The organism is Litorilinea aerophila, from assembly GCF_006569185.2.
GTDB classification, from domain to species: domain Bacteria; phylum Chloroflexota; class Anaerolineae; order Caldilineales; family Caldilineaceae; genus Litorilinea; species Litorilinea aerophila.
On sequence record NZ_VIGC02000007.1, the window covers coordinates 1 to 57,671 of the forward strand.

Below are 57,671 nucleotides of genomic sequence, written 5' to 3' on the forward strand. Positions count from 1 at the left end.
CGTCGCTGAAGTCCAGGGCCCGCACCTCCTGGTCGCTGCAGCGGCTCAGCGTCTCCAAACGCTTCTCCGCCCAGTCCTGGACGTGGTTCAAGCGGTGGTCACCTTCCGAAAGGATATGGCCCAGCCACATGGTGGCCGTCCACCCCAGGCTGAGCCCCTGCCAGTTGCCGTGGGTGGGGAAGAATTCGTCCAGCAGGAATGGCACCCCCATCCGTTCCATCTGGGCCAGCAGCAAGGGAATATCATCTACTCGTTCATTCGTTACTATCAGTCTCTCGCTCATGGCGAGAGTTTACTACAATCTGCTAAACCCATCTAGATTTGAGCGAACCATGAGAAATTAAGCCCGAAATTGAGAATACCCACCGGTTGACACCTCTTAACTATCGATGTTAGAATCGGCTGACATTGGTCAGACCATTTTGCCGATGGTCGTGGCCCCCATCTGCCTGGAAAACGTTTTCGCCCAGCGGGCGTTATATGATATATTTTCGTTGAATCACCTCTGGCTGGAAAACCCCGGTTGGTCCTGTCCGGCTCTGCCCGGCCAACAGCCAATCGACCACCGACGGGTTTCACCCTGTTGCAACCTTCAACCCATTATCTTTTGAGTAGGAGCACTCATGAAACTCGTGACGTTTAAACCGGCGGGAAGTACGCCCCAACTGGGCGTCGTAGTCGACGACCGGGTGATCAACCTGGTGGAAGCATCGGACGGTCGCCTGCCCGGCGACATGCGCTCATTCCTGGAGCTGGGCGAGGAGGCCATGGCCCTGGCCCGCAGCCTGGCCACCCCCGCCCTGGCCGACCGCCTGGGCGTCCCCCTGGACCAGGTCCGGCTCCTGGCGCCCATCCTCAACCCCTCCAAAGTCGTGGCCATCGGCCTCAACTACATGGATCACGTGCGGGAATCCGGCGGCCAGGTTCCCACCCTGGCCACCATGTTCGCCAAGTATCCCAGCGCCATCATCGGCCCCGGCGATGAGATCCGCTGGGATCCCGAGCTTACCAGCAAGGTCGATTTTGAGGCCGAGCTGGCCGTGGTCATCGGCAAGAAGGCCAAAGGCGTGGCCGAAGAGGATGCCTACGATTACATCGCCGGCTACATGAACTGCCACGACGTCAGCGCTCGAGACCTCCAACTGGAGAAGGGCGACCAGTGGATCATGGGCAAATCCCTGGATACCTTCTGCCCCCTGGGACCGTACCTGGTCACCCGGGATGAGATCCCGGATCCCCACAACCTGGCCATCCGCTGCGAGGTCAACGGCGTGGCCTACCAAAATTCCAGTACCAAAGAGCTGATCTTTAAGATCCCCTACCTGATCGCCTACCTTTCCCGGGGCATCACCCTGCTGCCCGGCGACGTCATCACCACCGGGACGCCCGACGGCGTGGGCGCCTTCCGCAATCCCCCGGTCTTCCTCAAACATGGCGACGTGGTCACGGTGGAGGTGGAAGGCCTGGGCCGCCTGACCAACCCCTGTGTGGAAGTGCGCTCCGGTGGCCGCTGAGCGGGAAGGCAACCCATGAGCCACGAAACATTTATGGTCACGGGCGCCATGGGGTGTATCGGCGCCTGGACTCTACGCAACCTGGTCCACGAAGACGTCCGGGTGGTGGCCACGGACCTGGCCACCGATCCCGTCCGCCCTCGCCTGTTGCTCTCTGAGGAAGAGCTGGCCCGGGTGACCTTCGTACGGCTGGATGTGACCGACCTGAAGCAGGTGCGGGCCACCGTGGAAGAGCACGGGGTCACCCACATCGTCCACCTGGCCGGTCTCCAGGTACCCTTCTGCCGGGCCAACCCCTCCCTGGGCGCCCAGGTGAACGTGGTGGGGACGGTCAACATCTTCGAGGCCGCCCGCCACAACTGGGGCCAGGTCCAGGGCCTGGCCTACGCCAGCTCCCTGGCCGTGCTGGGGCCGGGCCACCTCTACCCGGAGACGCCGGTGAAAGATGATGTGCCCCTTCACCCGGAGACCCTCTACGGTGTCTATAAGCAGGCCAACGAGGGCACAGCCCGCATCTACTGGCAGGATTGGCAGATCCCCAGTGTCGGCCTGCGACCCTACATCGTCTACGGCGTGGGGCGGGACCAGGGCATGACGTCGGACATTGCCAAGGCGCTGCTGGCAGTGGCCGCCGGACGGCCCTTCCACATCCGCTTTAGCGGCCCGGTGGCCTTGCAATATGCCGACGACGTAGCCCGCATCTTCATCGCCTGCGCCCGCTCGGGTTATCAGGGAGCGGCGGCCTGCAACCTGCGCAACGACGTGGTCCAGGTGGCCGATTTCGTGGCCCGGGTCCAGGAGCGCTATCCGCAAGCCCAACTGACCGTGGCCGAAGACAGCCCCTTGCCCTTCCCGGCCGACCTGGACGACAGCGGCCTGCGGGGGATCATCGGGTCCGTGCCCCACACCCCCCTGGACCAGGCCATCGATGCCACGGTGACGCACTTCCGCACCCTGATCGCCGCCGGCCAGATCGATCTGGGCCAACTGGAGAATTGACGGAACGGTTGCCATGATCCCGACGGCTACGCTGGGACGAAACCCCCTGCAGGTGTCCAGGTTGGGCCTGGGGACCGCCCCCCTCTCTGGGCTGTATCGACCTGTCTCCGACGAGGAGGCGGTCACAACCATCCAGTACGCCCTGGAGCAGGGGATTACCCTGTTCGATACCGCGCCCCTCTATGGCCGGGGACGCAGTGAAGCCCTTGTGGGCAAGGCCCTGGCCGGAATCCCCAGGGACCGCTATCAGCTTTCCACCAAGGTGGGGCGGCTGTTGAACCCCGAAACCGGGGAGATGGGCTTTGACTTCTCCCGGGATGGCGTCCTGCGCAGCCTGGAAGGAAGCCTGGCCCGGCTGCAGACCGACCGGGTGGAGATTCTGCACATTCACGATCCGGACAACCACCTGGAACAGGCGTTGGAGCAGGCCTATCCTACCCTGGTCGAATTGCGCCGCCAGGGGGTCATCCGGGCCGTGGGCGCGGGGATGAACCAATGGCAGGCCCTGTGGCATCTGGCCCGCCATGGGGAGTTCGACTGTTTCTTGCTGGCCGGCCGCTACACCCTGCTGGAGCAGGAGGCCCTGCCCTTCCTGGATTACTGCCTGGATGAGGGTATCGGCCTGTTGCTGGGCGGGGTCTTCAACAGCGGCATCCTGGCCACCGGCCCGGTGCCCGGCGCCCGCTATAATTACCGGGAGGCCCCCCCGGCCATCCTGGAGCGGGTCGCGGCCATCGAGGCCGTCTGCCGGCGCCACGGGGTACCCCTGCCAGCCGCGGCGCTCCAGTTTGCCCGCAGCCATGGGGCCGTGGCCAGCCTGGTGGTGGGCGCGGTCTCGCCCGACGAGATCGCCCAAAACCTGGAAGCCTGGCACCGCCCCATTCCGTCCGCCCTGTGGGAAGAGCTGCGCAGTCAGGCGCTCATCGCGCCGGGCGCGCCGATACCGTCGAGCCATGGGGCGTAGATGCCCATGGCCCTGTTGAGCAATTTGTAGAGGTGCCTGATGAGATCGGATGCTGGCGTGGTTTTTGGCGCCGTGAAGAAGAGCGCCATTTCAGAAGATATCGTGGCCAATCTGCTCTCCCTGATCCGGGAGCGGGAGCTGCGGCCTGGGGACAAGCTGCCGCCGGAGCGGGAGCTGGCCGCCATGATGCAGGTGAGCCGACCGTCCCTGCGGGAGGCCTTGCGGGCCCTCTCCATCATGAATGTGATCGAGATCCGCCAGGGGGATGGTACCTACGTCACCTCCCTGGAGCCCAACCTGCTCATGTCCCACCTGGATTTTGTCTTTGCCCTCACGGACGCCACCTTCCTGGAGCTGTTCGAGGCCCGCAAGATCCTGGAGCCGGGCATTGTGGCCATGGCCGCGGCCCGCATCACGGACGAGGAGATCGCCCAGCTGGAGGCGTGCCTGGCCCGCTCCATGGAAAAGACCCACGAGCCCGAGGCCTTCGTGGCCGCCGACCTGGAGCTCCATGAGACCATTGCCCGGGCAGCCAAGAACAGCATCCTGGAACGCTTCATGGCCAGTATCAGCCAGTTGGGCCGGGTGAGCCGGACGCGCACGGTCCAGTTGCCGGGGGTCATCCAGCGCTCCGTGCAGGACCATCAGGCCATCGTCCAGGCGCTGAAGGCCCGGGATCCAGAGGCGGCCCGCCAGGCGATGTTGCAACATCTGTTGAACGTGGAACGAGAATTGCGAGAACTGGGAGCCAGCCGGGATGACCACGATGACGACACAGCCCGTTGAACGCGACTGGGAAGGGGGGCCGGTCCGGTATCCTGATCCGGCCGTGGAGGTGTTGGACGAGCGCTTTCGCCCCTATCGGCTGGGCAACGCGGCCGTGGAGCGCCTCTTCACCGGCCTGCGCTGGGGGGAAGGGCCCGCCTGGTTCGGCGACGCCCGCCACCTGATCTTCAGCGACATTCCCAACAACCGCCTCCTGCGCTGGTCGGAGGAGACGGGCACGGTGACGGTCTTCCGCAGCCCCTCGAACTACGCCAACGGCAACACCCGGGACCGCCAGGGACGGCTCATCACCTGCGAGCACGGCACCCGCCGGGTGACCCGCACCGAGTACGACGGGCGCATCACCGTGCTGATGGACCGCTACCAGGGGAAGCGTCTGAACGCGCCCAACGATGTGGTGGTCCATTCGGACGGCGCCATCTGGTTCACCGACCCGGGCTATGGCTCCCTGTTGAACTACGAGGGGGAAAAGGGCGAGCAGGAGTTGCCGCCCTACGTCTACCGCCTGGATCCGGTCACCGGCCAGGCTACGGTGGTGGCCGATGATTTCGTCAAACCCAACGGCCTCTGCTTCTCACCTGATGAATCCCGGCTCTACATTGTGGATACGGGCGTCTCCCACACGCCGGGCGGGCCGTCCCACATCCGGGTGTTCGACGTGGTGGAGGGCCGACGGCTGACCAATGGCCGGGTCTTTGTGGAGATGGCACCGGGCACGGCGGACGGCATCCGCTGTGATGTGGACGGCAACCTGTGGGTGGCGGCGGGGTGGGGTGGCCCCGGCTACGACGGCGCCCACTGCTACGCGCCGGACGGCGTCCGCATTGGCCAGGTTCACCTGCCGGAGCCCTGCTCCAACCTCTGTTTTGGGGGGGTGAAGAAAAATCGCCTCTTCATGACCTGCGGCCAATCCCTCTACGCCCTGTACGTGGAAGCCCTGGGCGCCCAGTGGCCCTGAGCCCGGGCTTCCTACTCCCCTTCCGGCGGCGCGGTCAGGATCACCCAGTAGTGGACATAGGGACTGTTGGGATTGGCGGCGTAGCCGGCCCCGAACTCCACCTGTTCCCGGTAGAAGGGGTGTTCTCCCAACAGGTGGACCCGATGTCCGCTGGAGCCCATCCACTGTTCCCAGGTGGCCTGTGCTGTGCCATACCCCGCAGCGATGGACTCGATGTTGTTGCCATCTGGCGATAGGTCGTACCAATCCGGCAGATCGAAACCTGCTTGCATCACCAGGTAGTTGGGACCGTAGCCCTCCGGCGTGACGTGGCCGAAGTAGCCCCGGTTGGCCATGTCCTCGGCCCGCTGCCGGGCCACCGCGGCCAGCACGGGATGACAGCGCATCTCTGGCCGCTGCTGCTCCGGCGCGCCGGTCAGCAGATCGGCGATTTGCTGTTCCTGGGGACTGAGGTGGCATTCTGCCCGGGCACCGCTGGCGTCGTTGCCGGTGTTGGCCACCATGGGCAGGTAAATCCGGCTGGAAGGGGCAAATGGTTCGGCCGGGGCATCTTGGGCGTGGACGGACAGGATGGTGACGCTGGTTGCCAGGATGACAAGGAGCAGCAGACGAGCGCTGCGCATTACGAGGGCATCAAGATTCATGATGTCAGAAATTCCTCCGCCGATGTCGTCACGATTGAACGGCCAGTGGGAGCTGACTCGTCCCGGGTGCCTGGAGGACGGGTCAGAACCGGCACGCCCCGCCCCCCTCGGTGGCCCCTTCGGTGAGAAAGCGCCAAAACAGGTCCAAGTCTAGGCCATTCCATGGTAAGAGAAAAGTCTGGGCATCGTTTGGTGTTCTCCAGTTGGAGCCCCGATGAGTTTCCGGCGTATGCCATGCGCCTATCGGGCGTCTGGCAATCGTTACGTTTTGTTCAAGTTGTCGCTTTCTTCAGGCCAGCAACTTGTACTGTAGCGGAAGAAGGCGACGCAGCCCAGGGTCATCCGTCGTAGCCTGGGCTGCGTCAAACGCCTGAAGGGTACGATCTTTTGTCGCAGGGTGAGGTCAGGTGCGGGGGGGAAGCTTGGGCAGGGCCCGACTGGGCCGCTGATCCAGCTCCGGCTTCAGGATGGGGGTCTCCGCCAGCAGGCGGAGGATCTCGGCCACGGCTTGCTCCAGCTGGGGATCCCGTCCTTCCCGGTAATCCTGGGGGGTGATGTCCACCTCGATGTCCGGTTCGGTACCGTAATTTTCCAGCTGCCAGCCCACATCGGCGAACCAGAAGCTGTACTCAGGCTGGGTGGTGATGGTGCCGTCCACCAGGGGGTGTTTGGGCTCGATGCCGATGACGCCGCCCCAGGTCCGTTTACCCACCAGCGGCCCCAGCTTGAGGAGTTTGAAGCTGTGGCAGAAGATGTCGCCGTCGCTGCCGGCGTGCTCGTTGGTCAGGGCCACCAGGGGGCCGGCCACCGATTCGGTGGGGTAGGGGATCAGGCCACCCCAGCGGGAGAGGTCATAGCCGATGCGCCGCCGGGCCAGCTTTTCCAGGATGAGCTGGCTCACGTGGCCGCCGCCGTTGTAGCGCACGTCCACAATCAGCCCATCCCGCTCGATCTCGGCCAGGAAGCCCCGGTGGAATTCGGCGTAGCCCCGGGGGCTCATGTCGGGGATGTGGACGTAGCCGGCCCGGCCGTCGGTGGCTTCGTGGACGTAGCGACGGTTCTGCTCCACCCAACGACGGTAGCGGGCGGAGACCTCGCTCTCCAGCGCCCGCACGATGACCAGGCGGTTGCCCGGGCGAGACGCCTCTGGCCCTTCCCCGTTGCTGCCGCCTGCCCCATCCTGGGGGCGGGGCGCCAGGGTCAGGAGCACCTCGTTGCCGGCCTGGTTCACCAGAAGCTGGGACGGGCTGACCTCCGGTCCCAGGGGCTGGCCGTTGATGGCCAGGAGCACGTCGCCCACCTGGACATCCACGCCCGGCGCGGCCAGGGGGGAGTTGGCCTTGGGATCCCACGGATCCCCCAGGATGATCTCGTCGATGCGGTAGCCGCCTGCCTCCGGCGCCCAGCTAAAGTGGGCGCCCAGGAAGCCCTGGCCGTAGTAGGGGCGGGGGCGGTAGTCGCCGCCGAACTCGTAGGCATGGCTGGTGCCCAGCTCCCCCTGCATCTCCCACATCAGGTCGCTGAATTCGCCCCGGGTGCTGACCCGTTCGATGAGCGCGTAGTAGCGGTGGTAGACGGTCTGCCAATCCACCTGGGACATGTCCTCGGTCCAGAAGTGATCCCGCTGTAGCCGCCAGGCTTCCCGCAGCATCTGCTCCCATTCCCGCTGGGGATCGACGGAGACCTTCACCCGCCGCAGGTCGATCCAGCCGGTGCGCCGGGGCGGTCCACTCTGGGTGGGCGCCTTCTGGCCGGCGGCAATCACCCGCAGGCGCCTGCCGCTGGTGTAGAGCACCTTCTTGTGGTTGCGGGAGATCTGGAAGGAGCTCACATTTTCGGCCAGGGTCTCTGTCTTGTACTCTTTGAAATCGTAGGCCCGCAGGGTGCCGGCCTCTTCTTCCTCATCATCCCAGCCGGTGTCGTCGTCCAGCTGGCCGTGGATGGGCAGGACGGTGAAGAGGGCCTTGTTGGGCAGGCCCGCGATTTGGCCGTAGCGGCTGTCGGGGACAGGGAACGCCAGGACCCGCCGTTCGATCCCCTCCACATCGATGCGGATGGGCTTGACCTTTTTGCGTTGACCGCCGTTGCCGGGCTGGCCGTTGCGCGGGGCCGGGTCGGCCGGGGGTGGAGATGCGGCCCCGGTGGCCCGACGGCCGCCGGCCTGGTAGGCCTCGTCCTCTGAGTCGTCGGCTTCGTCGTCCTGGTCGTCTTCTTCCGGCTCTTCGTCCTCTTCCTCCGGGGTCTCCTCTTCGCCTTCGTCCTCTTCCTCGAGCTCCTCCCCTTCTTCTTCGGCTTCCTCGTCTTCCTCTTCATCCGCCTCGTCCCAATCCGGCTGGGGGACGAACGGGTTGGGCAGGTCGGCCTGGAGGGTCACCAGGTAGGGGCGCATGCCCCAGGGGAAGCCCAGGTCGAAGTGGAGACCGTCGTAGACGGGGTTGAACTCCCGGTAGCTGAGGAAGTAGAGGTACTTCCCGTCCGGGTCGAAGGCGGGCTGGACGTCGTGGAGCACAGGCCGGGTGACGGTGTAGATCTGGCCCTGGGACGCCTCCGACGGATCTTCGGCGCTGCCCCCATCCCCTTCTCCCGCGGTTTCGGCGGGCTCCGGCAGGCGATAGAGGCGGATCTCGGTGGTGCGCATGGTGGCGCCGAAGCCGTAGGCCAGCCAGCGCCCGTCGGGCGACCAGTCGAAGCCGGCGATGTTCCAGTAGGGGCTGCGGTCCACTACGGTGGCGCTGCCCTGCTCCAGATCCACCAGGATCAGCTCGTGGCGGTGATTGGTGAGGGCCAGCTTGTCGTCGGTGGGGGAGACCTTCAGCTCCACCACCCGGCCCAGGTCCAGGCCTTCCAGGCGCCGGGGTTCACCTGTGCCGGTGATGTCGTAGATCTCCAGGGTCTCCTCCCCGGGTTCGTCGCTCACCACCACCAGATGCCGCCCGTCGTTGAGCCAGTCCGGCTGGCGGTAGCGGACGCCGTCCCGCTTGCCGTGTTGAATGACCGGGCCTTCGTGATTGGCAAAGGTGAAGATTTTGCCCCGGGTGGTCATGGCGATGGCCTTGCCCGAGGGGTGGAGCCGGGCGCAGTCCATGTAGCGGCCGGCGTCCACAAATTTGCGGTTGCGTTGGACCCGGGGGCTGTGGTAGGCCACGTCCACCTGGTGTTCCCGATCCGCGACCGGGTCGTAGACGTAGAGATCGGCGCCCACGTGGTAGACGATGCGGCGGCCATCGCTGCTGGGGTTGCGCACGTAGTAGGCTTCGTGGTCGGTATGGCGATGGAGGTCGCTGCCGTCAGGTCGGCAGCTATAGAGGTTGCCGATGCCCTCGTGGTCGCTGACGAAGAAAATGCGGGATTCGCCGGTGGCTTCCAGCCACATGGGTGAGGCGATGTTGCCCTGCAGCTCGGGCAGGAAGCGTTCGAAATGGCCATCGCCCTTGCGGTCGATCCAGAGGTGGCCGGCGGTGCCGCCCCGGTAGCGCTTCCAGCGGGCGGGGTCGCCGGTGTTGCGGCCGATGACCACCTGACCCGCCGGCCCAAAGGCGATGGAGCGGGCCGCGCCGTAGGGCAGGGGCTCGACAGCCCCGTTGGGGCAGTCGGCGCGGATGGTGAAGAGGGCCATTTCCGCCGGAACCACCTGCCCGTAGTTGCTGGTGAAGATGATGCGTTCGCCGTCGGGCATCCAACCCACTACCCGGCAGTTACTGCTCAGGTAGGTGAGCCGTCGGGCCGGCCCACCCGGGGCCGGCATCACATAGACTTCGGGGGCTCCCTCTTCCCGGCCCACAAAGGCCAGGAGCTGGCCGTCCGGGGACAGCATGGGATAACTCACCTCGCCCAGGTTGCTGGTCAGGCGCCGGGCGGTACCGCCGCTGGCCGGCACGTGCCACAGGTCGTCTTCCGAAACGAAGACGATGTCTTCCTGGTGGATGGTGGGGAACCGGTAGTAGCCGGATGTGGTCATGGTTTGGCCTCGATGGGTTGTTCGTTTTACCTGTGCAATGTCTGTTTCATATCCGTAAAATCATAGTATAGCGCCGATAAGATCCGGCGGCCAAATAGTCGGAAACCGGGGGGAGGGTTGATTGTGGTGCATCCGATTCCGGGCTATAATGTCCTACTGCTCTGGCAGAAGAGATTCGCCTACAGCAAAGGATCTCGCCGCAGCCATGCGGACGAGCAAGAGGACAGAGAGACCATGCCAGGGCAACTTTCAGCGTTCCCGGTGCCCGGAAGTGTGCGTACAGGGAATTCCCACATCGATTACCTGGACGGGTTGGCATGAAGCTTCGTCGTAGATGTCCCGGTAGATGTCCCGTTTGGATGGCCGTGGCGGCTGGGCTGATCTTGGGCCTGGGCCTGATGGCCGGCTGCGCGCCCTCGCCCGAACTCAATGTCCTGGGCTACCTGGTGGCCCGGCGGCTGGGCACCCTGGACCCTGCCGCCCAGCACCGTGGCCCGGTGGGGAGCCTGGAGGGGATCGTGACTTCCGGCGGTCGTCCCCTGGCCGGGGCCACGGTGGTGGTGGCAGAGCGCCTGGGCCGCCCCCACGCGGCGCAGACGGACGCCGCCGGCCGCTTCCGCCTGGATGGCATCCCTGTGGGTCAGTACGTGCCGGCAGCCGTGGCGCCAGGTCACCAGGAGATGGTCCCCCGAGACTGGCTGGGCCTGGCCCGGCTGGTGACCATCCGGGGTGGCCAGGTGACCCAGGCGCCGCCCCTGGCGTTGCAGCCCTACCTGCCGCCGCCCCTGCCCGAAGACCTGGCCGGAGCCGTGGCGTTGACCCACACCGGCACCTGGACGGCCACCACCAATTTCCCACCGGGGGCCGCGGCTCAGGTGATGGCCTTTTCCTTCCAGTGGGCAGGCGCCCAGGTCGATTCCCTGCGCCTCTACCTGCCTCCGTCGGCCCAGGAGGGGGAATCCTTCCCGTGGCTTTTCATGGTCTATCCCACCCACGTGGATAACTGGCAGCCGGTGAGCGTGGCCTTTGCTTCCCAGGGATACGCCATGGTGGCCATCTCGCCTGTGGGGGAGCGGGGCATGGACATTGACGCTCATACCCGGGATGCCCGGGTGGCCTTTGAGCTGGCCCGGCAGGGCGCGCTTTCCCGGCACATCTTGTCGGGGCAGGCCATCTTCCTGGGCGGGAGCTTCAGCAGCGCCATCGTGCCGCGGCTCCTGCGGGACGTGGGGGAACATGCCGCGGCCTGGGTCAGCGTGGGGGGGATCAGCAACGCCTTCTCCCTGGCGGCCGACTTTTATGCCGGCCGGCTGGAGATGCCGCCCCAGTACGAGCTGGCGGTGCCGGCCCTGGGGCCGCCCAACGTCTATCCGCTGCCTTTCCTGCGCGCCTCGCCGGTCTACTGGGCCGGGGATCTGCCGCCGACCATGTTGGTGCATACCGACGCTGACCGCATCGCGCCCATCACCCAGGCCTACGAGTTCGAAGCCGCCCTGCGCGCGGCCGGCGTGCCGGTGCAGGTGTATTATTATCAGGATGTGAGCCATTACCTGCAGATCGGAGAGGACCTGACGGACGTGGGCGTGGAAATGTACTATCGTATTCTGGAGTTCATCGAGGTCTACCGGTGATGCAGCCGGTGACCCAGAGCCTGTGAGGATAGGAGCATCATGACCGAATCTGTGACGACTGTTCGCCAGGACGAATACGCCGCCCTGCAGGAGGGTGTGGCCTTGCAGGAGCGGCCGGACGCCGGCGTGTTGCGGTTGACCGGGGCCGATCGTGCCGACTTTCTGCACCGCATGACCACCAATCACATCAACGGGCTGCGGCCTGGTCAGGCGGCAGTGACGGTACTCACCAGCCCCACGGCCCGGATCCTCTTTGTCTTCACCGTCATCTGCCGGCAGGAGGATCTCCTGCTGCTGGCGGCACCCCACCAGGCCTCGGCCCTGGCCCGACACCTGCGTGGGCAGATCTTCTTCATGGATCAGGTGAGTGTGGAGGATCTCAGCGCCGGCTACCTGCAGCTCCGGCTGATGGGGCCCGCCGCCGGGGAGATCCTGCAGAACCTGGGCTTTACGTTGTCCCAGGCGCCGGAGGGGCAGTGGCAGGAAGTGGATGGCCTCCTGGCCGTCCGCCAGATGGCGTACGACGTGCCGGGCTTTGCCCTGGCGGTGCCGACCGACAAAGGGGCTGAGTGGGTGGAACGGCTGGTACAGATGGGAGCCCTGCGCCTGGAGGCAGATGCGGCCTACACGGCTCGCCGGGTGGAGCTGGGGCGTCCGGCGCCGGGCCATGAGCTGGTGGAGGCCTACAACCCCCTGGAGGCGGGGCTGGCCTGGGCCTGTGCCGAGAACAAGGGGTGTTACACCGGCCAGGAGATCATTGCCCGCCAGATCACCTACGACAAGGTGACCAAAACCCTGGTCGGCCTGCGCTGCCAGGCACCGGTGGCCGAGGGGGCCGACATTCTGGCCGACGGCCGCGCCGTGGGCACGGTGACCACCGCGGCCTTCAGCCCGACCCTGGGGGAACCCGTCGCCCTGGCCGTCGTCCGTCGCTCCCACAATGGTGCGGGTACCCCGGTGACGGTGGATGGCATCGAGGCGGAGGTCGCGTCCCTGCCATTGATCCAGCCAGAGGGGTCGGGATCATGACCAACGACGTGTTACCGGCCCTGGAACCGGCTACCTGGCGCCTGATCGTGGACGAGGCCCCCCGCTCCGGTGCAGCCAACATGGCTCTGGACCAGGCGGTGGCAGAGGCCTGTGCCGCTGGGGAGAGCCTGCCCACCCTGCGTTTCTACCGGTGGGAGCCGCCGGCGGTCAGCCTGGGCCGTCACCAGCGCATCGAGGAGATCGATCTGGAGGCCGTGGCTGCCCGGGGCTACGAAGTGGTGCGCCGCCCCACCGGCGGACGGGCCATCCTCCACATCGATGAGTTCACCTACTCGGTGGCTGCGCCCGCCCAGGAGCCTCGGGTACGGGGCAGCGTGATGGACGCCTATCTCCGGCTGAGCAACGCGCTGCTGGCGGGGCTCCAGGCCCTGGGGGTGGCAGCTGAGAAGGCTGGCGGCCATGTGCGGGCAGGTCCGGATGTTTCGGCGGCCTGTTTCGAGGTGCCCAGCGCCTACGAGATCACCGCGGGGGGGCGGAAGCTCATGGGCAGCGCCCAGAGCCGCCGGGCCGGCTACGTGCTGCAGCATGGCAGCCTTCCCCTGGTGGGCGACATCGGCCGGCTGGTGGATGTGTTGCGGCTGGAGCCGGCAGCCGCCGCACGGCTGCGCCAGGAGCTGGTGAACCGGGCCTGTACCCTGGCCCAGGCCCTGGGCGTGGCCGAGGACGCCCCCCAGGTCCAGTTCGAGCAGGTGGCCCAGGCCATGGCTGAGGGCTTCCGCACGGTGCTGAACCTGACCCTGCAGCCCGGCCAGCCCACCCCCGCCGAGCTACGCCGGGCAGCCCAGTTGATTCGGGAGCGTTTTGCCGATCCCGAGTGGACCCATCGCCCTTGAGTTTCGTTTTCGGCCCCAGATTGCCCAGATAACACGGATTCCACAGATCAAGCTGGATGAAAATCTGTGTCCATCTGTGCAGTCTGTGGATCCAATTGGCGAAGACCGTGTTCCCAGAGTGGAGTCGGCATCTTGTCCTGAGGGAACACGGATTGACCCGGATTGGGCGGCCCGGTCTCCTGGTCGGACATCTGCGCCAAACGGGACGGGAACCCATGTCACGCAGGGATGCGTGACCTATGGATCGTGATGAAAGTGGTTTCGACAGCGGAGTCATCCTTGTTCTCCCTTGGCGGGAGCATCAACCATGGCCGTTGGACTGCTGACCCTGGAATTGTATCTGCCCCTGAACGACAGCTTGAAGGGCAAACGGGGCATCCTGAAGCCCCTGATCGCCCGCCTGCGCCGGGAGTTCAACGTCTCGGTCTGTGAGGCCGACGCCCAGGATGTGCTCACCCGGGCCGTATTGGAGGTGGTGTGCGTCAGCCAGAACCGCGCGCTGGCCCACCGCCATCTCCAGGCGGTGGCCAATCGGGTGGAGAGCTGGCGCATGGATGCCCAGCTTATCGATTATTTCATCGAGATGCTGGATTGATTGGCGGGGACCGGTTCAATATTTGACCCGACTGAAGAGGCGGAGCCCTTCCTGGCCATACTCCTGCTCGATCTGGCGGGCATGTTCCACCACCAGGTCGTAAATGCGCCGGAGTTCCGCCACAGGGTTTGGGTGGCCGTCCACCCGCAGGTTGTGGTACATGCGTGGGGCGGGGCTGGCCACCAGCAGGGCTGCTGACTGCTTCCCCCGCTTGTCGCCACCCGCCTGCTGTCCGGCCTCCAGCCCTTGCAGCAGGCAGGCGCTCAACGCTTCCCCTTGTTGGGCGGCAGCTTCGAAGGCCCTGGCCATGGCCTCCACCACCTGGGGGCCGACCAGCATATTGCCGGCCACGGTGTAGTGATGTCCCGCTTCGTGACCGGCCCATGCCACACACAAGTCACCGGTGAAGGTCATTGTTTGTTTGTTTGTTTTTGCTTGTTGACGACTTTTTTTATCTCCAGTATGATCTCTGGCAGCATTACCCCGAAGACTCCCGTCGACCGTTCACCCGCCCCTTTCCCAACCGAAGGACGAACCGATCATGTATCCATCCCCAGAGGCTTCAGAGCATGCGCTGGCCATCCACGGGGCGCCGCCGGCCAAGCGACGGCCAGATCCACCCATGTTCCCGGGTGGCATGGCCATTGACCAGGAGGAAGAAGAGGCGGTGCTGGAAGTGCTCCGCTCGAAACGGCTCTTCCGCTACTACGGGCCCGGCGATACCCCGTCTAAAGTGGAAGCCCTGGAGCAGGCCTTTGCCCAATTCATGGGCGTCCGCTACAGCGTGGCGGTCACCTCGGGCACGGCTGCGCTGACCTGCGGCCTGCACGGCATCGGCGTCGGGCCCGGCGACGAGGTGATCGTCCCGGCCTACACCTGGATCGCCTCGGCCGCCGCAGTGGTCAGCGCCGGGGCCATCCCCATCGTGGCGGAGGTGGACGACACCCTGTTGCTGGATCCGGCGGATGTGGAGGCCAAGATCACCCCCTACACCCGAGCCATCATGCCGGTCCACATGCGGGGCGCGCCCTGCCCCATGGACGAGATTCTGGCCATCGCCCGCAAGCACAACCTCCAGGTCATCGAAGACACGGCCCAGGCAGACGGCGCCAGTTACCGGGGCCAGCGCCTGGGCACCTTCGGCGATGTGGGCTGCTTCAGCCTCCAGTTCAACAAGATCATCACCTCCGGCGAAGGCGGCATGGTGGTCACCAACGACCAGGAGGTCTGGAAGCGGGCGCTGATGTACCACGATGTCATCGCACCCCAGCGGGCCGGTATCCCCACGGAGGAGCTCCTCTGTGGCACCAACTACCGCATGCCGGAGCTCCTGGGCGCGGTGGGCCTGGTGCAGCTCCGGCGTCTGGATGGACTGCTGGCGGCCATGCGCGCCCGCAAGCAGATGATCCAGGCCGGCATGGCCGACGTGGCCCGGCGCAAGGGCATCACCTTCCGACGCCTCACCGACCCGGAGGGGGACGCCGCCATCGCCCTCATCTTCTTTGTGGACACGCCAGAGACAGCCCAACGGGTGGCCAAGGCCCTGCAGGCGGAAAACATCGGCGCCAGCACCCTCTACCACCCCGACCACCTGGACTACCACGTCTACGCCCACTGGGTGCCCATCCTGGAGCAGCGGACCTGGACGCCCAGCGGGGGGCCTTGGCGGAACGCCCGGCGGGAGATCCGCTACCACAAGGACATGTGCCCCCGCAGCCTGGAGCTGCTGGGCCGGGCCGTCCACCTGAACGTCAGCCCCCTGCTCACCAACGAAGATGTGGAGGAGACCATCGAAGGGTTGAACCGGGTGCTCCATGCGCTGGCGTGAAGTGTGGGGTGCCGCACGTAGGTCATGTATCCCGGCGTGACAGGGATGCAGGGAGCCCGGGCACGCCTGTCCGGCCAGGAGGCCGGACCTACGGTGTGGCGTGTAAGTCACGCATTCCAGCGTGACGATGGTGCTGGGGAGAACCGTATGACCACCTTTGTCTGGAGCATTGACGATGCGGGGGCGGGCGACCACGCCATGGTGGAATCCCTGCGCCGCATGTGTGCGTTTTTCGATTCCCGCGGGCTGCCATCCACCTGGTTCGTGGTGCCCAAGGCCCGGGGCAAGCCCCTCTCGGCCGAGTGGCAGGAGGCGTTGGCCATGGCCCGGGACGCCGGCCACGACCTCCAGCTCCACGGTCTGACCCACGAGGATTGCTACGAGTTTGGCCCGCCCGCCTGGCCCGCCACCAGCATCGTGCCCACCATGCAGGAGGAGTTCGACCGGCGCCGGGACGAGTTGCTGCCCCGCTACACGGTGGAGAACCTGCGGGCGCGCCTGGAGGAAGGCCTGGCCATCTTCGAGCGGGCGCTGGCCATCCGCCCCACCGTCTTCCGGGCGCCCTGTGGCGCCATCTCCAAGGCCATGTTCGCCGCGCTGGCGCAGGTGGGCATCCGCTATCACACGGTGATGTACCTCAGCGGCGGCTACCAACACCTGCCCCACAACAGCGGCGTGTTGGCGCAGCCCTGGACGACGGCCATCCCCCACCGGCCCTTCCGCTGGTACAGCGACGTGGTGGAGGTGCCCATTCTCAACGAGTACACCTGGCGGGGGGCGGGTCAACGCAGCCAGGAGTTCATCGACCTGGCCCGCCAGGAAGTGGCGCGCATCGCCGCGGTCAGCCCGGTGGCCGTGATCCTGATGCACACCCACGGCATCGCCGACGATTACGACCACGCGTTTCGGCTGGTGGACGCGGTGGCCGAACAGGTTCTGCGCCAGAGCGACCGCTTCGCCACCCTGGGTGAGCTGGCTGCGTCCGGCGAGCTGGATGCGGCGGCCCTCGACACCGGCCCGGACATTTTGTCCTTCTAACCACCACCTTCTACCCCATTACAAGGAGCAACCCGTTATGAGCGCCGCCACCGAGTATCGCTACAACCGCCTGACCTGGGCGGAGATGAACGAGGCCATCGCCATGCAGAAGGTGGTCATCCTGCCCACCGGCTCCACCGAACAGCACGGCCGTCACCTGCCCCTGGATGTGGACGTCTTCCTGGCCGAGTCGGTCTGCCTGGAGCTGGGGCGCCGCATCCCCGACAAGGTGCTGGTGCTGCCGCCCATCGCCTATGGCCTCAACCTGCACCACATCGACTTCCCCGGGACCATCCACATCGAGCCAGAGGTCTTCATTGCCTTCTGCCTGAACATCACCAAGAGCGTGGCCTATCATGGCTTCAAAAAGATCCTCATCGTCAACGGCCATGGCTCCAACACCCCCCTCATCGACCTGGTGGCCCGCAAGACGGTGCTGGAGACCGATTCCCTCTGCGCGGCCGTGAACTACATCAGCCTGGCCATGGAGGCCTTCAACCAGGTCAAGGAGACCGCGGTCATGGCCCACGCGGACGAGTTCGAAACGTCCCTCTACCTGGCCCTGGCGCCGGAGCGGGTGCAGATGGACAAGGCCGGCAAGGGCGACGATGTCATGGGCAAGTATATGAGCTCCGACAGCATGTACACCTATCCGGTGCGTTTCAACGACTACTGGGGGCGCTGGACCAACCTGGGCGTCCACGGCGACGCCACCAAGGCCACCGCCGAAAAGGGCCAAGTCATCCTGGAGGCGGCGGTACAGGCCCTCATGGAGATTGTGGACGAGTGGCGGGCCTGGCCCATCGCCCCCCGGTCGGACCAGCACACCGGGCCGGTCCAGTCCCACATCCGCTGGTGACCGCGACAGGAAGGCTGCCAAAATGAAGATCCGAGAAATCCACGCCATTGGCCTGCGGGGCATGACGCCGGAGGGCGGCTGGAGCAACGAGATTCGCCCGGAAGATTGCGTCCACACCCTCATCGCGGTCACCACCGACGAGGGCGTGACCGGCTGGGGCAGCGTCTTCACCAACGACGGCCTGGTGCAGGCGGCCCTGCGGGTGCTGGAGCCCCTCTATGCCGGCGAGAATGCCCTGGAGCCGGAGCGGGTCAGCGAGAAGCTGCATCAGCATATGTTCTGGCTGGGGCGGGGCGGCACCATCACCCATACCATCAGCGGCATCGACATCGCGCTCTGGAACATCCTGGGGCAGGCCACGGGCCAGCCGGTGGGCCGGCTGTTGGGCGGCCGCTACCGGAAGCGGGTGCGCCCCTATGCCTCCCTGCTCATGGATCGGCCGGAGCCGCTGCGGGATCATCTGCTGGCCATCAAAGACCAGGGCTTCCGGGCCTTTAAGATGGGGTGGGGGCCCTTTGGCCGGGTGAGCCACGCCCTGGATGAAGCCATTGTGCGGGCCGCCCGGGACGCAGTGGGGCCGGATGCCCTGCTCATGGTGGATGCGGGCGGCAGCGATGCCTACTGGGGCAACGGCTACAAATGGGCCCTGCGCACGGCCCAGATGCTGGCCGAGTACGACGTCTACTGGTTCGAGGAACCCCTCTCGCCCGATGCGCTGGAGGACTACGTGCAGCTGCGCCGGGCTGCGCCGGTGCCCATCGCCGGCGGCGAGGTGTTGACCCGGCGCCAGTCCTTCCAGCCCTGGCTGCAGGCCGGCGCCTTCGACATCGTCCAGCCGGACGTGACCAAAGTGGGGGGCATCAGCGAAGAGCGACGTATCGGCTGGATGGCCCAGGAAAACGGTGTGCGCTTCATCCCCCACGGCTGGAACACGGCCCTGGGGCTGGCCGCCGACCTGCAGCTGGCCTCAGCCTTTGCCCACACGGACCTGGTGGAATACATCACCGGCTCACCCTACATTGACGAGCTGGTAGACGGGGGCTGGCACCTGGACCCGGACGGCATGCTGGCCATCCCGGATGGTCCGGGCCTGGGCATTCAGCTGGACCTGGACGCGGTGGCCCGGTACGGCGGTGGGTTGCCCGCACTTTGAGCTTCCAACACCGGCCTTATTTCGTTCATTTGGCGAATTATCGATTCCGGGTATAATAGACCCACCAACCCCTGACAACAGGTACCACGCCGCGACGCCACTTCAACTGCGGAGATACCCATGCCTTTCAAGGTGAAAAAACGTGGCAAGTTGACTTACTACTACGAAGGCGATGACCCGGTGCTTTCCAACCTGGTGGTGGAGGAGCTGCCGGATGGGGACCTGAAGATCTATTTTTCGGGCCTCACAGGCGGATACTCTGCCACCAACGTGCTGGGGTTGGACACCGTCACCTTCATGGACCCCGAAAAGGAGATCCCCCTGGTCTTTCAGTGCTGGGAGAAGTGGCTGCAGGAAGCCGGCATCTGCGAGTCCATCGCCGAGGTGGATTTCGTGGAGATCCACGCCTTTGGCTGTCAGCCCAAGAGTCCCAGCCCCCTGGTGGATCCGGAGGGCTACGTGCGGGAGCAGGAGCGACTACGGGCTGCCTACCGCACGGCGTACAGCAATTTCTTCAAGACCCATTGTCCGGACAACGGTCTCCCGGCCCGCTTCACCGTGCATGTGGTGGACGTGCCGGATCGGGCCGCTTCGTACGAGTTCTACGGGGTGGCCCTCTACCAGAAGCAGCTTCATCCCCCTTCGGATTGAGCCCGCGCCGTCGCTTTTCGCGTCGTCCGGCGGCATGGGTTGTGTTTTCCCGTCGTACCCCTGGCCTGTCGATAGGCATATCGGCCTGGGTGATCCAGCCCTTATCCATATCCATTTGGCATTTGTACATGTCATCTAGTAAATCCCGGCAGAAGTTCGCCGATGGTTTCCACCAAAGGGAGCGCGCCCCGAGGGCACCCGGAATTTCTGCCGGGGTATTGACGCCAGACTCTACCAGGTGATTTATGACCGATGCGCCCATCTATGATCTCTTGTTGAAAAATGGTCATACCATTGATCCATTGAACCATATCGACGGCCCCATGGACGTGGCCATCGCGGGTGGTCGCATCGCCGCGGTGGAGCGGGACATCAACCCCGCCCTGGCTGCCCAGGTGGTGGACGTCTCCGGCCACTACGTCACGCCGGGCCTTATCGATATCCATGTCCACGTCTACCACACCCGGGAGCCGGAGGGCCTGAGCGTCATGGCCGACTCCCACAGCTTCCGCTCTGGGGTCACCACCGTGGTGGATACGGGCACCGCCGGCGCCCGTCACTTCCTCCACTTCAAGCGCACCGTCATCGACCTGGCCCGCACCCGCATCTTCGCCTTCATCAACATCGTGGACCAGGGCATGATCGGCGACTTTGAGCAGGACGTCCGCACCATGGACCCGGAGCTGGCCGCCTCGGTCGTCCTGGCCTACCCGGAGATCTGTGTGGGCATCAAGACGGCCCACTACTGGACGCGGCTGCCCTGGGATGCGGAACACCCTCCGTGGGCGGCTGTGGATCGGGCTATCGCCGCCGGCAACCTCTGCCAGAAGCCGGTGATGGTGGACTTCTGGCCCAGGCCGCCCGAGCGAAGCTACGAGGAGCTGATCCTGGAGAAGATGCGCCCCGGCGACATCCACACCCACGTCTTCGCCCAGCAGTTTCCTGTGTTGGACGAGGCCGGCAGACCCAACAGAATCCTGTTTGAGGCCCGAGAGCGAGGCGTGATCTTCGACGTGGGCCATGGCGCGGGCAGCTTCTGGTTCCGCAACGCGGTGCCGGCCATCCAGCAGGGGTTCTACCCCGATTCCATCAGCACCGACCTGCACGTGCGCAACGTCCACGGCGCGGTGGTGGACATGCTCACCACCATGAGCAAGATCCTGAACATGGGCATGTCCCTGGCGGACGTGATCCAGCGTTCCACCCTGGCGCCGGCCCGGGAGATCGGCCACCCGGAGCTGGGCCACCTCTCGGTGGGGGCAGAGGCGGATGTGGCCGTGCTCAAGCTCCTGACCGGCGAGTTCGGCTTCATCGACTGTGGCCGGGCCCGGATGATGGGGGACCGAAAGCTGGAGTGTGCCATGACCATCCGGGCGGGTGAGATCGTCTACGACCCGGGCGGGCTGAGCATGCCCCTGTGGACGGAAGCGCCGCCCGAGTATTGGGAGCTGCGGATGTAGCAGAGAAGCGGATGTAGCAGAGAAATAGAACGTGATGCATGGTGCGCGGTGGCCTGTTGGCCTGGCTGCGCTTTGGGTTGGACGGATGCAACCGTGTGGTCGAGGATTTTTGGGCGTACAGGAGGAGTAAGGTGGCAGTCGCGCAAGATCGGATGCAAAGATCGGGTTCGTCGCCGGGCCCCGGCTTTCTCGCCAGGTTGGTCGGGGCCAAGTCCAGGTTTCAGATGCACCGGGCCCTCTGGGGCTATGTCTTCGCCCTGCCCTGGGTTCTGGGCCTGATCATCTTCTGGGGCGGTCCCATCCTGGCGTCGTTTTACTTTGGTTTCACCGAGTACGCGGTGATTGGCTCGCCCCGCTGGATCGGCGCGGCCAACTATGTCAAGGCCTTCACCGCAGATGACCTCTTCTGGCCTTCCCTGGGGCGCACCTTTACCTTTGCCGCTGCCTTCGTCCCGGCTGCGGTGGGAGGCGCGCTGGTGTTGGCCGTGCTGTTGAACCAGAAGCTCAAGGGGACTAACCTCTACCGGACCATCTTCTTTGTGCCCCACCTGATCCCGGCCGTGGCCCTGGCCGTGGTCTGGACGTTCCTGCTGCAGCCTAAGCTGGGCCCCGTCAACCTGTTCCTGCGCAACATCGGCATCGAGAACCCGCCTGCCTGGCTGGCCTCCCGGGATTCGGCCCTCTATTCGGTGATCCTGATCAACGTCTGGGCCGCCATGGGTGGGAACACCATGCTCATCTTCCTGGCCGGCCTGCAGGGCGTTCCCCAGGAGCTCTATGAAGCGGCGGATATCGACGGCGCCAGTTCGTGGGTGAAGTTTCGCCACGTGACCCTGCCGCTCTTGACGCCGACCATCTTCTTCAATGTGGTGCTGGCGGTCATCGGCGCGCTGAAGGTCTTCACCACCGCCTGGGTGGCCACCAAGGGGGGGCCGTCCTATGCCACCTGGTTCTTCGCCCTGCACATCTATTTCCAGGCCTTCCAGTACTTCCGGCTGGGCTACGGCAGCGCGCTGGCCTGGATCCTGGCGGCCATCCTCATGCTCTTCACCTGGATTCAGGTGACCTACTCCCGCCGTTGGGTCCACTATGAAGGCGGATAGGAGGCAGATGCCATGACCCAGACGACCATGACGCGAACCCTGGTCACGCCCGCGATGCGGCTGCGCGCGAACCGGGTGATCCTCTACGCGGTGGTGCTCTTCCTGTGCGTCCTCTTCGGCTTCCCCCTCTTCTGGACGCTCATGAGCTCTCTGAAGACGCCGGCGGAAATGTTCGCCTTTCCGCCGCCCCTGGTGCCGGCGGAGCCCCAGTGGGCCAACTACTACAACGTGCTGGTCATCCCCCGCATCCCCGTGATCCGCTGGGCCCTCAACTCCACCATTGTGGTGGTCCTGGCCACGGCCGGCACCCTGGTCACGGCTTCTTTGGTGGCCTACTCCTTTGCCCGTTTCGAGTACCGGGGGCGGGATGCCCTCTTCCTGATCACCCTGGCCACCATGATGTTGCCGGCCCAGGTCACCCTGATTCCCCAGTTCGTGCTGTTCCACAAGCTGGGCTGGATCAACACCCTCTTGCCCCTGTGGGTGCCCTACTGGTTTGGTGGCGGCGGCTTTGCCATCTTCCTCATGCGCCAGTTCTTCCTGTCCCTGCCCCGGGATCTGGACGAGGCTGCGCTCATCGACGGCGCCAGCTTCTTCCGCATCTTCTGGTCGATCCTCTTGCCTTTGTGCAAACCGGTGCTGGCGACCCTGGGCATCATCACCATCATCGCCACCTGGAGCGACTTCCTGGGGCCCCTGATCTACCTCAACTCCCCCGAAAAGTTTACCGTGTCTGTGGGCCTGCAGTTCTTCAACAACTCGCCCGAAGTGGGCGGCGAGCCCATGCAACACCTGTTGATGGCGGCCTGCATCCTTTCCATGCTTCCGGTTATCATCATTTTCTTCCTGGGCCAGCGGTTTTTTGTCCAGGGGATTGTGATGTCTGGCATCAAGGGATGAGCGGAGGGGCCGGGAAGGCGCCTGGTGTCCCCAGCCCTGCGCCTCCAGCCCAACGAGGCCGCGACCCATACCCGTTTGTGAGGGCTTCCGCCCTGGTTCGTCCAGGGCGGGGCGCACCCTGGCCTGGGGAAGGCAGCCGAAAACGCTCCCCATTCTTTTCGGCGCTCCCCGTGGGAACGCACCGCCTGGCGGAAGCTTCTGGCGAAATATCGTTTTAGGAGTCGTTGAGTTCTGCTGTACAAAGGAGGAACCCGATGTTTCGAAAACCGATGTCCCGCAGGCGATTTCTCCACGGAATGGCCGCCACCGGCCTGGGGGCCCTGGGCGCCCAGGTGCTGGCTGCCTGTGCCGCGCCGGCGCCCAACACCACGGAAGCCCCGGGCGCCACCGATTCCACCTCGGCACCGGCGGCGGCTGCGGTCACCCTGCGGGTGCAGGCCGCGGCCGGCGGCGGCGCCCAGATGGCCACCGAGTTTGCCAAGCGCTACCAGGAAGACACCGGCATTCAGGTGGTCATCGAGGAGACCATCTACGGCGAGATCGAGACCAAAACCCAGACAGGCTTTATTTCAGGCACCCTGCAAGATGTGGTCTACGGCCATCATCGCTGGCTTTTCATCAATTATTTGAAGGGCATCTACCTGGAATTGGACGACCTCTGGGCCTCGGATCCCCTGCCTGACTTCGAGGACATCTACCCCAGCGTCCTGGAGGGCAACGCCTTCGAGGGCAAGAACTTCAGCATCCCGGTGCACGTCCACCCCGGCGGGAACATCGCCGTCAACTACAACAAGACCATGCTGGAAGAAAAAGGCCTGCCGGAACCTCAGCCAGGCTGGACCTTTGACGACTGGACGGAGCTGGCCCGGTCCGCCGCCGACCCGGAGGCGGGGATCTTCGGCCTGGGCTTTGAAGGGATGAACTCCTTCCACTACTACAGCAACACCTCCCGCAGTTTTGGCGCACCGGACTCCCGGGATGGCTGGGTGATGGATGAAGAGGGGACGCGCCTGACCTACTATACGCCCCTCCACGGCCAGATTGCCGCCTGGTATCTGGACTTGCTGGAGAGCAAGGTCGCGCCCCGCCAGGCCGACTACATCGAGGGCAACGCCAACAACATCTTCCTGGCCGGCAAGTCTGCTACCTATGCCAGCAACGCCGGCGTGGTGGCCAACAACGTCCGCCTCATCGAGGACAAGTTCGAACTGGGCGTCATCCTCTTGCCCGTTGGCCCCGAAGGCCGCCAGGGCACCTGCTATTCGGGCAACCAGTTCATGATCAACTCGGCCAGCAAGTACCCCGAAGAAGCCTACGGCCTGCTCAAATACTACAGCTCCATCGACGCCGGCGTCTACCAGGTGGTGACCGGTATCCGCATGCCCAACGGCCACAAGTCTGCCTGGACCCATCCCGATGTCAACAAGGTCAGCACCATCTACGGCATCTGCGATTCCATCCTCAGCGCCGGCATCGAGCCCTTCCCCATGCCCAAGAACACCCGCTTCACCGAGGCCAACGACATCTTCCGCAACGAGATCGACCTGATCTGGGAAGGGGAGGTCTCGTGGGAAGAGCACGCGCCGGTGATTCAGGAGAAGGTCCAGGCTGTCCTGGACCTGGATCGTCCCACCTGAGCGAAGAGAACGGGCGGGCGGGGGCGGTCGATCGGCGTTCCTCGTCCGCCGTTCATCTCCACGGTTTCGACTCACGTTCGATTCGCCGTGGATGTCACCACCTTGGTAGCGCTGCATGAGACCGTGGCCGGCCTTGGGCCGATGATTGAAATCATCGGCTAGCACACCCCAAGTGCGTTGAAACGCACTCCCCAGCGCGGATGGCACCCGGCTCAAATCCGGTCGAATGTGGTCCTGTCGACACCTTTGCAAGAGTGAGAAGAAATGTCAGGAGCGAGAAGAAGATGAGTGCCATGGACAGGGCTCGCCCCGGAGACCCCGCCACCTACGGTACCCGGGTGGTCAAACCCGCCGACTTTGACGCCTTTTGGGAAGAGGTGTTGGCCCAGGCGGCCCGGATTCCCCTGAACCCCATCATGAAGCCGGTGCCCCTGCGCTCCACGCCCGAGGTGGAGGTCTTTGAGGTCTACTACGACAGCCTGGATGGGGTGCGGGTGGCGGGCTGGTATTGCCTGCCCCGGGAGCGCACGGAACCCCTGCCGGCCATGGTCTACTATCCGGGCTACATCAGCGAGCCCACCCTGCCCAAGGCCCAGGCCCGCCAGGGGTACGCCACCTTCGGCGCCGCGCCCCGGGGCAAGCTGCGCAGCAACCGCCAGTACAACCCCGGCTACCCCGGCCTGCTCACCCACAACATCATCGACCGCCACACTTACGCCTACCGGGGCTTCTACGTGGACGCCTGGCGGGTGATCGACTTTCTCCTCAGTCGCCCGGAAGTGGATCCGGCCCGGATCGGCGTGCAGGGGGGCAGCCAGGGCGGCGCGCTGACCCTGCTCACCGCAGCCATGCGCCCGGAGGTGCGGGCCGCGGCGGCCCAGGCCCCCTACCTGGCCGGCATGATCGATGCCATCGAACTCACCCACTCCTACCCCTACGAGGAGATCAACGAATATCTGCGCCTGCATCCAGAGCATCGCCCGGCGGTGGAGGAGACCCTGGCTTACTTCGACTGCATCAACTTTGTGGATCGGATCCGTTGTCCCATCATCGTCAACATCGGCCTCAACGACAACGTCTGCCCGCCGGAGACCGGTTTCGCCGTCTTCGAAGCCATCGGCTCGCCCGACAAAAAACTGTACACCTACCCCGGGCACGGCCACGACGCCAACCGCTATGAACACGACGCCATCGTGGCCGAGTTTTTCCGGCACCATTTGATGGGCGCCTGATGGGGAGATGACACCATTGCCAAACCAGGATAGCGCCATGACGATTTCCATCCCACCGGCACCCGCCGATTTCGACCGCTATTGGGCGGCCACCCTGGATGAGCTGGCCGCCCTGCCCATCGCCGCGGAGCTGACGCCCATCCCCATGCGCAGCACCGACTTTGCCACCCTGTACGAGCTGCGTCTCACCAGCATCGGGCCGTACCGCATCTTCTCCTACTACAGCGTACCCAAGGGCGATGGCCCCTTTCCCGTCCTCTACCACGCACCGGGCTACGGCAGCGTGGTGCACATCGCCGCCTACGAAGAGCGGCAGCGCTACGTCACCGTGGCCCTGCGCCACCGGGGCCAGCGCCTCTCGGACCAGCCCTTTGCCGCCGCCTACCCCGGCCTGCTCACCACCGGCATCACCGATCCATCCACCTATGTCTACCGGGGCATTGTGGCCGACTGCTGCCGGGTGATCGACTTCCTGCTGCAGCGGCCGGAGGTGGATGCCGACCGTATCGCGGTGGTGGGGGACGACCTGGCCCTCTTTACCGCCGCCCTGCGTCCCCAGGTGGATGCCCTCTACTTCGCGCCCACCCTCTTCTACGCGGCCAGCCAACTGGCGCCCCAGACGGGCAGTTATCCGCTGGAAGAGTTCAACGACTACGTCCGGAGCTATCCAGAACAGGCGGGAGAGGTCTGGCGCACCCTCTCCTACTTCGAGCCCACCCACTTCGCGCCCAAGGTGGCTGCGGACACGGTGTTGGTCACCGGCAACGAGCGGGATGCCCTGTCGCCGGCCGTATTGGCGCCGCTGATCCAGGCCTTTGCCCGCCCCCCCGAGCTGTACACCACCGCCCATTCAGGCTATCGGGACGGCGTGCACCAGGCCAGCTGGCTGGCGCAGCGCTACGGCTTCGGCGAGCCGTTGCTGCCGCCCCACTGGCAGTAGGGACAGGGCAAGCGCCATCTGGCCAGCTGATTTCGCCAGCAGACTTTGGACAGCCGACTTTGGACCTGGACGAGGAAGTAGCGTGCTCAATACAAACTACCAACCGCCCCAGAAGACCGGCAAGCTAACCCCGGCGGAACGGGATGAATTCCTGCGGCACCCGTGGAATGCACGCCTGGCCACGGTGACACCCCAGAACACGCCCTATGTGGTACCCGTCTGGTATCACTACGATCCGGAAGAGGGCTGTTTCTACGTGGTCGGCCGGGAGCGTTCCCAGTATGTGGCCCACATCCGGCACAACCCGGCCGTGGCCCTCCACATCGCCGACGACTTCCACCTGGAGCACACCCGGGTCCTGGTAGAAGGGCAGGCCCAGATCGTGGAAGGCCCCACGGCACCGGCGGAGAGCCCTACACTGCAACAGTTGGTGGACGACATGGCTCTGCGCTACATGGGGGAGCCGGGGCCCGGCTACGCCCGGCTGACCGCGTCTCGGCCCCGGTATCTGATTCGCATCGTGCCCCAGCGCTGGCAGTCGTGGACCGGTGGAGAATGGGCCGCGCACTATTACCGGTGAGGGGCGTCAAATCGCCGTGCATCTGTGGTACGTGGGCCACGGGTCCTTGCATGACGGGGGGGAGGTAGGGACGCACGGCCGTGCATCCCTACTGGCACCCATGCCCGGCCGGGAGGCCGGACCTACGGCGTGGTGCGTAGGCAGGTACACCCACCACGCACTACGCACTGGATAAGCATCTCTGGCCTATTTGCGCCGGATTGCATTAGAGGAAGGGCCACTCACCGCCCCGGGCCCACAGATCGGCGCTGCTGAGGCCGGCCAGCTCCTGCATGATGGCCTGCTTTTCGGCCAGCGGCAGGCGGGCAATGGCTTCGATGCGTTCACAGATGAATTCCGCCTCTTCATCGCTCAGGTTGAAGGGGTCGATCAGGAAGTAGCCCTCTTCCACGTGGTGGCCCCGCACCTTGATGGTGGGGTCGCCGTCGGCCAGCAGCACCGAGAGGGCCATGGCGTTGAGCCCGGCTCCTTCCGGATCCACCGTCACCCGGGCCCGCATGATGGGATAGGGGTCCGGCTCTGGCCAGACTTCACGCACCTGGATGCCTTCCAGGTGGCGCAGGCGCTCTACCATGCGGCGGATCCGCCGCTGCTCGGCCTCCTGCTGGGCCTGGTGATAGCCCTGCTCCCAGGCCTCCAGCGCAGCCATGAGGCCCACAATGCCTTCTTTGCCCACCTTCATCCCCCGGCCGATCCCCCGGTTCTGGGCGTAGGCGGCCTGGATCAGGTCTAACCGACCGGCCATGAGGCCGGAGGTGGGCGCCCGGAAATGTTTGTGGCCGCTACAGATCACCAGATCGGCGCCGGTGGCGATGAGTTTGGGCAACATGTGCTCCTCCGCCGCTGCGTCCACCACCACGGGAACACCGTGGCCGTGGGCGATCTCCACAAACCGGGGCAGGGGCACGTAGCCGTACTGGATGGTGTGGTGGGAGACCACAAAGAGGGCTGCGGCCGTTCGATCTGTGAAGCTGGTATCCAGCAGCGCCGCAGGGGTACTGTTCACCGTCCCTACCAGCCGGACCTGGGCGCCGGCCAGGCGTACCGCCTGGGTCACCGGTGCCCCGTAGTTCACCGCATGGCCCATCTGCAGCAGGACTTCGTCCCGCATGCCGGCGGTGTCAGGCAGTTGGGCGATCCGGGCCGGGTCGGTGCCGGTCATGCAGGCGGCCACGGCCAGGGTGATGCCGGCCGATGCGCAGGCGGTCACCATGCCGGCTTCTGCCCCGGTGACCCGGGCAATGAGGGCGCTGGCCCGGGCCTGGAGCACGTCCATTTCGAAGAAGAGGGACATGGCCGCACAGGCGGCCTCGGCGGCGGCCGGCAGCACAGCGGACTGGCCGTAGGCGGTCAGGGTGCCGCTGGCGTTGATGACCCGACGCAACTGGAGCGTTTTGTGCAGGTCCTGGTCCATGTTTTGATCCATGATGGAGCCTCCCTGGAGTTGTGGGTAAATGTTGTGAGTAAATCGAGATGACGGGTAGCGGGGTTCTGTCCAAGCATAGTGCAGAGTGGTTGGATGGACAACCTGCGGACCCGGCAAGGATCTGGTTTCATCGCCCCCCTGGCGTTGTTGTATTGGTTCAACCTACCCAAAAAAGGAGCACTGCCATGTTACGAAACAACGTAACCCGTCGAAAATTCTTGCAGGGCCTGGCCGTCACCGGGCTGGGGGCCTTGGGCGCCCAGGTAATGGCCGCCTGTGCCGCGCCGGGGCCTGCCTCCTCGGGCGGCGCCACCGAGGCCACCGGCGCCTCTGGGGAGCCCGCGGCCACCGACGTGACCCTGCGGGTTCAGGTGCCGCCGGAAGCCGGCCAGAGCGTTATGCCCACCATTTTCGGCGAGCGCTTCCAGCAGGAGACGGGCATCAAGGTCATCATCGAGGAGACCATCTACAGCGAGATCGAGACCAAGACCCAGACCGGCTTCATCTCGGGCACCCTGCAGGATCTCCTCTATGGCCACCATCGCTGGCTCTTCATCAACTACCTGAAGGGCATCTACATGGAGATCGACGACCTGCTGGCTTCGGATCCGCCGGCGGATTTCGACGACATCTACCCCAGCGTCATGGCCGGCAACTCGTGGAACGGCAAGAACTTCAGCATGCCGGGCGTGGTACACCCGGGCGGCAACATCGCCGTCAGCTACAACAAGCAGATCCTGGCGGACAAGGGCCTGCCCGAGCCCCAGGAAGGCTGGACCATCAGCGACTGGACGGAGCTGGCCAAGGCGGCGGCAGACGAGGCGGCCGGCATTTTCGGCCTGGGCTTCGACAGCATGAGCGCCATGCACTACTACAGCAACTTCTCCCGCTCCTGGGGCAGCCCGGACTCCACCGAGTCCTGGATCATGGACGCGGAGGGGACTCGCCTGACCTTCAACACCGACCTGCACCGGGAGATCGGCGCCTGGTACGTGGACCTGCTGGAGAGCAAGGTCGCACCCCGTAAGGCCGACTACATCGAAGGCTCCGCCGGGCGGCTCTTCGTGGCCGGCTTCAGCGCCACCCACGCCAGCACCGTGGGCAACGTGAACAGCTTCCTGAATCAGATCGGCGGCAAGTTCGAGATGGACGCGGTCCTGTTGCCTGTGGGGCCGGAAGGGCGCCAGGGGACCTGCTACTCCGGCAACCAGCACATGATCAACTCGGCCACCAAATACCCGGAAGAGGCGTGGGAGCTGCTCAAGCTCTACTCCTCCACCGAGGCAGGCATCTCCATGGTGCTGGACGGCAAGCTGCAGCCCAACGGCCACAAGTCTGCCTGGACCGATCCCAAGGTGAACGAGATCAACCGCATGTTCGGCGTCACCGACCGGCTGCTCACCGCGGGCATCGAGCCGTATCCCATGCCCAAGAACACCCGCTTCACCGAGGCCAACAACACCTTCCAGAACGAGATCGACCTGATCTGGGAGGGTGAGGTCTCGTGGGAAGAGCACGCACCGGTGATCGAGGAGAAGGTGCAGGCCATTCTGGACCTTCCGCTGCCCGAATAAGATCGGTGCTTCGGGGATTAGGGCCGCCCAGCCCCCTGGGCGGCCCTTTGTTTTGGGCCTGGGGAGGCGTGGGCAGCATGATGACCATCCTTTCACCCGCCTGGATGTGGCACCAATGGGCGGCTGGGAGCCGCCCCTACGGCAACCCGGTACCCTTTCCCGATTGGCACCATCGGGCGGGCACGGGGGCCCGCCCCTACGGAAACGGGCGCCATGTCGTAGGCGGGGCGAATCATGATTCGCCCCTACATGCTGCGCCTGGTCGCCCTCCCTTCACCCGCCTGGATGTGGCGAAACCGTGCGGCCGGAGACCGCACCTACGGCAAGGGTCGCCATCCGTACGGTTTGGGTGCAACGGGTACGTAGGGCGGGCCTCTGGCCCGCCGAAGGTGGCCGTGTGGGCCTGGCGACACCGGACGGGCACGGGGGCCTGCCCCTACTGGCGAAGGATGATCCCCCGGATTGTCTGGACGCTGGAGAAATAGTACAATGTACAGGAGCTCCTCGCTGGTCAATCGTATCCACGAAAGGAGAAAACCCATGGCTTTTACCTTGCAGATCGGCGAAAAGGCCCCGGATTTCAAGCTCCCGGCCACCGACGGCAAGACCTACCAGCTTTCCGACTTTGACGATGCAGAGGTGCTGGTCGTCTTCTTTACCTGCAACCACTGCCCCTATGTGCTGGGTTCGGACGAGATCACCCGCCAGACGGCTGAGAAGTTCATGCCTCGGGGCGTCAAGTTTGTGGGCATCAACTCCAACAGTGCCAACACCCACCCCGACGACGATTTCGACCACATGGTGGAGCGCATGAAGACCCACCAGTTCCCCTGGATCTACCTGCGGGATGAATCCCAGGAGGTGGCGCTGGCCTACGGCGCGTTGCGCACGCCCCACTTCTACGTCTTTGACAAGGATCGCCGCCTGATCTACACCGGCCGCGGCATCGACAGCCCCAAAGATCCCAGCAAGATGACCGTCAACAACCTGGAGCAGGCCCTGGAGGAGCACCTGGCCGGCAAGCCTGTCAGCGTCCCCCTGACCAACCCCATCGGCTGCAACGTGAAGTGGGAAGGTAAAGACGCCCACTGGATGCCGCCTGAAGCCTGTGATCTGGTGTTCAATTAGGGGATTAGGGATTCGGTAATGGGGAATTGGGTGATTGGGCAATTGGGGGGATTTTCGGAACAGGCGCCCAATCACCCAATCCCCTAATGCCCCAATCTCCTAATCCTCCAATCTCCCAACCTGCCAGCCACCATCTGCATGCTCTGGAAATCGAGGCCGCACCATGTCCATCTATGAAGAACTGGGCATCCGCCCCATCATCAACGCCAGCGCAACCCTGACCCGGCTGGGCGGCTCCCTCATGCCGCCCGAAGTGATCGAGGCCATGGTCGAAGCGTCCAGGCATTTTGTGGACCTGGACGAACTGCAACGACGGGTCGGTGAAGAGCTGGCCCGGCTGACCCACAACGAAGCGGCCTACGTCAGCGCCGGCGCCGCAGCGGGCCTGGTCCTGGCCACGGCCGCCTGCATCACCGGCACCGACCCGGCTGCCATCCGCCAGTTGCCAGACCTGACCGGCCTGAAGAACGAAGTGATCGTCCACAAATCCCACCGCAACGGCTACGACCACGCGGTGCGGCAGGTGGGGGTGAAGCTGGTGGAGATCGGCTACGCCACCGGTACCGCGCCCTGGGAGCTGGAGCGGGCCATCAACGAACGGACCGCAGCGGTCTTCTGGTTCCAGGGGGCCATGACCGGCCGGGGGGACCTGCCCCTGGAGACCGTCATCGAGATTGCCAGCGCGCGGGGTGTGCCGGTGGTGGTGGATGCGGCCGCCCAGTTGCCGCCGGTGGAAAACCTCTGGCGTTTCACCCAGATGGGCGCGGCCCTGGCCATCTTCAGCGGCGGCAAGGACCTGCGGGGGCCCCAATCCTCGGGCCTGGTGGTGGGCCGTAAGGACCTCATCGAGGCTATCCGCCTCAACGGCAACCCCAACCACAGCATCGGTCGCCCCATGAAGGTGGGCAAGGAGGAGATGGTCGGTCTGCTGGCCGCGGTCAAACGCTACCTGGCGCTGGATCACGAGGCCCGGGCTTCCCAGGACGAAGAGGTGGTGGCCGGCTGGTGCGCTGCCCTGAACCAGATCCCCGGTGTCAAAGCGGAGCGTTCCTTCCCCAACGAGGCCGGCCAGCCCCTGCCCCGGGCACGGGTGACCTTCGATGCCGCGCAGATTGGCCTCAGCCGGGACGAGGTGGTGGCCCGGCTGGCCCAGGGAACGCCGTCCATTGCCGTGGCCCTGGCCGGCGCCGACGGCATCTACCTGAACCCCATGACCCTGGCTGACGGGGAAGAACAGGTGGTGCTGGATCGGCTGCTGGCTGTCCTGCAGGGTTGATCCGGGAGTGGCAGAGCCATGGCCAGATTGGAACCACTGGCGCTGGACCAGGTGGATCCTTCTTTGCAGGAAGTCGTCCACCAGGCCCAGGAGCGCCTGCCCCAGTTCATGAACCAGGTGCTCACCCTGGCCCATCACCCGCGCATCGCCCGGGACCTGGTGACCCTTTACCTGGGTTTTCAGGAGGAGAGCCGGGTGGAGCGCCGCCTGATCGAGCTGGCCGTGCTGACGGTCAGCCACCTCAACCGCTGCGTCTACTGTGTCAGCCATCACACACCCCTGGGGGAGCAGGCCGGCCTCTCCCCCGGGGCCCTGGCCGACCTCCGGGCGGGGCGGGCGGCCGAAAGTCCCCACCTCTCGCCCCTGGAAAAGCTGGTGGTGGCCTACGCGGAACAGGTGACCCGGGACGCGCGGCGGGTCCCCCGCTCCCTCTGGGCTGAGCTGCAGACCCACTTCGACGAGGCCCAGCTGGTGGAACTGACGGTGCGCATCGCCCTGGCCAATTTCTTCAACCGCCTGAACGACGCCCTCCAGATCGACCTGGAACCTGGTGTGGATGCTCTGCTCTGATCTGTGGATCCGTTCCATGAGGAGAACCCGATGGAAATCGTCGTGCGCCACGCGGAGCCTGGGGATTACCTGGCTTTGCACCGCATCTACACCGGTCCCCGCGCCGCGGCAGGAACCCTGCAGCTGCCCTTCCGTTCTGCGGAGCACTACCGCAAGTGGGTGGAAGAATCGGTCGACAACCGCTTTGCGCTGGTGGCCTGTGTCGAGGGCGAGGTGGTCGGTGGCCTGACCCTCTCCATCTCCACCAACCCGCGCCGGCGCCACGTGGGGCACATCGGCATGGCCGTGCGGGATGACTGGCAGGGCCGGGGCGTGGGGACCGCGCTCATGCACTCCGCCCTGGACCTGGCCGACAACTGGCTGGGGCTCACCCGCGTTGAACTGGACGTGTACACCGACAACGACGCGGCCCTGGCCCTTTACCAGAAGTTCGGCTTTGTCATCGAAGGTACCCATACGGCCTTTGCCTTCCGCGGGGGTGCGTATGTGGACGCCTACTCCATGGCCCGGGTTCGGGTTCCCTGAGCCTGGTCCCTCTTTCCTGCTCCCATTCTCCACGTCTCTGTCAAAACACCAATGCACCATGCCCTGGCAAAACGAGGTGAAGTGTGAAAATTACCGAGATCAAAACCTATCTGATGCACGCCAACGTGCCGAACAGCAGCGGCTGGAAGGCCCGCAACTGGCTCTTCGTCAAGGTTTTCACCGATGAGGGCATTTATGGCGTAGGCGAGGCCAGCGGCTGGCCCCGGGTGGTGGAAACGGCCATCCAGGATCTGGCCACCATCCTGGTGGGCGAAAACCCCTTCGAGATCGAGAAGATCTGGCAGAAGATGTACCTGGCCATGATGGGCCACGGCATGACTGGCATCGTGGGCAGCGGCGCCATGACCGGCATCGAGATGGCCCTCTGGGACATCAAGGGCAAGGCCCTGGGCGTCCCGGTGGCCGAGCTGTTGGGCGGCAAGATCCGGGACCGGGTGCGCCTCTACGCCCACGCCCATTCGGCGGAGCGAGCTCAGGAGCTGGTGGAGCGGGGCTTCACCGCGCTGAAGACCGGCGGTGTCACCGATCCGTTGAGCAAGGTGGACGCCATCCGCCGGGCTGTCGGCCCGGAGATCGACCTGATGGTGGACATCCACGGCCCGCCCTGGCTGACCACCAAAGACGCCATCCGCATGGGCCAGGCGCTGGAGGCCTACGACCTCCTGTTTTACGAAGATCCGGTGGCGCCTGAGGATGTGGAGGCCCTGGCCCGGGTGGCGGCCCACGTCAATCTGCCCATCGCTGCCGGGGAACGTCACGCGGGCATGTGGGGCGTGCGGGAGCTCATCGAGCGGGAGATCATTGATGTGGTCCAGCCGGACACCGGCCGGGCCGGCGGGCTCCTGCAGATGAAAAAGATCGCCGCGCTGGCCGAAGCCCATTACGTGACCTTCGCCCCCCACGACGGTTCCCTGGGCCCGGTGGCCGAGATCGCAGCGGTGCACCTCTGCGCCACCCTGCCCAACTTCCTCATCCTGGAGCATCTGGAGGACGACGTGCCCCAGCGCTACGAGGTCATGCAGCCCCAGCCCACCATCGTGGATGGCTTCATGCTGGTGCCAGAGGGGCCAGGGCTGGGGGTCGACATTGTGGAAGAGGTGGTCGCCCGCTACCCATCCCACGGCAATGTCTCGCCGCCCAACCTGGACGAATACACCTACGTGCGGGCCCGGGAACGGCGGGCGGCCTGGCTGCGGCCCAAAGGGCGGGGCACCACCGGCGATTTTGTCTGATCCGGACCAGCCCTGGCGTCTTCCGTGAGCCCGACGGTTGCAGAATTTCAGCGGAGGAATTTCATCCCTTATGTCTGCCGATGAGATTGTGGTGGTGGGGGGCAGTGGCAGCCCCAAGTTGACCGCCAACATCTGCCGCTACTTGGGCATTGAGCCGGCCCGGCGGGACGTCTTCCACTTTTCCGAGGGGACCACCTTTGTCAAGGTAGGCGAAAATGTGCGGGGCCGACGGGTCTACCTGGTGCAGTCCACTGCCTGGCCGGCCAACGACCATTTCATGGAACTGCTCTTCTGGATCGACGCCCTGAAGCGGGCCAGCGCGGCGGAGATCACCGTGATCATCCCCTATTTCAGCTACGGCAAGGGCGACAAAAAGGACGAGCCCCGGGTCTCCATCCGCGCCCGGGTCTGCGCCGACGCCATCGAGGCCGCCGGCGCCAGCCGGGTGGTGACGCTGGACCTGCACGCGCCCCAGATTCAGGGCTTCTTCCGCCTCCCGGTGGATGATCTGGACGGACTGCCGGTGTTGGCGGAGGCCGTGCGCTGCAAGGGGTTGGAAAACCTGGTGGTGGTCTCGCCGGACATGGGCTTTGTCAAGCAGGCCCGCAAATATGCCGATTTCCTGGGGACCGGCCTGGCCATCGGCGACAAGGAACGGCGGGGCCATGACGAACAGGCCACCGTCCTGCGCATCATCGGCGACGTGGAAGGCAAGACCGCCCTCATCGTCGACGATGTGGTCATCTCCGGCGGGACGTTGGTGGAGGCGGCCCGGCAACTGGTGGCTGCCGGCGCGACGGCCGTCTACGCGGCCGTGACCCATGGCGTCTTTAGCAAGGACGCCATGCAGCAGATCATGGCCAGCCCCATCCAGCGGCTCTTCGTGACCGATTCCATCGAAACCCAACCAGTGGCCTTCTGCGACAAGATCGAGGTGGTCTCGGTGGCGCCACTCCTGGCCGAGGCCATCCGACGGATCCACTACCGGGAGAGCATCAGCGTGCTCTTCCCCCTCTGAAAGGAGCAACCACCTGTGAAGATCACCCACCTGGAGACCCTTTGCCTCTCCCGCCTCCACGAGCCCGAGCGCCAGTGGATCACCGCCCGCTATCGAACCATCAAGGCGGACTGCGCCATCGTGGTCATCCACACCGACGAAGGCCTGACCGGCATCGGCGAGGCCAGCGCCTATGGCTGGCCCCTGTTGATTCAGGAGTGGGTGGACTGGCTGGCGCCATCCCTGGTGGGTCGGGATCCCCGAGATCCGGCCATCGTGCCCCATCCCAACGGCCTGAGCCGCCCGTACGACGCCGCCGTGGGGGGCATCGACTGCGCCCTGTGGGACCTGCGGGGCCAGATTGAAGGGAAACGGGTGAGCGAGCTGCTGGCCGACCAGCCCCTGGAGCGGGTGCGCCTGTACGCATCCAGCGGCTGCCGCTACGACTGGCGCCACAACCCGGAACAGCTCATTGAGGAGGCCCTGGGCTACATCGACCAGGGCTTCACTGCCATGAAATTTCGCATCGGCACCGAATGGCGCTGGGACGGGGTGACGGTGGACCGCTTCCTGGGGCTGGTGCGGGAGCTGGCCCAGGCGGTGAATGGGCGCATGGAGCTGATGCTGGACGGCAACTGTCGTCTGACCGAGGAACAGGCCCTGCCCATTGCCCAAGAGCTGGATCGCCTGGGGTTTACCTGGTTTGAGGAGCCCATCCCCCGGGAGGAGATCGACGGCTACGCCCGCCTCTGTGCCGCGGTGGACATGCCCATCACCGGCGGCGAAACTTTCACCACCCTGGAGCAGTTCCGCCCCTACCTGGAGCGGCGGGCCTATGACATCGTCCAGCCGGACGCCGGCCTCTGTGGCCTCACCGAGTGCATGCGCATTGCCGAGGCAGCCCAGCGCTATGGCGTGGAGCTCTGCCCCCACAGCTGGCACAACGGCCTGATGGCCATGGCCCATGCCCACCTGCTGGCCGCGCTCCCCAACCCGCGTATGCTGGAGCTCTGCATGATCCAGGGGCCGCTCCAGTGGGCCATCCTGGCCGAGCCACCCCGCCTGGAGCAGGGGCACCTCTGGCTGCCCGAGCGGCCCGGCCTGGGTGTGGAGCTGGCTGAAAACCTGACGCAACGCTTTCCCTATATCGAAGGACATTACGCCATCACGGTCGAACGATGATGCCGGTTGTGGAATTCTGTGCAAAGGAGGGAATGCCATGAAGTGGTTGCGGATGTTCTTGCTCGGGGGGCTGGTGAGCCTGTGGGGACTGGGTGGCTGTGTCGTGGACGCGGTGACCTTGCAGACGTCCAAGGAGGTGACCCTGTACGTGGGGCCGGAGTGGGTTGCCTGCCCTGATAACCCGGACGCCCAATGTCTCCAGGTCCGGGAGGATCCCGCAGAGGCATGGCGCGTCCTCCAGAGCCCTATTGAGGGCTTCGACTATGTGCCCGGCCAGCAGTATCAGCTGGATGTGGTGAAAGAGGCGGTGGTGACCCTCCGGGTGTCCGACCAGGGGACCGTCCAGTTCCCGCCAGATCAAACCGACGTCCATTATCGCCTGCTGGCCATCGCCGGCCAGGAAAAGGTGGAGCCGCCGGCGGTCACCACCGCGGGAACCGCGACCGCTGAAGGTGGCGATGCAGAGGCGCCGGGTGCGGAGACAGCCGGTCGCTCAGGTGAGTTGGCCGAAGGCCGCTGGACGCTGCGGCGCTATGGCCCGCCGGGCAGCGAACGGCCGGTGCTGGCGTACGCGGCGATCCACCTGGAGTTCCTGCCCCAGGGGGACGATCCCGCGCTGGGGCGGATCCGGGGGCGGACGGGCTGCAATCTCTTCGGAGGTGTCTACAGCCTGGCCGGCGAGCGCCCTGAATTGATGGTGCAAAAATTGACCCGCCAGGCCTGCCCGGGGGAGGCGGCCCGGGAGCAGGAGCAGCGTTTTCTGGCCGCCCTGGAGGATGCCACGGCCCTGGAGGTGGCGCCGGGCCAGCTTCGCATCCTGTACGATGGGGGGCGGCAGGTTTTGACCTTTGTACCCATGCCATAAGCGCCAGGAAGGAACCCATGAAGCTTGGACTTGGCCTGTATCGTCACATGTTGACCGATGAGAACTTTCGTTTTGCCCGCCAGGCGGGCGCAACCCACATCGTGGCCCACCTGACCGACTACTTCCGCAGCGAAGAGAGCCTCAGCACCGGCAGCGGCGGCGAGAGTTGGGGCTTGGCGGGCGACCCGGATCGACTCTGGACGTATGAAGAGTTCCGGGATCTGCGCCAGGCGGTGAACCGGGCCGGCCTGGAGTTGGCGGCCATCGAGAATTTCGACCCGGCCCACTGGTATGACGTCTTGCTGGACGGGCCCCGCAAGCGGGAGCAGCTGGAGAACCTCAAGCGCATGATCCGGGATATGGGGCGGGCTGGCATCCCGTGCATGGGCTACAATTTCAGCATCGCCGGCGTCTGGGGGCGGGTGAGCGGCCCGTGGGCCCGAGGCGAGGCCGAGAGCGTGGCCTTCCTGGGCCCGGATGGCCCGCCGGAGACGCCCATCCCCAAGGGCATGGTCTGGAACATGGTCTACGACCGGAACGCACCGCCGGGGACTCTGGAGCCCATCACCCACGAGCAGCTCTGGGCGCGGGTGACCGAGTTCCTGCAGGAGCTGGTGCCCGTGGCCGAGGAAGCAGGTGTGCGCCTGGCTGCCCATCCCGACGACCCGCCCATGCCCACCCTGCGGGGCACGCCCCGTCTGGTCTACCAGCCCCACTACTATCAGAAGCTGCTGGACATCGTCCCCAGCCGGGCCAACGGCCTGGAATTCTGCATCGGCTCCCTGGCGGAGATGACCGAGGGGGACATCTACGACGTGGTGGATCACTACAGCAAGCAGGGCGCCATCTGCTACGTGCACTTCCGCAACGTCAGGGGCAAAGTGCCCCGCTACTACGAAGTCTTCGTGGACGAAGGCGACGTGGACATGGTGCGGGTGGTGCGCATCCTGCACAGGAACGGCTTCGACGGCGTGCTCATCCCCGACCATACGCCCCAGATGACCTGCGCCGCGCCCTGGCACGCGGGCATGGCCTACGCCCTGGGCTACATGCGCGCGGTGATCGCCATGGTGGAGCGGGAAGCGGTGTGATCCAACCCACGTTTCTCAACCAACTCATACAAAGGAGCAACCATACCCATGCCCAGACCCAGTGAAAAATTCGACATCATCCTCCCCCGTCCCGACAACGTCCAGCTTCCCATCAGCGGCCCGCCCTTCCAGCGGCCCGATCCGGAGCTCATCCGCCAGCTCTACGAGGTGAGCAGCGCCACCGCCAGCGCCATCCTCCACCGCATGGGGATCCGCCAGAACTACATCCAGGGGCCCGTCCCCCGCATGCCCGGCGCCAAGGTGGTGGGGCCGGCCGTGACCCTCCAGTTCATGCCCCAGCGGGAGGACATTGCCTCCGGCGCCGGCCAGGAGCAGACGGAGAAGGTGAGCGCCCTCTGGTCGGTCTTCGACACGGTGGAGCCGGGCGACGTGCTGGTGATCCAGGCCTGGGGCGATATGTACACCGGCTGCATGGGCGACATGCTGACCACCTACTTCAAGGGCCGGGGCGGCGCCGGCGTGGTGGTGGACGGCTGCGTGCGGGATTGGCCCAAGATCCAGACCCTGGGCGTGCCCATGTGGACCCGGGGCGTCACCCCCCACTACGCCTCCCAGAGCACCCTCTTCCCCTGGGCCTACAACGTGCCCATCGCCTGCAGCCGGGTGCTGGTCCTACCCGGCGACATCATCATCGCCGATGACGACGGCGCGGTGCTGGTGCCGGCCAAGATGGCTCCCATGGTGCTGGAACACACCAAAGCCCACGAGGAATGGGAAGTCTTCAGCCGCATGAAGCTCCTGGAGGGCGGCGCGCTGCGCAAATATTACCCCCTCAGCGAGGAAGGCTGGGCGGAGTATGAGGAGTGGCGCAAGGCTAAGGGTGATTGACATAAGTAATTGGCAGTGGGAAATTGAAAATTGAAAATGGTTCAAGGGGGCATCATGCTGGTGGGCACGGTCAGCGATGAACGGTATGTGGCAATTCCCGACGTATCGGTGGAGTTGGAGCAGAACGGCGTCAGCGTCGCCCGGGTGCGCTCCTCTGCCCGGGGCGGCATCTACGCGGAGGTCCCGCCCGGCCGCTACCGGGTCACCCTGGCCCGGGACGGCTACGGCGCCAAGAGCGTGGAGGTGGATGTGGCGGAGGGGCATCCCCACGCCTTTCGCCTGCTCTCCGATGGCCTGCTGGGCTATATGTGGCCCAAGTGGGTGCGCTCCGGCGAGCGGTCCGAATTCCGGGTGCACTCGGTGAAGCCCTACCATCTGAGCCTGTGGCGATACGGCCTGGAGAAGGAGCTGGTGCGGCCCATCGGCTGGTTCGACGAGCATGGGCCCCGGGCTACCATGCAGATCACGCCCGACGGCGACTATACCCAGACGGGCGTCCAGTGGAACCGCCAGGGCTACGGCAGCCCCCACCACACCCAGTTCGTGGCCGGGCCAGAACGGTCGGGCCTCTACTACCTCCACGCGGAAACCGAGGACGGCGACTTCTTCTCCTTCCCGTGGATCGTGGCGCCGGCCCGGCCCAGGGCACCCATTGCGGTGCTGGCTTCCACCAACACCTGGAACGCCTACAACAATTTTGGCGGCCGCAGCAACTACATCAATGCCACCGGCCTGCCGCCCCAGCCCACAGTCAACGCCCGGCTGGATCTGGTGCGCTATCAACAGGCCGGCACCTACAACGAGTGGCAGTTCGAGGACGAGCGCTACCAGCCCCTCTCCTTCGAGCGCCCGGAACCCTTCAACCACGTCCCCCGGGAGACCCGCGCCACCGACCCCATCCGGGGCCGCCAGGAGTGTCATCTGGCGCCGGCCGAGTGGCGGCTGTTGGCCTGGCTGGAGCGGGAAGGCTTCGCCTACGACCTCTACTCCGAGTACCAGCTCCACGTGGGCGACCTGGATTTGGACGCCTACCAGATCGTCATCCTCAGCGTCCACCCGGAGTACTGGTCCCGCGCCATGTACCAGCGGCTCAAAGATTGGGTGTACAACCGGGGCGGCAGGCTCATGTACCTGGGCGGCAATGGCCTCAATTGCGAGATCGAGATTCTGGACGACCGCACCATGAAGTTCAACACCCAGGTGCCCGAGGCCACCGGGCCGGACGGCCGGGCCCGGTACGAAAGTCGTTTCCACCGCCGGGTGGAGTCGGAGGCCAACCTGCTGGGCGTGGTCTTCACCGAAGCGGGCATCATGACCGCCGCGCCGTACCAGGTGGTCAACGGGGACCACTGGATCTTCGCCGGCACCGGCCTGCAGAACGGCGATACCTTCGGCGAAGCCAGCCTCCACGAGCGCATCCCCGGCGGCGCGTCCGGCCACGAGACGGACAAGATGAGCCCCTCCTCGCCGGCCAACACCGTCCTCCTGGCCAAGGGGCTCAACCCAGAGGATGGCGGCGCCCACATGGTCTACTACGAGACCCAGAGCGGCGGAGCCGTCTTCTCGGTGGGCTCCATCACCTACCCGGCCTGTCTGTTGGTGGATACCCAGGTCTCCCGCATCACGGCCAACGTCATCACCCGCTTCCTGACGTAGGATCCACGCCGTCAGCCAACTGCGAGCAGCGCCTGGATTTTCAAGAGGACTTCCGCCAGCGTTTCTGAAGGGAGGGTGCCAATGTATTCGGCCTGCCTGGCTCGCCAGTCCAGGCTGCGGAGCTGATCGGCCAGGATCACGCCGGCAATGGGGAGGTCACCCGGAAGGTCGACTTCGAAGGGATATCCTTTACGCTGGCGCGTAATGGGACAAAAGAGCGCCAGGCCGACCCGTTGGTTGTAGGCTTGCGGCGATAAAACGACGGCCGGGCGTCTCCCAGCCTGTTCATGTCCTGCCTGGGGCGTAAAGGATAACCAGACCACGTGGCCTCGCTCGGGAACGTAGGCAGACACTACCAGATCTCCGTTCCCTGGGGAGCCCCGAAATCGAACTCAGTGTGAATGTTTTCTTCGGTGACGCCGGCCAGCAGCTCCTCCAACGAAACAGGGGAGTCCTGTACAGGCGTGATGGTCAATTTGCCGTCCACCAGGGTGAGTTCAACCCACGTGTTCTCCTCGATATGAATTTCCTCTGCAAAGGCTTTGGGGAGGCGCACGGCCAAACTATTTCCCCATTTTTGGACCCGGGTTCTCATAAGCTTGCTCCTCCTGGGCAGTGTTCGATGTATCTACAAAAAAGATACTTCGCTTTGCCCGTTTTGTCAACACGTTCGGTCAGGAGGGCAGGACGACTTTACAGATTCCTCTACAGGTGGGCAGACAGGCCCAGCAGGCGCTGCGCATTTTGGGCTACGGCCTCCTGAAGGATCTCCTCCCGTTCGCCCCGCAGACGGGCCAGTTCGGCCAGCACGTCCACCAGGTGGTGGGGGTAGCCCGGCTCGCCGGTGAGCCACGCCAGCCCGGTGGGGCCATCGGTCTCTGTGAGGAGCTGGTCCAGGGGGATGCGGCGGGCCAGCTCCCGGATGGCATCGCTGTGGAGTACCTCGACGCCTACGGTGAAGGCGTAGCCCCGTTCCACCAGGGCCGTGAAAGGGTCCAGGGGGCCGGAGTACCAGTGGATGATGGCCCGGCGGATGCCGAAGTGGTCCAGCCGGGCCAGGATTTCCGCCTCCGCGCCCTTGGTATGGAGGTTGACGGGCCTGTCCAACTCCCGGGCTGCAGCCAGAAAAAAGTCGAAGACCTCCCGCTGCGCGGGGTAGGTGGCGGGCTCCTCCACCCAGTGGAAGTCCAGCCCGATTTCGCCGAAGAAGGGCGCTGCCGCCAGGTACGGCTCCAGCTCGGCCAGCCGCTCCACCCACGCCGCTGCGTGCCAGGGGTGCACCCCCAGGCCCACCACAATGCGCGGGTTGTCCCGGGCGATCTCCAGGTTGCGTCGATAACTGTCCAGGTGCAGGCTGTTGGCCAGGGTCAGAACGTCCAGCCGGTCGATTTCCGCCAGCACCTCGGGCAACTGCCCTGGCTCATAATGATCCAGATGGGTATGCGCATCCACCAACACAAACGCCCCTCCTGCCTACCGTCTACCGTCTACTGCCTACTGCCTACCTTCTACCCTCCTACCAATGCATCACAAACCCACCATCCACATTCACCGTCTGGCCGGTCACGTTGCGGGCGCGGGGCGAAGCCAGAAAGACGGCCATGTTGGCGATGTCCTCGGGCGTCTGCCAGCGGTTGAGGGGCACCATCCGTTGGAGCTTCTGACGCCCCCAGGTTTCGAAGTCGACCCGCTCTTCCGGCGGCAGATTTTTCATCTGGCCGGCCCAGACGCCCCGGTTCAGGGGCGTATCCACCATGCCCGGGTTCAAGGTGTTGACCCGCACGCCGTAGGGGGCCAGATCCTTGGCCGCGCACTGGGAGAAGTTGATGAGGCCCGCCTTGGCGGCGCTGTAGGGCGGGTCGGTCTGGGAGCCGATCTGGCCGGCCACGGAGCCGATGAAGAGGATGGTGCCCTGCCGTCGGGCGACGAAGGTTTCCACGAAGGCGAAGGTGGTGTTCACCGCGCCCAGCAGGTTAACCTCCAGCATGCGGGGCCAGTCCGAGGGCTGCTGGTTCCAGAAGGGGAGCCCGCCCCGGTGGCACGACATCCCCGCCGCGTAGACCAGATGATCCACGGGGCCCAGTTGTTCTTCCACCTGTCGGGCGGCCCGCTGCAGCGCAGGGAAGTCGGTGGCGTCGGCCACCAGCCCCAGGGTGGCGGTGTGATGTTGCCCGGCGATCTCTCGGGCGGTCGCCTCCACGGTGGGCGCGATGTCCAGCAGGGCGACCCGCGCCCCTTCCGCGGCAAAGGCTTCGGCAATGGCCCGGCCGATTCCGCTGGCGCCACCGACGACCACGGCCAGTTGGTCATGCAGTTCCAGGTCCATAGGGTCTTCCTCCCGTTTTGATTGGATCTACCGGCTCCCCTGCAAAAAGGGCATTTTTGAACGCAAAGGCGCAAAGAAGCGCAGGAGAGAGTCACCCGTATCAGCGTTCATCTGGGTGGGTCAGCGTCCTGATTTGACCTTTGTGCAGTAGAGCCATCGACTGATTTTGTAACTGTTCATCCCCCTACCCTCCTTCCCCCGCCGAGGGAAGGAGCGTGCTCTGTGTCTCTGGGGTGTTCTCCCAGTGAACTCCTCTGTGACTCCCCAAACAACATTACGCGCGGCGTTGCCAGGGCCACCGCCGCCGACGCGGGGCCGGTGGCCGCAGGGTGGCCAGCCATGCATCCAGGCCGGGCAGGGCCAGGGGCTTCACAGCAGCGGCGGGCCCGGCCAGCTCGCGCCAGAGGGCCACCTGTTCGGGCTTTATCGGCAGCGCGTCCAGAAGTCCCCGCTCCTGGACGGCGTCCAGAAAGCCCAGCACCGCGGCCGCGATGCGCTGTTTCGTCCCGGCGTCGGCCCGCCACCAGCGCTGGAAGTAGGAGCTCAGGTGCAGTTGGGGGGCGTTGACGGCCAGGGCCAGATAGTCGTCCAGACTCCACGCCTCCGGCGGTTGTTTCAGGGCCCGTTGTAGCACCTCCACCACCTCCACCACAGCAGGCGCCTGGGCCTCCATCAAAAACTGGGAGATGGGCTGGCCCTCCAGCCAGTGGAGGTAGAGGTGACGGCGGGCCCGGGTGACGGCCACGTAGAGCAGGCGCCGTTCTTCTTCCAGGTTGGGCGCCTGGTTCAAGGGGATGATCCCCTGGTTGCAGTGGGGCACGAAGACCACAGACCACTCCAGCCCTTTGGCCCTGAAGATGGTGGTGATGGTCAGCCCCTGGGACGAACCATGGCCGCGGCCGGCGCGGTCCCGCCGGGTGGAGAGCTGGGCCAGCCGGTCCAGATGCTGGAGGAATTGTTCCAGGGATCCTTGCCCCCGGGCATAGGCCAGGAGCGCGGCCACATTGGCGGCCCGGTCACCGCCAGAGCCAGCGTGGCCGCTGTGGTGTCGCAGGTAGTTCATGTAGCTCAGCCGGGCTTCCAGGCGCTGGAGCAAGGCCGCCGCCGGTGGCTGCTGCGCTTTGGGCAGGCTCAGGGCCTCCCGCAACTCGGCCAACAGCCCGGCCAGCTCTGTCAGAGGCTGCGCGACCCGGGGCGGGGCGCCGGCTGCCACAGCCTGGATCGCCTCCACCAGGCCCAGGGCCTGGGTCCGCGCCAGCTTCATCACCGCCTGTCCCATGGCCTGGGACAGGTAGCGCAGGGGACGGTTGTAGACGTGGAACCAGAGGCGTTCCATCTCTTCCAGCTCTTCCCGGGTCAGCCCATGTCCGGCCCGGCGGCGAGCGTCGTAGCGGGCCAGCCGACCGTAGTTGAGCAGGGTTTCCACCTCTGGGCGGCGGTAAAAGGGCGGATTGCCCCAGATGACGTAGGGAATCTGGGCGGCGATGAGGGCCTGTTCCAGGGCCGGCGTCTGGGCGTAGATTCGGACCAGGATGGCCATTTCCTCCAGGGGATAGCCCTGTTCCTGGGCGGCCTGGATCTGGTGAACCACGGCCTGGGCCATGGCCGCCTCGTCCGCATGGCCCAGCAGGGTTATCTGTCCGCCAAAACCCTGGGTCAGCTGCATCTGCTTGGGTTGGCGCTGGCGGTTGTGGAGGATGATCTGATTGGCCAGGGCCACATGGACGGCCCGGCTGCGGAAGTTTTCGGTCATGAAATAGACCGTGGCCCGATAGCGGCGCTGGAACTCCCGGAAGTGCTGGGGGCTGGCTCCCCGCCACTCGTAGATGGTCTGGTCGTCGTCGCCGATGGCCATGTAGTTGCGGTGGGGCGCGGTGAGGAGGTCCAGCATTTCAGCCTGGGCCAGGTTGAGGTCCTGGAATTCGTCCACCAGCACACACTGGAAGCGCCGTTGCAGCTCTTCCAGGATGTCCGGCCAGCGGACCAGCACCTCCCAGCCGGTGGCCAGGAGGTCGTCAAAGGTGAGCACGCCCTGGGCCAGGCGCATCTCTTCGTAGAGGGCGTAGAGGTCCCGGTACCAGGGCAGGCCGGAGGGCGCCGGGGCCTGGCGCGCCACACGGCGGGCCTGCCGGGGCAGGTCGAGCCGCCGCAGGTCCGGGTAGGCCAGGTTGCCCTTGCACGCGCCCACGTAGTTGAGGAAGTCCTCCTGGTCCAGCGCGATCAGTTCGGCCGCGTAGGGGACCTTGCGTCGTCGGGCTTCGGCCAGGGCGGCGTAGAGGATCTGGAGGCGGGCGCCATCCACCGGCCGCCGGAACACGTTCTCCTGCAGGTAGGGCAGCCGTTGCCGCTGGTGAGCCAAGCGGATGATGAACCGCCCCAGGGCGTGCAGGGTGCAGACCTGGACGTCGGCGCAGGAGGGCCACCGGTTCAGGGCAGCCCGGATCTTCTGGTTGGCGTCCCGGTTGAAGGAAGTGGCCAGGATCTGCTCCGCTGGGAAGATGCCCTCCTCCACCAGGCGGGCGATGCGGTGTACCAGGGCTGTGGTCTTGCCCGCGCCGGCCACGGCAAAGACCAGGGCCGGCCCGCCGTCGTGCGCGACGATGGCCTGCTGCTGTTCGGTCAACGGCATGGAGGACAGGAACTTGGGCATCGGCAGGCCCTCTCAGGCGAATATCGGCCGGGAGAATCGCCCGCGCAGGGGGAGTGGCCGGGTCGTCATCTTCCTGGCGCCAGAAGGGCCAGCAGCCCACTGGCCAGGAGGATGGCCACCTGGAGGATGGTGACCCGGGCGAAGCGGGGCCACAGCCGCCGCTGCTCCACGCCCCGGCGGTAGTAGTGCTCCAGGAAGAGGACCAGGATCAGGCCGGCCACGCTGAGCAGGAGGATGGCGGCCCGGTCCACAAAGGCCAGCCGCCAGTAGTCGTCGCTGAAGAGACCGGCCACCCCCATCACCAGGGTGCGCCCGGCGATCAGGGTGGCCAGGGTCAGGGCGAAGGAAACGACCCACAACAGGTAGGCCATGGGTTGGTTCTGGGGGAGTTTCACAGCTGACCACCTTCGGCGGGCTGGCGACCCGACCTGCGTACCTGTTGCACCCGAACCGGGGCCCGCGGCCCTGTCACGCAAGGATGCGTGACCTGCGCCATCATGCGTATCACTTCGCGAGACATTCGCGAGACAATCGGCCTTAGAGGGCGCCGGACAGCTTCAGCTCGCCGGCGAAGTGACAACTGGCGAAGTGGCCCGGCTTGACCTCCCGCAGGGCCGGTTCTTCCCGGGAGCAGATGGGCTCGGCGTAGGGGCAGCGGGGATGGAAGTAGCAGCCGCTGGGCGGGTTGGCCGGGTTGGGCACATCCCCTTCCAGCACGATGCGCTGCCGCTTGCGCCGGGGATCCGGCTTGGGGATGGCCGAGAGCAGGGCTTCCGTGTATGGGTGGAGCGGGTTGCTGAAGAGCTCCTCCGTCTCGGCCATTTCCGCAATTTTGCCCACGTACATGACCGCCACCTTGTCGCAGATGTGCTTGATGACGCTCATGTTGTGGGCAATGAAGAGGTAGGTCAGGTTGAACTGCTCCTGCAGGTCTTCGATCAGGTTGAGCACCTGGGCCTGGACCGAGACGTCCAGGGCGGAGACCGGTTCGTCCAGGACGATGAACTCGGGGTTCAGGGCCAGGGCCCGGGCCAGGCCGATGCGCTGGCGCTGGCCGCCGCTGAAGGCGTGGGGGTAGCGGTTCATGTATTCGGGGCTGAGGCCCACAGAGCGCAGCAACTGGGCCACCCGCTGTTCCAGCTCCCGGCCCCGGGCCACCCGGTTGATGATCAGGGGTTCGCCCACGATGTGTTTCAGGGTCAGCCGGGGGTTCAGGGACGAATAGGGGTCCTGGAACATGATCTGCATTTCCCGGCGGATGGTGCGCATCTCCTCCGGCCCCAGCTGTTCCACGTGGATGGGGCCCTGGGTTCGGTGGTGGAAGATGATCTCGCCGTCGGTGATGTCCAGCAGGCGCATGATGCAGCGGCCGGTGGTGCTCTTCCCACAGCCGCTCTCCCCCACCAGGCCGAAGGTTTCGCCCCGGTTGATGGTGAAGCTGACGCCGTCCACCGCCTTGACATAGCCCACGGTCCGGCGCAGGAAGCCCCGTTTGATGGGGAAGTACATCTTCAGGTTTTTCACCTCCAGCAGGGGGCCGCGCCCGTGTTCCTGCCGGGTTTGGGTCTGTTCCAGCGTGCTTGCATTGGCCATAACTATCGTTCCTCCGTCGCGGGCGTGGGCTCCAGGGTGGCCGGGTCATAGCCGCCGTACAGCAGGCAGCGTACCTCCTGCCGATCCAGGCGAATGGGCGGCGGCTCGATGCGATTGCAGATGCCGGGCATGAACTCGGGGCAGCGGGGGTGGAAGGGGCAGCCCGCCGGCACCACCGACGGATCCGGCACGCTCCCCCGGATCACGGCCAGGCGGGTATGGCTCTGCTCTTCGATGCGGGGGATGGATCGCAGCAGCGCCTGGGTGTAGGGGTGCTTGGGGTCATAGAACGCGGAGTCCACGTCGGTCTTCTCCACCACCTTGCCCAGATACATGACCGCCACGTCGTCGCACATCTCGGCGACCACGCCCAGGTCGTGGGTGATGAAGATGATGCTCATGCCGGTCTCTTCCTGCAGCTCCGCCATCAGCTCCAGGATCTGGGCCTGGGTGGTGACGTCCAGGGCGGTGGTGGGCTCATCGGCGATGAGGAGGGCCGGGTTACAGCTCAGGGCGATGGCGATCATCACCCGCTGGCGCATGCCGCCGCTGAGCTGGTGGGGATAGCTGTCGAAGATGCGGTGGGGCTCCGGGAGCTGGACCCGGGCCAGCGCCTCGATGCCCCGTTCCCGGGCCTCCTTCTTGGAGACCTTCTGGTGCAGGGTGATGGCCTCCAGCAGGTGGTTGCCCACGGTGTAGAGGGGATCCAGGGAGGTCATGGGCTCCTGGAAGATCATGGCGATCTCATTGCCCCGGATGTCCCGCATCTGGCGGCTGCGGGGGTGCAGGTCGGTGATCTTGACCTCCTCCACCTGGCCATCCAGGCCCTCACTGCGGCGGTAGTAGGTGATTTCGCCACTCACGATGCGGCCGGGCCGGGGCACCATGTTGAGGATGCACTGGGCGGTGACGCTCTTGCCACAGCCACTTTCCCCCACGATGCCCAGCACCTTCCCCCGCTCCACGGTGAAGTCCACGCCATCCAGGGCGCGGATGGTGCCGCTTTCGGTCTGGAAATGCACGTGAAGCTGGCTCACGCGTAGGATGATGTCCGAAGTGGTAGGCATATTTCCTGTGCTCATTGGATTTAGATCGCAAAGGGATCGGCGGCATCCCGGAAGCCGTCGCCCACGAAGTTGAAGCAGAGGACGGCGACGATCACAAAGGCGCCCGGGATCATCAGCCACGGGTTCTTCACCACCACGCTCACCGTTTGGGCATCCTGGAGGAGGGTTCCCCAGCTCACCATGGGCGGCTGGATGCCCAGGCCCAGGAAGCTCAGGGCCGTCTCGGCCAGGATCATGCCGGGGATGGCCAGGGTGGCCACCACGATGATGTGGCTGAGGGCGTTGGGCAACATGTGGACCAGGATGATGCGGGTGTGGGAGGCGCCGGCGGCCCGGGCTGCGTTGGTGTAGTCCATCTCCCGGTAGGCCAGCACCTTGGCCCGCACCTGGCGAGCCAGCCCGGTCCAGCCGATGAAGGAGAGGATGATGGAGATGAAGAAGAAGCGGGTGACCGTGGACATGTCGTGGGGCAGCGCGGCAGCCAGCGCGGCCCACAGGGCAATGTCCGGGAAGGACATGAGCAGCTCGATGATGCGCTGCATCACCGTGTCCACGATGCCGCCGAAGTAGCCTGACACGGTGCCCAGGATGGACCCGAAGATGATGGTGAGGGTCACGCCGATGAGCCCCACGCTCAGGGAAACCCGGCCGCCGAAGAGGATGCGGGAGAAGACATCCCGGCCCAGCCGGTCGGTGCCCAGGAGGAAGATGGTGCCCGGCTCATCCACACCGTAGAGGTGGATGTCGGTCTCGAAGAGGCCCAGCAGCTTGTAGGGCTTCCCGTGGACAAAAAAGCGGATTGGGTAGATCTGGCTGGGATCATCTTTATGAACCCAGACCAGGTCGTGGGTGTCCAGCTCCGTCGTGGTGCCGTAGACGAAGGGGCGCAGGTGGAAGTTGCCCTCTTCGTCGAAAAAGCGGAGCCGCTGGGGCGCGCGCAGCACATAATCCTCGTTCACCTTCAGGTGATCGTAGGGGGCGAAAAAGTCGGCGAAGATCACCAGGATGTAGAGGAGGATCAGCAGGATGCTCCCGGCCACGGCCAGGCGGTTGCGCAGAAAGCGCCGCCACATGAGCCGCCAGACCGAAAGCTGGCCGATATCGGCAGCCACATCCTCGGCCGCTTCCAGGGTAGGGGAAGGCGGCAATGTCTCCTCTTCGTAGGGCGTAGAAACCCGTGCCACTTGTTCAGCCATGTTTTTTTCCCTCAACTACTCGTACCGAATGCGCGGGTCGATGATGGCCAGCAGGATATCGGCCAGGAAGTTGCCCAGCACCAGCATGATGGAAAGGAACATCAGGAAGGTGCCGGCCAGGTACATGTCCTGCTGGCGCAGGGCATTGAAGTAGAGCGGGCCGGTGGTGGGCAGGCTGAGGACGATGGAGACCACCAGGGAGCCGGAGATGATGGAGGGCAGGCTCATGCCCAGGAGCATGATGAGGGGGTGAATGGCGTTGCGCACCGCATGTTTCAGGATCACCTTGTATTCGGGGAGCCCCCGGGCCCGGGCCGCCTGGACGTACTGCATGTTCAGGATGTCCAGCAGGTTGCCCCGCATCATGCGCATCAGGCCCGCGGTGCCCGCGGTGCCGACCACCACCACCGGCACCCACAGGTGGCTGAGCATGTCCATCACCTTGGCCAGGCTCCAGGGCGCGTCCACATATTCCCTGGAGAAGAGCCCCCCTACCGACTGGCCGAAGAAGCGCTGGGCAATGACCATCAACGTCAGCGCCAGCATAAAGTTGGGGATGGAGAGCCCCGCCATGCCGATAATGGTGGCGATGTTATCCCCCAGTTTGTATTGGTTGGTGGCTGAATAGATGCCGATGGGAATGGCCACTGCCCACGTAAAAAGCAGGGTGGAGATGGAGATCAGGGCTGTAAAGCCCAGCCGTTCCCAGATCAGGTCTTTGACTTCTCGATTGTATTGGAAGGAACGGCCAAAATCTCCCCGAACAAAACCCGTGGCCCACTTCCAATATTGGACGTAGATGGGCTTGTCCAGGCCGTAGCGACGCTTGATGGCCTCCAGCTCTGCCTCGGCGGTGGAGGTGCCCTGGATCTGCCGCTGCATCTGATACACTTCCAGATAGCTCCCCGGCGGCAGGTTGATGATCACGAAGCCGAGGATGGAGATGAAGACCAGGGTGGTCAGCATGTAGAGAAATCGACGGATGAAATAACCGACCATCGTTCGTATCCCTTCGCTTCAAGGGTGGGCAGGGAGGAGCCCTCCCCGCCCACCGGTTCACAGGGTTACTGCCCGCTCTTGAAATAGAACTGCTCCGGATAGACCGCCCCGAAGTAGGACATGATCCACGGGCCGGTGAAGCCGCCGGTGCCCAACTGCTCCCGGGTGGGCACGTTGCCCACGAAGTCCAGGTAGGCCACGATGGTAGGGATGTTGCCCACGGTGCCGATGAAGAAGGGACCGTCCTCGATGTGGGTGCGGATGATGTCGAAGACCAGCTGCTCCCGCTTCTCGTCGTCCGGCTCGATGCGGGCCTGGTTGTAGGCTTCCCACAGCTTCCAGACGGGGTCATCCTGGGCCGGCTCTTCCCGGGGCGGGTTGCGCTCCAGGGGATCCTTGTCCAGCTCGGTGCCTTCCTTGTCGGTGCCGATCACCTTGTACCAGGCGCCGTAGAGGGGCGCCCAGCGGTCGTTGTCCACCGGGACGACCCAGTTGGGGAAGACCAGGAAGTTGGGACCGTCGCCCACACCCCAGCCGCCGCGCACGTCGATCTCGGAGTTGTCCTGCATGACGGCCAGCTGCTCATCGGGCACCGGGTTGATGCTCACCTGCAGGCCCACATCCTCCCAATTCTCCTTGATGATCTCCAGCACCAGGCTGTGCTCCCGGTTGGCGGCTGCCGTGGCGCTCAGGTCGATGCGCAAGACCAGCTCCTTGCCGTTGGGCAGATCCCGCCAGCCGTCGCCATCCTGGTCCACGGCCCCCGCGGCGTCCAGCAGCTCCCGGGCCTTGTCAGGGTCGTAGGTGACGGCCAGGTCTCGCCACTGGCGGTAGAGCTCCTGGCCCTCGGGGGTGCGGTTGAACTCGATGGCCTTGGGGCTCATGGTGCCGGTGGTCTGCTCACCCGTGCCAAAGTAGACCGTCTTCTGCACCTTCTCCCGGTCGATGGCGTGGGAGAGGGCCAGGCGGAAGTTGCGGTCGTGGTACAAGGCCCGCTTGTCCGGATCCTGGTGGGTCCAGTTCAGGTAGACCATGGAGCCGGTGCCGCCGCCGCCATCCCACAGATCCGTCTTCAGGCCCACGGTCTGCTCTGCATCCCGGAAGATGGAGAGTTCGCTCAGGGGCTGGTCACGGCAGGGCCGGCCACAGAACTCCTGCTCGCCGCCGGTGACCTTGAGCTTAGAGACCTCCAGGCTTTCGATGTAGGTCACGTCCACCCGGTCGATGTAGGGGAGCTGGTTGCCGGCGGTGTCCACCGCGTAGTAGTAGGGGTTGCGCTCCAGGATGAGCCGGCTGCCCGGTTCATACTGGACGGGCATCCAGGGGTTGAGCACCGGCGCCTCGGGGTTGACCCGCCAGTCCAGCTTCTCATCCATCACCTCGAAGGTGGTGTACTCGCTGTTGTACTTGGGGTGGAACTGGGAGACGTAGTGCTTGGGCACGAAGAGCTTCTCGTTGGCCGGGATGAGCCCGTTGGGCCACATGGCCAGGCGGTCGATGAAGAGGGGGGAGGGCGCGGCGAAGGTGAACTTCAGGGTGTAGTCGTCGATCTTGGTCACCTGGGCCATCTTGCCGCCGGAGATCAGATAATCGGGCGGTACATCCGGGTGGTCCGGGTTGAGGACCATGTCCTCCCACCAGAAGAGGAAGTCGTCCACGGTGAAGGGTTCGCCGTCGGACCACTTGGTGCCCTCCCGGAAGTAGAGGGTCCACTCGGTCTTGTCCTCATTGGAATCCCAGCCCTTGGCCAGGCCGGGGCGCTTGTCCAGGCCATCCCGCACCCAGTGGACCGGGGAGTAGGCGTACATGGCCATGACCAGGTGATTGCCGTTGGTGGAGGTGTCGAAGCGGTGCCAGGTGCCGCCGTACTGGCCGATTTCGCCGTAGGGCTCGATGACCAGGGGCTCGGCGGGGATGCGCTCGCTGAGGGGGGGGAGTTCGCCGGCCAGGACCTTTTCGTGGAGCATGGGGGCTTCGTGGACGGCTTCGCCCTCGGCGGGGGCGGTGGCCTGGGCCTGTTCAGCCGGCGCGGCCTCTTGGGCGGTGCCGGCCTGTTGGGCCGGGGCGGCCTCTTCTGCAGGTGGGGCTTCGGCGCCGCCGCCACAGGCGGCCAACACCAGCGTCAGGATCAGGGCGATAACCAGGAGCCTTGCGGCTCGACCACTCTCCGTCATGTAAACTTCCTCCTTTGCTCTGGTTGGTGAAAGGGAGATGGGGGCTGCATCATCTGGGCCGGCATCTGGGGATGCCGACCCCGCGTTGAAGCCGTGAACGATTGGGGGCGTTTGCGGTTTTGCGATGGTTGTCCATTGGCGGAGGGCGCATCCTTAGATGCAGTGCTGTCTCAAACACGGTCGGCATGCAGGTGTAGATAAGGGATGGAGATGGCCAGCTCTCTGCCGGCCATCTCCAAATGCCTCGCTTCGGTTGGTCCTGCGAGCCCACCAGGGAAGGGGCAGGCCGGTCCCGGTGGGGGCTCAGCCTGCCCGCTTACCCGGCCTGTTACTGGTTCTTGAAGTAGAACTGCTCGGGGAAGACCGCGCCGAAGTAGACCATGATCCACGGATTGGTGAAGCCGCCCGTGCCCAACTGCTCCCGGGTGGGGACATTGCCCACGAAGTCCAGGTAGGCCACGATGGTAGGGATGTTGGAGACGGTGCCGATGAAGAAGGGACCTTCTTCAATGTGGGTGCGGATGATGTCGAAGACCAGCTGCTCCCGCTTCTCGTCGTCCGGCTCCACCCGAGCCTGGTCGTACAGGTTCCAGAGGCGGACCACCGGATCATCCGGATCGGGCTCTTCCCGGGGCGGGTTGCGCTCCAGGGGATCCTTGTCCAGCTCGGTGCCTTCCTTGTCGGTGCCCAGGGTGCTGTACCAGGCGCCGTAGAGGGGCGCCCAGCGGTCGTTGCCGATGGGCACGACCCAGTTGGGGAAGACCAGGAAGTTGGGGCCGTCGCCCACTTCCCAGGCGCCGCGGATGTCGATCTCGGAGTTGTCCTGCATGACGCTCAATTGCTCACCGGGCACCGGGTTGATGCTGGTCTTGAGGCCCACGGCCTCCCAGTTCTCCTTGATGATCTGATCCACCAGCACATGCTCATCGGAAGCGGTGGCGCTGATGTCGATGCGCAGGTTCAGGGGCTTGCCGCTGGGCAGATCCCGCCAGCCGTCGCCATCCTGATCCACCACGCCGGCCTCATCCAGGAGGGCCATGGCCTTCTCCGGGTTGTATTCCACGGCCAGGTCTCGCCACTGGCGGTAGAGCTCCTGGCCCTCGGGGGTGCGGTTGAACTCGATGGCCTTGGGGCTCATGGTGCCGGTGGTCTGCTCACCCGTGCCAAAGTAGACCACCTTCTGGATCTGGGGCCGGTCGATGGCATGGGAGAGGGCCAGGCGGAAGTTGCGGTTGCGGTAGACTTCCCGCTTCTCCGGGTCCTGGTGGGTCCAGTTGGGGTAGACCAGGGAACCGGTGCCGGAGCCACCGTCCCAGAGGACGGTCTTCAGGCCCACGGTCTGCTCTGCATCCCGGAAGACGGAGAGCTCGCTCAGAGGCTGATACTTGCACGGCCGGCCGCAGAACTCCTGCTCGCCGCCGATGACCTTGAGCTTGGAGACCTCCAGATCCTCCACGTAGGTCACATCCACCCGGTCGATGTAGGGGAGCTGGTTGCCGGCGGTGTCCACCGCGTAGTAGTAGGGGTTGCGCTCCAGGATGAGCCGGCTGCCCGGTTCATACTGGACGGGCATCCAGGGGTTGAGCACCGGCGTCTCGGGGTTGACCCGCCAGTCCAGCTTCTCATCCATCACCTCGAAGGTGGTGTACTCGCTGTTGTACTTGGGGTGGAACTGGGAGACGTAGTGCTTGGGCACGAAGAGCTTCTCGCTGGCCGGCACCATGCCGTTGGGCCACATGGCCAGGCGGTCGATGAAGAGGGGGGAGGGCGCGGCGAAGGTGAACTTCAGGGTGTAGTCGTCCACCTTCGAGATCTGGGCTACCTTGCCGCCGGAGATCAAGTAGTCTGGAGGGCTGTCCGGGTGGTCCGGGTTGAGGACCATGTCCTCCCACCAGAAGAGGAAGTCGTCCACGGTGAAGGGTTCGCCGTCGGACCACTTGGTGCCCTCCCGGAAGTAGAGGGTCCACTCGGTCTTGTCCTCGTTGAAGTCCCAACCCTTGGCCAGGCCGGGGCGCTTGTCCAGGCCATCCCGCAGCCAGTGGACCGGGGAGTAGCCATACATGGCCATGGTCAGGTGGTCGCCATTGGTGGAGGTGTCGAAGCGGTGCCAGGTGCCGCCGTACTGGCCGATTTCGCCGAAGGGTTCAATGACCAGGGGCTCGGCGGGGATGCGCTCGCTGAGGGGGGGGAGTTCGCCGGCCAGGACCTTTTCGTGGAGCATGGGGGCTTCGTGGACGGCTTCGCCCTCGGCAGGGGCGGTGGCCTGGGCCTGTTCAGCCGGCGCGGCTTCCTGCGCGGCGGGTGGCGCCTCGGCCGCGGGCTGTTCTGCAGCGCCACCGGCGCAGGCGGCCAACACCAGCACCAGGGCTGAGCAGATGGCCAGCAGGAGGTATCTTCTCCAGTGGTTCATGAATACTTCACTCCTTTCCTCTTCTTCTTTTGGTCATCCAATGGATTGAGGGTTCATCAGGCAGAAAAACGGCTCTCGCTACGATCCAGGGCCGCGGAGGAGGTCGATAGGTCAAACAGCCACGGCCAACGGGCAACTTGGGGACTCCCAGGCACGGGGTCAGGGTCAAGCTCCTGGTGGTCGCCTGGCTTCTGGGCCTGGCCCAGGAAGCGGGTGCGCAGACGTGTTCTCAGGAAAATTCACAACCTGGACCTCTGACGGCTATCCGTAGTGGGAATCGTGATGTTCGACTGGCGGCCCGGATGGGCTCGGCGCTGATGATCGATGTGCCCGCGGAGGATGTTCACCAGGGCAGCGGTGAACGTGTAATCAGATTGCTTCCGGCTCCAGATGTCACCTGGATGTGGGGGAACCCATCTGCAGTATAGCATAGGGCCATCCAGTTGCCAAAACGGGTTTTGGCGCCGGGGGCGTGCCTCCGTTGGGGGTTCCTGGAATGGACGACGCCTTTGGGCGCCTGCCTGGCCAGGGTAACCGCTGTCGGTTTGTGACGCTTTAAGGGCAGGTAAACGGTCTGTAAACCTTCCCGGACGGTAGATGGTAGATGGTAGATGGTAGACGGTAGATGGTAGTCAGTAGGCGGTAGGCGGTGGCCGTGTCGCCAGATCCAGGCGGGATTGTCGTGTTTCCACTTCTCGGCTGGCGCCATCGGGCGGGTTCAAAACCCGCCCCTACAGGCATGGGTGCCCCGTCGTAGGCGCAGCTCACAGCTGCGCAGCCGTTGCCGTTCCTTCACCCGCCAGGATCTGGCGCCATCGGGCGGTTTCTAACCGCACCTGCGGCCAGGGCCGCCATCCGCGCGGATGGGGCGACCCGGCCGGTCGCCCCATCGGTTTGGAAATTTCAGGCGCTTTCCACCATGCGGCGCAGGGTCTGGCCGTTTTCTTTCCACCACTGGTAAAGAATGAAGAGGTCGGTGTTCATGCAGAAGTGGCGCACCCCCATTTCCAGGTAGTATTCGGCCTGGGCCGGTGTAGCAATTTCGGCCCGGGGGGGGATGCCTCGCTTGATGGCCGTTTCGAATACGTAGCGCTCGATTTCCCGGATTTCGTCGGACTGGCGTTGGCCGGCCTTGCCCACGCTCATGCTGTAGTCGGAGCCGCCCCACTGGATCATGTCCAGCCCGGGCAGGGCCAGGATCTCCTCCAGTTGCTCCACGGCGCCCTTCTTTTCAATCATCAGCACCACCACCACATCCCGCAGGGCCTGGACATAATCGGGGCTGCCGCCGTAGCCCATGTAGGTGTGGCGGCGGGTGCCCACGCCGAAGCTGCCGCCATCTTCGGGCGTATCCGGCCGCACCGAGAGGATGCACTCGCGCGCCTCTTCCACGTTGTGGCAATCGGCGAAGAGGACGCTGCCGAAGCCGGAGCCGACGGCCCGCTGGGCCAGGAAGCGGTGGGGCTCGTAGTCCACCTTGATCATCATGCCCAGGTCGTAGAGTTCGGCAGCGCGGCACATGTTGTCCAGGTCATAGAGGTCGAAGGGGAC

At 65.2% G+C, this 57,671-nt stretch carries 49 protein-coding genes and 2 pseudogenes (1 of these 51 running past the window's edge); 33 read left to right on the plus strand and 18 right to left on the minus strand.

Features of this window, described 5'->3' with window-relative positions; all coding sequences use genetic code 11:
• A pseudogene (locus FKZ61_RS06410) lies at positions 1-283 on the minus strand (IS1634 family transposase); the annotation flags it as partial.
• A gap of 340 nt (positions 284-623) precedes the next feature.
• On the opposite strand from FKZ61_RS06410, the gene FKZ61_RS06415 reads away from it, so the two are divergent.
• Genes FKZ61_RS06415 through FKZ61_RS06435 form a run of 5 tightly spaced genes read left to right on the plus strand, consistent with a single transcriptional unit; the run spans position 624 to position 5,221 of the window.
• Entirely contained in the window at positions 624-1,514 is an 891-nt protein-coding gene (locus tag FKZ61_RS06415; RefSeq protein ID WP_141609255.1) for a fumarylacetoacetate hydrolase family protein, read from the plus strand.
• Positions 1,515-1,529: 15 nt separating this feature from the next.
• Entirely contained in the window at positions 1,530-2,513 is a 984-nt protein-coding gene (locus tag FKZ61_RS06420) for an NAD-dependent epimerase/dehydratase family protein (RefSeq protein ID WP_141609256.1), read from the plus strand.
• A gap of 13 nt (positions 2,514-2,526) precedes the next feature.
• The gene (locus FKZ61_RS06425; protein WP_141609257.1) at positions 2,527-3,477 is read left to right on the plus strand and encodes an aldo/keto reductase; all 951 of its coding nucleotides are present in this window, start codon (positions 2,527-2,529) and stop codon (positions 3,475-3,477) included.
• Positions 3,478-3,516: 39 nt separating this feature from the next.
• Positions 3,517-4,263: a FadR/GntR family transcriptional regulator gene (locus FKZ61_RS06430; RefSeq protein WP_141609258.1), complete on the plus strand. Its 747-nt coding sequence runs from the start codon at positions 3,517-3,519 to the stop codon at positions 4,261-4,263.
• A complete protein-coding gene (locus FKZ61_RS06435; protein ID WP_141609259.1) occupies positions 4,244-5,221 on the plus strand; it encodes an SMP-30/gluconolactonase/LRE family protein in 978 nt (325 codons plus the stop codon). Before FKZ61_RS06430 ends, FKZ61_RS06435 begins: the two co-directional genes overlap by 20 nt.
• Before the next feature lie 11 nt (positions 5,222-5,232).
• On the opposite strand, the gene FKZ61_RS06440 is transcribed toward FKZ61_RS06435, so the two are convergent.
• Positions 5,233-5,865: a CAP domain-containing protein gene (locus FKZ61_RS06440; protein WP_141609260.1), complete on the minus strand. Its 633-nt coding sequence runs from the start codon at positions 5,863-5,865 to the stop codon at positions 5,233-5,235.
• 403 nt (positions 5,866-6,268) lie between these two features.
• Entirely contained in the window at positions 6,269-9,823 is a 3,555-nt protein-coding gene (locus FKZ61_RS06445) for a S41 family peptidase (RefSeq protein ID WP_141609261.1), read from the minus strand.
• 359 nt (positions 9,824-10,182) lie between these two features.
• On the opposite strand from FKZ61_RS06445, the gene FKZ61_RS06450 reads away from it, so the two are divergent.
• The 4 genes from FKZ61_RS06450 (at position 10,183) to FKZ61_RS06465 (ending at position 13,932) form a co-directional block, all read left to right on the plus strand.
• Positions 10,183-11,454, plus strand: coding sequence for a carboxypeptidase regulatory-like domain-containing protein (locus tag FKZ61_RS06450; RefSeq protein ID WP_170199354.1), 1,272 nt, complete (start codon positions 10,183-10,185; stop codon positions 11,452-11,454).
• 39 nt (positions 11,455-11,493) lie between these two features.
• Positions 11,494-12,483 (plus strand): CAF17-like 4Fe-4S cluster assembly/insertion protein YgfZ, encoded by a 990-nt coding sequence (gene ygfZ / locus FKZ61_RS06455; protein ID WP_141609263.1) that lies wholly within the window; start codon positions 11,494-11,496, stop codon positions 12,481-12,483.
• Positions 12,480-13,337 carry a lipoate--protein ligase family protein gene (locus FKZ61_RS23885; protein WP_141609264.1) on the plus strand — a complete coding sequence of 286 codons (858 nt, stop codon included), beginning with the start codon at positions 12,480-12,482 and terminating at the stop codon, positions 13,335-13,337. The genes ygfZ and FKZ61_RS23885 overlap by 4 nt, the downstream gene beginning before the upstream one ends.
• A gap of 307 nt (positions 13,338-13,644) precedes the next feature.
• On the plus strand, positions 13,645-13,932 hold the full coding sequence (locus FKZ61_RS06465; RefSeq protein WP_141609265.1) for a DUF503 domain-containing protein: 288 nt from the start codon (positions 13,645-13,647) through the stop codon (positions 13,930-13,932).
• Between the two features lie 15 nt (positions 13,933-13,947).
• Here FKZ61_RS06465 and FKZ61_RS06470 read toward each other — a convergent pair.
• Positions 13,948-14,376, minus strand: a pseudogene (locus FKZ61_RS06470) (DUF1028 domain-containing protein); the annotation flags it as partial.
• 97 nt (positions 14,377-14,473) lie between these two features.
• Between FKZ61_RS06470 and FKZ61_RS06475 the strand changes: the two are divergent.
• From FKZ61_RS06475 to FKZ61_RS06530, 12 genes are all read left to right on the plus strand, one after another.
• Positions 14,474-15,760: a DegT/DnrJ/EryC1/StrS family aminotransferase gene (locus FKZ61_RS06475; protein WP_141609267.1), complete on the plus strand. Its 1,287-nt coding sequence runs from the start codon at positions 14,474-14,476 to the stop codon at positions 15,758-15,760.
• A 147-nt stretch (positions 15,761-15,907) separates the two neighbouring features.
• Entirely contained in the window at positions 15,908-16,798 is an 891-nt protein-coding gene (locus FKZ61_RS06480; RefSeq protein ID WP_170199356.1) for a DUF2334 domain-containing protein, read from the plus strand.
• 37 nt (positions 16,799-16,835) lie between these two features.
• The gene (locus tag FKZ61_RS06485; protein WP_170199358.1) at positions 16,836-17,657 is read left to right on the plus strand and encodes a creatininase family protein; all 822 of its coding nucleotides are present in this window, start codon (positions 16,836-16,838) and stop codon (positions 17,655-17,657) included.
• Between the two features lie 22 nt (positions 17,658-17,679).
• A complete protein-coding gene (locus FKZ61_RS06490; RefSeq protein WP_141609270.1) occupies positions 17,680-18,810 on the plus strand; it encodes a mandelate racemase/muconate lactonizing enzyme family protein in 1,131 nt (376 codons plus the stop codon).
• 120 nt (positions 18,811-18,930) lie between these two features.
• Positions 18,931-19,461, plus strand: coding sequence for a hypothetical protein (locus FKZ61_RS06495; protein ID WP_141609271.1), 531 nt, complete (start codon positions 18,931-18,933; stop codon positions 19,459-19,461).
• Positions 19,462-19,706: 245 nt separating this feature from the next.
• Positions 19,707-20,921, plus strand: coding sequence for an amidohydrolase/deacetylase family metallohydrolase (locus FKZ61_RS06500; protein WP_141609272.1), 1,215 nt, complete (start codon positions 19,707-19,709; stop codon positions 20,919-20,921).
• A gap of 224 nt (positions 20,922-21,145) precedes the next feature.
• The gene (locus FKZ61_RS06505; RefSeq protein ID WP_170199360.1) at positions 21,146-22,024 is read left to right on the plus strand and encodes a carbohydrate ABC transporter permease; all 879 of its coding nucleotides are present in this window, start codon (positions 21,146-21,148) and stop codon (positions 22,022-22,024) included.
• Between the two features lie 12 nt (positions 22,025-22,036).
• Complete coding sequence (locus tag FKZ61_RS06510) at positions 22,037-22,924, plus strand: carbohydrate ABC transporter permease (RefSeq protein WP_141609274.1); 888 nt, start codon at positions 22,037-22,039, stop codon at positions 22,922-22,924.
• Positions 22,925-23,178: 254 nt separating this feature from the next.
• Entirely contained in the window at positions 23,179-24,561 is a 1,383-nt protein-coding gene (locus FKZ61_RS06515) for a substrate-binding domain-containing protein (RefSeq protein WP_141609275.1), read from the plus strand.
• A 284-nt stretch (positions 24,562-24,845) separates the two neighbouring features.
• Positions 24,846-25,793, plus strand: coding sequence for an acetylxylan esterase (locus FKZ61_RS06520; protein ID WP_170199362.1), 948 nt, complete (start codon positions 24,846-24,848; stop codon positions 25,791-25,793).
• Positions 25,794-25,830: 37 nt separating this feature from the next.
• A complete protein-coding gene (locus tag FKZ61_RS06525; protein WP_170199364.1) occupies positions 25,831-26,733 on the plus strand; it encodes an acetylxylan esterase in 903 nt (300 codons plus the stop codon).
• Between the two features lie 82 nt (positions 26,734-26,815).
• Positions 26,816-27,313, plus strand: a complete 498-nt coding sequence (locus FKZ61_RS06530; RefSeq protein WP_170199366.1) for a pyridoxamine 5'-phosphate oxidase family protein — start codon at positions 26,816-26,818, stop codon at positions 27,311-27,313.
• 205 nt (positions 27,314-27,518) lie between these two features.
• Here FKZ61_RS06530 and FKZ61_RS06535 read toward each other — a convergent pair whose 3' ends face one another.
• Entirely contained in the window at positions 27,519-28,739 is a 1,221-nt protein-coding gene (locus tag FKZ61_RS06535; RefSeq protein WP_141609279.1) for an aminotransferase class V-fold PLP-dependent enzyme, read from the minus strand.
• A 185-nt stretch (positions 28,740-28,924) separates the two neighbouring features.
• Here FKZ61_RS06535 and FKZ61_RS06540 point away from each other — a divergent pair, with 185 nt between their 5' ends.
• The 12 genes from FKZ61_RS06540 to FKZ61_RS06595 all read left to right on the plus strand — a co-directional run bounded on the left by FKZ61_RS06540 (position 28,925) and on the right by FKZ61_RS06595 (position 41,705).
• Positions 28,925-30,313 carry an extracellular solute-binding protein gene (locus FKZ61_RS06540; protein ID WP_170199368.1) on the plus strand — a complete coding sequence of 463 codons (1,389 nt, stop codon included), beginning with the start codon at positions 28,925-28,927 and terminating at the stop codon, positions 30,311-30,313.
• Between the two features lie 540 nt (positions 30,314-30,853).
• Positions 30,854-31,441 (plus strand): thioredoxin family protein, encoded by a 588-nt coding sequence (locus FKZ61_RS06545; protein WP_141609281.1) that lies wholly within the window; start codon positions 30,854-30,856, stop codon positions 31,439-31,441.
• A 163-nt stretch (positions 31,442-31,604) separates the two neighbouring features.
• Positions 31,605-32,717 (plus strand): aminotransferase class V-fold PLP-dependent enzyme, encoded by a 1,113-nt coding sequence (locus FKZ61_RS06550; protein WP_141609282.1) that lies wholly within the window; start codon positions 31,605-31,607, stop codon positions 32,715-32,717.
• Between the two features lie 18 nt (positions 32,718-32,735).
• A complete protein-coding gene (locus FKZ61_RS06555) occupies positions 32,736-33,287 on the plus strand; it encodes a carboxymuconolactone decarboxylase family protein (RefSeq protein ID WP_141609283.1) in 552 nt (183 codons plus the stop codon).
• Between the two features lie 30 nt (positions 33,288-33,317).
• Entirely contained in the window at positions 33,318-33,812 is a 495-nt protein-coding gene (locus tag FKZ61_RS06560) for a GNAT family N-acetyltransferase (protein ID WP_141609284.1), read from the plus strand.
• An 83-nt stretch (positions 33,813-33,895) separates the two neighbouring features.
• Positions 33,896-35,065: a mandelate racemase/muconate lactonizing enzyme family protein gene (locus FKZ61_RS06565; protein ID WP_211358446.1), complete on the plus strand. Its 1,170-nt coding sequence runs from the start codon at positions 33,896-33,898 to the stop codon at positions 35,063-35,065.
• A 70-nt stretch (positions 35,066-35,135) separates the two neighbouring features.
• Entirely contained in the window at positions 35,136-36,083 is a 948-nt protein-coding gene (locus tag FKZ61_RS06570; protein ID WP_141609285.1) for a ribose-phosphate diphosphokinase, read from the plus strand.
• Positions 36,084-36,098: 15 nt separating this feature from the next.
• Positions 36,099-37,244 (plus strand): mandelate racemase/muconate lactonizing enzyme family protein, encoded by a 1,146-nt coding sequence (locus FKZ61_RS06575; RefSeq protein ID WP_141609286.1) that lies wholly within the window; start codon positions 36,099-36,101, stop codon positions 37,242-37,244.
• A 37-nt stretch (positions 37,245-37,281) separates the two neighbouring features.
• Positions 37,282-38,109, plus strand: a complete 828-nt coding sequence (locus FKZ61_RS06580) for an META domain-containing protein (protein ID WP_141609287.1) — start codon at positions 37,282-37,284, stop codon at positions 38,107-38,109.
• Between the two features lie 17 nt (positions 38,110-38,126).
• Positions 38,127-39,200 carry a mannonate dehydratase gene (locus FKZ61_RS06585; RefSeq protein ID WP_141609288.1) on the plus strand — a complete coding sequence of 358 codons (1,074 nt, stop codon included), beginning with the start codon at positions 38,127-38,129 and terminating at the stop codon, positions 39,198-39,200.
• A 48-nt stretch (positions 39,201-39,248) separates the two neighbouring features.
• Positions 39,249-40,049 (plus strand): ribonuclease activity regulator RraA, encoded by an 801-nt coding sequence (locus FKZ61_RS06590; protein WP_141609289.1) that lies wholly within the window; start codon positions 39,249-39,251, stop codon positions 40,047-40,049.
• A 36-nt stretch (positions 40,050-40,085) separates the two neighbouring features.
• A complete protein-coding gene (locus FKZ61_RS06595; RefSeq protein ID WP_229964176.1) occupies positions 40,086-41,705 on the plus strand; it encodes a carboxypeptidase-like regulatory domain-containing protein in 1,620 nt (539 codons plus the stop codon).
• 11 nt (positions 41,706-41,716) lie between these two features.
• Here the strand turns inward: FKZ61_RS06595 and mazF are convergent, their stop codons facing one another.
• From mazF to FKZ61_RS06660, 13 genes are all read right to left on the minus strand, one after another.
• Positions 41,717-42,064 (minus strand): endoribonuclease MazF, encoded by a 348-nt coding sequence (mazF, locus tag FKZ61_RS06600; protein WP_141609290.1) that lies wholly within the window; start codon positions 42,062-42,064, stop codon positions 41,717-41,719.
• Positions 42,058-42,300 (minus strand): AbrB/MazE/SpoVT family DNA-binding domain-containing protein, encoded by a 243-nt coding sequence (locus FKZ61_RS06605; RefSeq protein WP_141609291.1) that lies wholly within the window; start codon positions 42,298-42,300, stop codon positions 42,058-42,060. Before FKZ61_RS06605 ends, mazF begins: the two co-directional genes overlap by 7 nt.
• A gap of 110 nt (positions 42,301-42,410) precedes the next feature.
• Positions 42,411-43,163 carry a TatD family hydrolase gene (locus FKZ61_RS06610; RefSeq protein WP_141609292.1) on the minus strand — a complete coding sequence of 251 codons (753 nt, stop codon included), beginning with the start codon at positions 43,161-43,163 and terminating at the stop codon, positions 42,411-42,413.
• A 58-nt stretch (positions 43,164-43,221) separates the two neighbouring features.
• The gene (locus FKZ61_RS06615; protein WP_141609293.1) at positions 43,222-44,031 is read right to left on the minus strand and encodes an SDR family NAD(P)-dependent oxidoreductase; all 810 of its coding nucleotides are present in this window, start codon (positions 44,029-44,031) and stop codon (positions 43,222-43,224) included.
• A gap of 274 nt (positions 44,032-44,305) precedes the next feature.
• Positions 44,306-46,681, minus strand: a complete 2,376-nt coding sequence (locus tag FKZ61_RS06620; RefSeq protein ID WP_141609294.1) for an ATP-dependent helicase — start codon at positions 46,679-46,681, stop codon at positions 44,306-44,308.
• A gap of 65 nt (positions 46,682-46,746) precedes the next feature.
• Entirely contained in the window at positions 46,747-47,076 is a 330-nt protein-coding gene (locus FKZ61_RS06625; protein ID WP_141609295.1) for a hypothetical protein, read from the minus strand.
• A 142-nt stretch (positions 47,077-47,218) separates the two neighbouring features.
• Entirely contained in the window at positions 47,219-48,274 is a 1,056-nt protein-coding gene (locus tag FKZ61_RS06630; protein WP_141609296.1) for an ABC transporter ATP-binding protein, read from the minus strand.
• Between the two features lie 2 nt (positions 48,275-48,276).
• Positions 48,277-49,341, minus strand: a complete 1,065-nt coding sequence (locus FKZ61_RS06635; RefSeq protein ID WP_211358448.1) for an ABC transporter ATP-binding protein — start codon at positions 49,339-49,341, stop codon at positions 48,277-48,279.
• Positions 49,342-49,361: 20 nt separating this feature from the next.
• Positions 49,362-50,537: an ABC transporter permease gene (locus tag FKZ61_RS06640; RefSeq protein WP_141609298.1), complete on the minus strand. Its 1,176-nt coding sequence runs from the start codon at positions 50,535-50,537 to the stop codon at positions 49,362-49,364.
• Between the two features lie 15 nt (positions 50,538-50,552).
• Positions 50,553-51,536: an ABC transporter permease gene (locus tag FKZ61_RS06645; protein WP_141609299.1), complete on the minus strand. Its 984-nt coding sequence runs from the start codon at positions 51,534-51,536 to the stop codon at positions 50,553-50,555.
• Positions 51,537-51,601: 65 nt separating this feature from the next.
• Positions 51,602-53,710: an ABC transporter substrate-binding protein gene (locus tag FKZ61_RS06650; protein ID WP_141609300.1), complete on the minus strand. Its 2,109-nt coding sequence runs from the start codon at positions 53,708-53,710 to the stop codon at positions 51,602-51,604.
• Positions 53,711-54,038: 328 nt separating this feature from the next.
• On the minus strand, positions 54,039-56,120 hold the full coding sequence (locus FKZ61_RS06655) for an ABC transporter substrate-binding protein (RefSeq protein WP_141609301.1): 2,082 nt from the start codon (positions 56,118-56,120) through the stop codon (positions 54,039-54,041).
• A 903-nt stretch (positions 56,121-57,023) separates the two neighbouring features.
• A protein-coding gene (locus tag FKZ61_RS06660; RefSeq protein ID WP_141609302.1) for an HpcH/HpaI aldolase family protein crosses the window boundary here: on the minus strand, positions 57,024-57,671 show its 3' portion. 141 nt of this gene lie beyond the right edge of the window; 648 of the gene's 789 nt are visible here — the last part of the coding sequence; its start codon lies off the right edge, out of view; the stop codon is at positions 57,024-57,026.

Bases quoted from the DNA above. Each gene is read 5' to 3' on its own strand.
- FKZ61_RS06555 (WP_141609283.1), top strand. From the start codon at position 32,736: ATGGCCAGATTGGAACCACTGGCGCTGGACCAGGTGGATCCTTCTTTG.
- FKZ61_RS06450 (WP_170199354.1), top strand. From the start codon at position 10,183: ATGGCCGTGGCGGCTGGGCTGATCTTGGGCCTGGGCCTGATGGCCGGC.
- FKZ61_RS06590 (WP_141609289.1), top strand. From the start codon at position 39,249: ATGCCCAGACCCAGTGAAAAATTCGACATCATCCTCCCCCGTCCCGAC.
- FKZ61_RS06550 (WP_141609282.1), top strand. From the start codon at position 31,605: ATGTCCATCTATGAAGAACTGGGCATCCGCCCCATCATCAACGCCAGC.
- FKZ61_RS06465 (WP_141609265.1), top strand. From the start codon at position 13,645: ATGGCCGTTGGACTGCTGACCCTGGAATTGTATCTGCCCCTGAACGAC.
- FKZ61_RS06520 (WP_170199362.1), top strand. From the start codon at position 24,846: ATGAGTGCCATGGACAGGGCTCGCCCCGGAGACCCCGCCACCTACGGT.
- FKZ61_RS06535 (WP_141609279.1), bottom strand. From the start codon at position 28,739: ATGGATCAAAACATGGACCAGGACCTGCACAAAACGCTCCAGTTGCGT.
- FKZ61_RS06425 (WP_141609257.1), top strand. From the start codon at position 2,527: ATGATCCCGACGGCTACGCTGGGACGAAACCCCCTGCAGGTGTCCAGG.
- FKZ61_RS06540 (WP_170199368.1), top strand. From the start codon at position 28,925: ATGTTACGAAACAACGTAACCCGTCGAAAATTCTTGCAGGGCCTGGCC.
- FKZ61_RS06505 (WP_170199360.1), top strand. From the start codon at position 21,146: ATGCACCGGGCCCTCTGGGGCTATGTCTTCGCCCTGCCCTGGGTTCTG.
- FKZ61_RS06585 (WP_141609288.1), top strand. From the start codon at position 38,127: ATGAAGCTTGGACTTGGCCTGTATCGTCACATGTTGACCGATGAGAAC.
- FKZ61_RS06630 (WP_141609296.1), bottom strand. From the start codon at position 48,274: ATGGCCAATGCAAGCACGCTGGAACAGACCCAAACCCGGCAGGAACAC.
- FKZ61_RS06440 (WP_141609260.1), bottom strand. From the start codon at position 5,865: ATGAATCTTGATGCCCTCGTAATGCGCAGCGCTCGTCTGCTGCTCCTT.
- FKZ61_RS06480 (WP_170199356.1), top strand. From the start codon at position 15,908: ATGACCACCTTTGTCTGGAGCATTGACGATGCGGGGGCGGGCGACCAC.
- FKZ61_RS06445 (WP_141609261.1), bottom strand. From the start codon at position 9,823: ATGACCACATCCGGCTACTACCGGTTCCCCACCATCCACCAGGAAGAC.
- FKZ61_RS06620 (WP_141609294.1), bottom strand. From the start codon at position 46,681: ATGCCCAAGTTCCTGTCCTCCATGCCGTTGACCGAACAGCAGCAGGCC.
- FKZ61_RS06640 (WP_141609298.1), bottom strand. From the start codon at position 50,537: ATGGCTGAACAAGTGGCACGGGTTTCTACGCCCTACGAAGAGGAGACA.
- FKZ61_RS06570 (WP_141609285.1), top strand. From the start codon at position 35,136: ATGTCTGCCGATGAGATTGTGGTGGTGGGGGGCAGTGGCAGCCCCAAG.
- FKZ61_RS06415 (WP_141609255.1), top strand. From the start codon at position 624: ATGAAACTCGTGACGTTTAAACCGGCGGGAAGTACGCCCCAACTGGGC.
- FKZ61_RS06560 (WP_141609284.1), top strand. From the start codon at position 33,318: ATGGAAATCGTCGTGCGCCACGCGGAGCCTGGGGATTACCTGGCTTTG.
- FKZ61_RS06515 (WP_141609275.1), top strand. From the start codon at position 23,179: ATGTTTCGAAAACCGATGTCCCGCAGGCGATTTCTCCACGGAATGGCC.
- FKZ61_RS06500 (WP_141609272.1), top strand. From the start codon at position 19,707: ATGACCGATGCGCCCATCTATGATCTCTTGTTGAAAAATGGTCATACC.
- FKZ61_RS06645 (WP_141609299.1), bottom strand. From the start codon at position 51,536: ATGGTCGGTTATTTCATCCGTCGATTTCTCTACATGCTGACCACCCTG.
- FKZ61_RS06490 (WP_141609270.1), top strand. From the start codon at position 17,680: ATGAAGATCCGAGAAATCCACGCCATTGGCCTGCGGGGCATGACGCCG.
- FKZ61_RS06650 (WP_141609300.1), bottom strand. From the start codon at position 53,710: ATGACGGAGAGTGGTCGAGCCGCAAGGCTCCTGGTTATCGCCCTGATC.
- FKZ61_RS06545 (WP_141609281.1), top strand. From the start codon at position 30,854: ATGGCTTTTACCTTGCAGATCGGCGAAAAGGCCCCGGATTTCAAGCTC.
- FKZ61_RS23885 (WP_141609264.1), top strand. From the start codon at position 12,480: ATGACCAACGACGTGTTACCGGCCCTGGAACCGGCTACCTGGCGCCTG.
- FKZ61_RS06495 (WP_141609271.1), top strand. From the start codon at position 18,931: ATGCCTTTCAAGGTGAAAAAACGTGGCAAGTTGACTTACTACTACGAA.
- FKZ61_RS06655 (WP_141609301.1), bottom strand. From the start codon at position 56,120: ATGAACCACTGGAGAAGATACCTCCTGCTGGCCATCTGCTCAGCCCTG.
- FKZ61_RS06430 (WP_141609258.1), top strand. From the start codon at position 3,517: ATGAGATCGGATGCTGGCGTGGTTTTTGGCGCCGTGAAGAAGAGCGCC.
- FKZ61_RS06475 (WP_141609267.1), top strand. From the start codon at position 14,474: ATGTATCCATCCCCAGAGGCTTCAGAGCATGCGCTGGCCATCCACGGG.
- FKZ61_RS06510 (WP_141609274.1), top strand. From the start codon at position 22,037: ATGACCCAGACGACCATGACGCGAACCCTGGTCACGCCCGCGATGCGG.
- FKZ61_RS06525 (WP_170199364.1), top strand. From the start codon at position 25,831: ATGACGATTTCCATCCCACCGGCACCCGCCGATTTCGACCGCTATTGG.
- FKZ61_RS06615 (WP_141609293.1), bottom strand. From the start codon at position 44,031: ATGGACCTGGAACTGCATGACCAACTGGCCGTGGTCGTCGGTGGCGCC.
- FKZ61_RS06420 (WP_141609256.1), top strand. From the start codon at position 1,530: ATGAGCCACGAAACATTTATGGTCACGGGCGCCATGGGGTGTATCGGC.
- FKZ61_RS06435 (WP_141609259.1), top strand. From the start codon at position 4,244: ATGACGACACAGCCCGTTGAACGCGACTGGGAAGGGGGGCCGGTCCGG.
- FKZ61_RS06485 (WP_170199358.1), top strand. From the start codon at position 16,836: ATGAGCGCCGCCACCGAGTATCGCTACAACCGCCTGACCTGGGCGGAG.
- FKZ61_RS06605 (WP_141609291.1), bottom strand. From the start codon at position 42,300: ATGAGAACCCGGGTCCAAAAATGGGGAAATAGTTTGGCCGTGCGCCTC.
- FKZ61_RS06595 (WP_229964176.1), top strand. From the start codon at position 40,086: ATGGTTCAAGGGGGCATCATGCTGGTGGGCACGGTCAGCGATGAACGG.
- ygfZ (WP_141609263.1), top strand. From the start codon at position 11,494: ATGACCGAATCTGTGACGACTGTTCGCCAGGACGAATACGCCGCCCTG.
- FKZ61_RS06635 (WP_211358448.1), bottom strand. From the start codon at position 49,341: ATGCCTACCACTTCGGACATCATCCTACGCGTGAGCCAGCTTCACGTG.
- FKZ61_RS06580 (WP_141609287.1), top strand. From the start codon at position 37,282: ATGAAGTGGTTGCGGATGTTCTTGCTCGGGGGGCTGGTGAGCCTGTGG.